This is a genomic window from Actinobacillus indolicus (assembly GCF_004519515.1).
GTDB lineage: Bacteria > Pseudomonadota > Gammaproteobacteria > Enterobacterales > Pasteurellaceae > Glaesserella > Glaesserella indolica_A.
The window spans coordinates 288,358-346,028 of the sequence record NZ_CP038145.1 but is presented as its reverse complement, the minus strand read 5'-3'; the positions used below and the strand labels follow the sequence as shown (position 1 = coordinate 346,028).

Annotated in this window: 57 protein-coding genes (2 of these 57 only partly in view); 44 read left to right on the top strand and 13 right to left on the bottom strand. The window is 39.8% G+C overall.

Going from position 1 to position 57,671, the window contains the following annotated elements:
* The 3 genes from metC to EXH44_RS01600 form a co-directional block, all read right to left on the bottom strand.
* A protein-coding gene (metC, locus tag EXH44_RS01610) for a cystathionine beta-lyase (protein WP_162855984.1) crosses the window boundary here: on the bottom strand, positions 1-541 show its beginning. It extends 653 nt beyond the left edge of the window; 541 of the gene's 1,194 nt are visible here — the first part of the coding sequence; the start codon lies at positions 539-541; the stop codon falls past the left edge of the window.
* Positions 538-1,101: a methylated-DNA--[protein]-cysteine S-methyltransferase gene (locus tag EXH44_RS01605; RefSeq protein ID WP_162855983.1), complete on the bottom strand. Its 564-nt coding sequence runs from the start codon at positions 1,099-1,101 to the stop codon at positions 538-540. Before EXH44_RS01605 ends, metC begins: the two co-directional genes overlap by 4 nt.
* A 67-nt stretch (positions 1,102-1,168) precedes the next feature.
* Positions 1,169-2,530 (bottom strand): outer membrane protein transport protein, encoded by a 1,362-nt coding sequence (locus EXH44_RS01600; RefSeq protein ID WP_162855982.1) that lies wholly within the window; start codon positions 2,528-2,530, stop codon positions 1,169-1,171.
* 212 nt (positions 2,531-2,742) lie between these two features.
* Between EXH44_RS01600 and EXH44_RS01595 the strand changes: the two genes are divergently transcribed.
* From EXH44_RS01595 to iscX, 11 genes are all read left to right on the top strand, one after another.
* The gene (locus EXH44_RS01595) at positions 2,743-3,024 is read left to right on the top strand and encodes a YfcZ/YiiS family protein (protein WP_162855981.1); all 282 of its coding nucleotides are present in this window, start codon (positions 2,743-2,745) and stop codon (positions 3,022-3,024) included.
* Between the two features lie 152 nt (positions 3,025-3,176).
* Positions 3,177-3,623, top strand: a complete 447-nt coding sequence (iscR, locus tag EXH44_RS01590) for a Fe-S cluster assembly transcriptional regulator IscR (protein ID WP_162855980.1) — start codon at positions 3,177-3,179, stop codon at positions 3,621-3,623.
* Positions 3,624-3,661: 38 nt separating this feature from the next.
* Positions 3,662-4,882, top strand: coding sequence for an IscS subfamily cysteine desulfurase (locus EXH44_RS01585; protein WP_162855979.1), 1,221 nt, complete (start codon positions 3,662-3,664; stop codon positions 4,880-4,882).
* Positions 4,883-4,996: 114 nt separating this feature from the next.
* Positions 4,997-5,380, top strand: a complete 384-nt coding sequence (iscU, locus tag EXH44_RS01580) for a Fe-S cluster assembly scaffold IscU (RefSeq protein WP_135674867.1) — start codon at positions 4,997-4,999, stop codon at positions 5,378-5,380.
* A 142-nt stretch (positions 5,381-5,522) separates the two neighbouring features.
* Positions 5,523-5,846 carry an iron-sulfur cluster assembly protein IscA gene (gene iscA, locus EXH44_RS01575; protein ID WP_010785898.1) on the top strand — a complete coding sequence of 108 codons (324 nt, stop codon included), beginning with the start codon at positions 5,523-5,525 and terminating at the stop codon, positions 5,844-5,846.
* Positions 5,847-5,855: 9 nt separating this feature from the next.
* Entirely contained in the window at positions 5,856-6,377 is a 522-nt protein-coding gene (gene hscB / locus EXH44_RS01570) for a Fe-S protein assembly co-chaperone HscB (protein ID WP_162855978.1), read from the top strand.
* A 54-nt stretch (positions 6,378-6,431) separates the two neighbouring features.
* Entirely contained in the window at positions 6,432-7,451 is a 1,020-nt protein-coding gene (locus EXH44_RS01565) for a virulence RhuM family protein (RefSeq protein ID WP_005714644.1), read from the top strand.
* 47 nt (positions 7,452-7,498) lie between these two features.
* Positions 7,499-8,134, top strand: a complete 636-nt coding sequence (locus EXH44_RS01560; protein WP_162855977.1) for a DUF2625 family protein — start codon at positions 7,499-7,501, stop codon at positions 8,132-8,134.
* 115 nt (positions 8,135-8,249) lie between these two features.
* Positions 8,250-10,106 (top strand): Fe-S protein assembly chaperone HscA, encoded by a 1,857-nt coding sequence (gene hscA / locus EXH44_RS01555; protein WP_162855976.1) that lies wholly within the window; start codon positions 8,250-8,252, stop codon positions 10,104-10,106.
* A gap of 131 nt (positions 10,107-10,237) precedes the next feature.
* Positions 10,238-10,579, top strand: a complete 342-nt coding sequence (gene fdx / locus EXH44_RS01550; protein WP_005711412.1) for an ISC system 2Fe-2S type ferredoxin — start codon at positions 10,238-10,240, stop codon at positions 10,577-10,579.
* The gene (gene iscX, locus EXH44_RS01545) at positions 10,579-10,773 is read left to right on the top strand and encodes a Fe-S cluster assembly protein IscX (RefSeq protein WP_005711410.1); all 195 of its coding nucleotides are present in this window, start codon (positions 10,579-10,581) and stop codon (positions 10,771-10,773) included. The genes fdx and iscX overlap by 1 nt, the downstream gene beginning before the upstream one ends.
* Positions 10,774-10,788: 15 nt before the next feature.
* Here iscX and EXH44_RS01540 read toward each other — a convergent pair whose 3' ends face one another.
* Both EXH44_RS01540 and rdgC read right to left on the bottom strand, forming a co-directional pair.
* Entirely contained in the window at positions 10,789-12,042 is a 1,254-nt protein-coding gene (locus EXH44_RS01540; RefSeq protein WP_162855975.1) for a multifunctional CCA addition/repair protein, read from the bottom strand.
* 96 nt (positions 12,043-12,138) lie between these two features.
* The gene (gene rdgC, locus EXH44_RS01535) at positions 12,139-13,047 is read right to left on the bottom strand and encodes a recombination-associated protein RdgC (RefSeq protein WP_162855974.1); all 909 of its coding nucleotides are present in this window, start codon (positions 13,045-13,047) and stop codon (positions 12,139-12,141) included.
* Positions 13,048-13,116: 69 nt separating this feature from the next.
* Between rdgC and proC the strand changes: the two genes are divergently transcribed.
* The 15 genes from proC to EXH44_RS01460 all read left to right on the top strand — a co-directional run bounded on the left by proC (position 13,117) and on the right by EXH44_RS01460 (position 28,102).
* Positions 13,117-13,935 carry a pyrroline-5-carboxylate reductase gene (gene proC / locus EXH44_RS01530; RefSeq protein WP_162855973.1) on the top strand — a complete coding sequence of 273 codons (819 nt, stop codon included), beginning with the start codon at positions 13,117-13,119 and terminating at the stop codon, positions 13,933-13,935.
* Positions 13,932-15,080, top strand: coding sequence for a 3-phenylpropionate MFS transporter (locus tag EXH44_RS01525; protein WP_162855972.1), 1,149 nt, complete (start codon positions 13,932-13,934; stop codon positions 15,078-15,080). Before proC ends, EXH44_RS01525 begins: the two co-directional genes overlap by 4 nt.
* Before the next feature lie 200 nt (positions 15,081-15,280).
* A complete protein-coding gene (apt, locus tag EXH44_RS01520; protein WP_162855971.1) occupies positions 15,281-15,823 on the top strand; it encodes an adenine phosphoribosyltransferase in 543 nt (180 codons plus the stop codon).
* 85 nt (positions 15,824-15,908) lie between these two features.
* Positions 15,909-17,936, top strand: coding sequence for a DNA polymerase III subunit gamma/tau (gene dnaX / locus EXH44_RS01515; RefSeq protein ID WP_162855970.1), 2,028 nt, complete (start codon positions 15,909-15,911; stop codon positions 17,934-17,936).
* Between the two features lie 5 nt (positions 17,937-17,941).
* Positions 17,942-18,838, top strand: coding sequence for an ABC transporter ATP-binding protein (locus EXH44_RS01510; protein ID WP_162855969.1), 897 nt, complete (start codon positions 17,942-17,944; stop codon positions 18,836-18,838).
* 17 nt (positions 18,839-18,855) lie between these two features.
* On the top strand, positions 18,856-19,611 hold the full coding sequence (locus tag EXH44_RS01505; protein WP_208717178.1) for an ABC transporter permease: 756 nt from the start codon (positions 18,856-18,858) through the stop codon (positions 19,609-19,611).
* Positions 19,612-19,788: 177 nt separating this feature from the next.
* Positions 19,789-21,339, top strand: coding sequence for an exodeoxyribonuclease I (sbcB, locus tag EXH44_RS01500; protein ID WP_162855967.1), 1,551 nt, complete (start codon positions 19,789-19,791; stop codon positions 21,337-21,339).
* An 84-nt stretch (positions 21,340-21,423) separates the two neighbouring features.
* Positions 21,424-22,383: an SAM hydrolase/SAM-dependent halogenase family protein gene (locus EXH44_RS01495; protein ID WP_162855966.1), complete on the top strand. Its 960-nt coding sequence runs from the start codon at positions 21,424-21,426 to the stop codon at positions 22,381-22,383.
* 70 nt (positions 22,384-22,453) lie between these two features.
* Complete coding sequence (locus tag EXH44_RS01490) at positions 22,454-23,047, top strand: DNA glycosylase (RefSeq protein WP_162855965.1); 594 nt, start codon at positions 22,454-22,456, stop codon at positions 23,045-23,047.
* A 1-nt stretch (position 23,048) separates the two neighbouring features.
* The gene (locus EXH44_RS01485) at positions 23,049-23,867 is read left to right on the top strand and encodes a PHP domain-containing protein (RefSeq protein ID WP_162855964.1); all 819 of its coding nucleotides are present in this window, start codon (positions 23,049-23,051) and stop codon (positions 23,865-23,867) included.
* A 158-nt stretch (positions 23,868-24,025) separates the two neighbouring features.
* Complete coding sequence (locus EXH44_RS01480; protein ID WP_135674385.1) at positions 24,026-25,474, top strand: replicative DNA helicase; 1,449 nt, start codon at positions 24,026-24,028, stop codon at positions 25,472-25,474.
* A gap of 4 nt (positions 25,475-25,478) precedes the next feature.
* The gene (locus EXH44_RS01475) at positions 25,479-25,757 is read left to right on the top strand and encodes a YcgL domain-containing protein (protein WP_111750477.1); all 279 of its coding nucleotides are present in this window, start codon (positions 25,479-25,481) and stop codon (positions 25,755-25,757) included.
* On the top strand, positions 25,757-26,212 hold the full coding sequence (gene nrdR / locus EXH44_RS01470) for a transcriptional regulator NrdR (RefSeq protein ID WP_162855963.1): 456 nt from the start codon (positions 25,757-25,759) through the stop codon (positions 26,210-26,212). Before EXH44_RS01475 ends, nrdR begins: the two co-directional genes overlap by 1 nt.
* An 88-nt stretch (positions 26,213-26,300) precedes the next feature.
* Positions 26,301-27,041, top strand: coding sequence for a cyclase family protein (locus EXH44_RS01465; RefSeq protein WP_162855962.1), 741 nt, complete (start codon positions 26,301-26,303; stop codon positions 27,039-27,041).
* Between the two features lie 170 nt (positions 27,042-27,211).
* Entirely contained in the window at positions 27,212-28,102 is an 891-nt protein-coding gene (locus EXH44_RS01460) for an IS256 family transposase, variant Zn-binding type (RefSeq protein WP_416118546.1), read from the top strand.
* Positions 28,103-28,274: 172 nt separating this feature from the next.
* Here the strand turns inward: EXH44_RS01460 and gapA are convergent, their stop codons facing one another.
* Positions 28,275-29,279 carry a glyceraldehyde-3-phosphate dehydrogenase gene (gapA, locus tag EXH44_RS01455; protein ID WP_162855961.1) on the bottom strand — a complete coding sequence of 335 codons (1,005 nt, stop codon included), beginning with the start codon at positions 29,277-29,279 and terminating at the stop codon, positions 28,275-28,277.
* A gap of 230 nt (positions 29,280-29,509) precedes the next feature.
* On the opposite strand from gapA, the gene msrB reads away from it, so the two are divergent.
* Positions 29,510-29,905 (top strand): peptide-methionine (R)-S-oxide reductase MsrB, encoded by a 396-nt coding sequence (msrB, locus tag EXH44_RS01450; protein ID WP_162855960.1) that lies wholly within the window; start codon positions 29,510-29,512, stop codon positions 29,903-29,905.
* 27 nt (positions 29,906-29,932) lie between these two features.
* Here msrB and EXH44_RS01445 read toward each other — a convergent pair whose 3' ends face one another.
* From EXH44_RS01445 to yfbV, 4 genes are all read right to left on the bottom strand, one after another.
* A complete protein-coding gene (locus EXH44_RS01445; protein ID WP_162855959.1) occupies positions 29,933-30,223 on the bottom strand; it encodes a hypothetical protein in 291 nt (96 codons plus the stop codon).
* Between the two features lie 69 nt (positions 30,224-30,292).
* Positions 30,293-31,624: an argininosuccinate synthase gene (gene argG / locus EXH44_RS01440; protein ID WP_162855958.1), complete on the bottom strand. Its 1,332-nt coding sequence runs from the start codon at positions 31,622-31,624 to the stop codon at positions 30,293-30,295.
* Positions 31,625-31,832: 208 nt separating this feature from the next.
* On the bottom strand, positions 31,833-32,516 hold the full coding sequence (locus EXH44_RS01435) for a 2,3-diphosphoglycerate-dependent phosphoglycerate mutase (protein WP_005713360.1): 684 nt from the start codon (positions 32,514-32,516) through the stop codon (positions 31,833-31,835).
* Positions 32,517-32,639: 123 nt separating this feature from the next.
* Positions 32,640-33,074 carry a terminus macrodomain insulation protein YfbV gene (gene yfbV, locus EXH44_RS01430; protein WP_162855957.1) on the bottom strand — a complete coding sequence of 145 codons (435 nt, stop codon included), beginning with the start codon at positions 33,072-33,074 and terminating at the stop codon, positions 32,640-32,642.
* Positions 33,075-33,200: 126 nt separating this feature from the next.
* Between yfbV and EXH44_RS01425 the strand changes: the two genes are divergently transcribed.
* The 15 genes from EXH44_RS01425 to cydC all read left to right on the top strand — a co-directional run bounded on the left by EXH44_RS01425 (position 33,201) and on the right by cydC (position 53,118).
* Positions 33,201-33,932, top strand: coding sequence for a hypothetical protein (locus tag EXH44_RS01425; protein ID WP_162855956.1), 732 nt, complete (start codon positions 33,201-33,203; stop codon positions 33,930-33,932).
* Positions 33,933-33,947: 15 nt separating this feature from the next.
* Positions 33,948-34,505 (top strand): septation protein A, encoded by a 558-nt coding sequence (locus EXH44_RS01420; protein WP_162855955.1) that lies wholly within the window; start codon positions 33,948-33,950, stop codon positions 34,503-34,505.
* On the top strand, positions 34,495-34,938 hold the full coding sequence (yciA, locus tag EXH44_RS01415; RefSeq protein ID WP_162855954.1) for an acyl-CoA thioester hydrolase YciA: 444 nt from the start codon (positions 34,495-34,497) through the stop codon (positions 34,936-34,938). The genes EXH44_RS01420 and yciA overlap by 11 nt, the downstream gene beginning before the upstream one ends.
* A gap of 10 nt (positions 34,939-34,948) precedes the next feature.
* A complete protein-coding gene (locus EXH44_RS01410; RefSeq protein ID WP_162855953.1) occupies positions 34,949-35,245 on the top strand; it encodes a YciI family protein in 297 nt (98 codons plus the stop codon).
* A gap of 81 nt (positions 35,246-35,326) precedes the next feature.
* Positions 35,327-38,179: a bifunctional [glutamate--ammonia ligase]-adenylyl-L-tyrosine phosphorylase/[glutamate--ammonia-ligase] adenylyltransferase gene (gene glnE / locus EXH44_RS01405; protein ID WP_162855952.1), complete on the top strand. Its 2,853-nt coding sequence runs from the start codon at positions 35,327-35,329 to the stop codon at positions 38,177-38,179.
* Positions 38,180-38,196: 17 nt separating this feature from the next.
* Positions 38,197-38,583 carry a hypothetical protein gene (locus tag EXH44_RS01400; RefSeq protein WP_162855951.1) on the top strand — a complete coding sequence of 129 codons (387 nt, stop codon included), beginning with the start codon at positions 38,197-38,199 and terminating at the stop codon, positions 38,581-38,583.
* Positions 38,584-38,660: 77 nt separating this feature from the next.
* Positions 38,661-39,626 (top strand): MucB/RseB C-terminal domain-containing protein, encoded by a 966-nt coding sequence (locus tag EXH44_RS01395; protein ID WP_162855950.1) that lies wholly within the window; start codon positions 38,661-38,663, stop codon positions 39,624-39,626.
* Positions 39,623-40,051 (top strand): SoxR reducing system RseC family protein, encoded by a 429-nt coding sequence (locus tag EXH44_RS01390; RefSeq protein WP_162855949.1) that lies wholly within the window; start codon positions 39,623-39,625, stop codon positions 40,049-40,051. The genes EXH44_RS01395 and EXH44_RS01390 overlap by 4 nt, the downstream gene beginning before the upstream one ends.
* Positions 40,052-40,062: 11 nt before the next feature.
* The gene (gene fadD / locus EXH44_RS01385) at positions 40,063-41,775 is read left to right on the top strand and encodes a long-chain-fatty-acid--CoA ligase FadD (protein ID WP_162855948.1); all 1,713 of its coding nucleotides are present in this window, start codon (positions 40,063-40,065) and stop codon (positions 41,773-41,775) included.
* A gap of 171 nt (positions 41,776-41,946) precedes the next feature.
* Positions 41,947-43,113 carry a murein hydrolase activator EnvC gene (gene envC, locus EXH44_RS01380; RefSeq protein ID WP_279638108.1) on the top strand — a complete coding sequence of 389 codons (1,167 nt, stop codon included), beginning with the start codon at positions 41,947-41,949 and terminating at the stop codon, positions 43,111-43,113.
* A gap of 2 nt (positions 43,114-43,115) precedes the next feature.
* On the top strand, positions 43,116-43,964 hold the full coding sequence (locus EXH44_RS01375; protein ID WP_162857508.1) for a divergent polysaccharide deacetylase family protein: 849 nt from the start codon (positions 43,116-43,118) through the stop codon (positions 43,962-43,964).
* Positions 43,965-44,003: 39 nt separating this feature from the next.
* On the top strand, positions 44,004-45,737 hold the full coding sequence (tamA, locus tag EXH44_RS01370) for an autotransporter assembly complex protein TamA (protein ID WP_162855947.1): 1,734 nt from the start codon (positions 44,004-44,006) through the stop codon (positions 45,735-45,737).
* A 12-nt stretch (positions 45,738-45,749) separates the two neighbouring features.
* Positions 45,750-49,691, top strand: a complete 3,942-nt coding sequence (gene tamB / locus EXH44_RS01365; RefSeq protein ID WP_162855946.1) for an autotransporter assembly complex protein TamB — start codon at positions 45,750-45,752, stop codon at positions 49,689-49,691.
* Between the two features lie 12 nt (positions 49,692-49,703).
* On the top strand, positions 49,704-51,446 hold the full coding sequence (gene cydD / locus EXH44_RS01360) for a heme ABC transporter permease/ATP-binding protein CydD (protein WP_162855945.1): 1,743 nt from the start codon (positions 49,704-49,706) through the stop codon (positions 51,444-51,446).
* Positions 51,447-51,450: 4 nt separating this feature from the next.
* Positions 51,451-53,118 (top strand): heme ABC transporter ATP-binding protein/permease CydC, encoded by a 1,668-nt coding sequence (gene cydC / locus EXH44_RS01355; protein ID WP_162855944.1) that lies wholly within the window; start codon positions 51,451-51,453, stop codon positions 53,116-53,118.
* A gap of 32 nt (positions 53,119-53,150) precedes the next feature.
* Here cydC and leuB read toward each other — a convergent pair whose 3' ends face one another.
* The gene (gene leuB / locus EXH44_RS01350; RefSeq protein ID WP_162855943.1) at positions 53,151-54,227 is read right to left on the bottom strand and encodes a 3-isopropylmalate dehydrogenase; all 1,077 of its coding nucleotides are present in this window, start codon (positions 54,225-54,227) and stop codon (positions 53,151-53,153) included.
* A gap of 123 nt (positions 54,228-54,350) precedes the next feature.
* Between leuB and EXH44_RS01345 the strand changes: the two genes are divergently transcribed.
* Positions 54,351-54,581 (top strand): YceK/YidQ family lipoprotein, encoded by a 231-nt coding sequence (locus EXH44_RS01345; RefSeq protein ID WP_162855942.1) that lies wholly within the window; start codon positions 54,351-54,353, stop codon positions 54,579-54,581.
* 47 nt (positions 54,582-54,628) lie between these two features.
* On the opposite strand, the gene ubiG is transcribed toward EXH44_RS01345, so the two are convergent.
* Positions 54,629-55,342, bottom strand: a complete 714-nt coding sequence (gene ubiG, locus EXH44_RS01340) for a bifunctional 2-polyprenyl-6-hydroxyphenol methylase/3-demethylubiquinol 3-O-methyltransferase UbiG (protein WP_162855941.1) — start codon at positions 55,340-55,342, stop codon at positions 54,629-54,631.
* Between the two features lie 233 nt (positions 55,343-55,575).
* Between ubiG and gdhA the strand changes: the two genes are divergently transcribed.
* A complete protein-coding gene (gene gdhA, locus EXH44_RS01335) occupies positions 55,576-56,916 on the top strand; it encodes an NADP-specific glutamate dehydrogenase (RefSeq protein ID WP_162855940.1) in 1,341 nt (446 codons plus the stop codon).
* A 113-nt stretch (positions 56,917-57,029) separates the two neighbouring features.
* Here gdhA and EXH44_RS01330 read toward each other — a convergent pair whose 3' ends face one another.
* Positions 57,030-57,671, bottom strand: the end of a protein-coding gene (locus EXH44_RS01330) for a bifunctional 2',3'-cyclic-nucleotide 2'-phosphodiesterase/3'-nucleotidase (protein ID WP_162855939.1). 1,311 nt of this gene lie beyond the right edge of the window; only the last 642 of its 1,953 coding nucleotides appear in the window; its start codon lies off the right edge, out of view; the stop codon is at positions 57,030-57,032.

Here is a 57,671-nt window from a genome sequence, read left to right as displayed (position 1 = left end):
CAATTTCAGGATTTATTGCTCTTGCCGTACGAACAATCGCTGGAATATCAGGAACTTCCATTGTTAATGAACTTGGTGATTCAAGAAAAAGCACTTTGGTATTTGGCTGAATGAGCGTTGCAATGCCTTCTGCAATTAATGGATCATAGAAAGTGGTTGAAACGCCCATTTTCTTTAATACGATACGACAAAAATCTTGCGTTGGTTCATAGGCTGCCCCAGTCATTAGAACGTGATCGCTTTGTTGTACAAAAGATAAAATCGCATTACTAACCGCCGCTGCACCGCAAGGGTAAAGGTAGCAGCCTGCCCCATTTTCCAGTTCGCACATTGCATCTTGTAGAGCAAAGTGGGTTAGCGTACCACGTCTGCCGTAAAATAAAGCCCCTTTATAGCGGTTTTTAGTCGCTTCTTTTTTATCTGCAACAGAGTCAAATACAAGGGAAGAGGCTCGTTGAATAACGCTATTTACAGAACCTTGGGTGTAACGTTTTTTTCGCCCTGCGTGAACAAGTTGAGTTGCTAAGTTGTGCTTTGTCATATTGATGTCCATTTTTTATGTTTTGAGTTTACAAATTCAGTGCCTTTATTTTGGTAAGAAATACCTTCTAATTCAAGTAGATAGCGTTTGGCAGGAAGCCCACCACCAAAACCAGTGAGTGCTTGAGTCTTACCTAACACACGATGGCAAGGTATTAAAATTGAAATCGGATTTCGTCCAACTGCACCGCCAACGGCTCTAACGGCGTTAGGATTATTTAACTGCTTGGCAATATCGCCGTAGCTTACTGTTTTACCATAAGGAATCTCAAGCAATATTTTCCAGACTGCTTGCTGAAAAGCAGTGCCCTGAGGGTTTAAAAAATCCAACTGACAAAACGCTACTTTTTCCCCTGAAAAATAGCGGTTTAATACCTGCACTGTTTTGCAAAATAGTTGTTGAATTTCACCGCTTGCCAGTTCTGCACTTTTCCATTGTTGAAGGTTAAGTGTTTGTTGCTCTTGTTCAAATTCAATGCCAAGTAAACCTGTTTGATTTGCAATAAGAAGCAATTGCCCCACTGGCGAATGATAAAATTGATAGAAGATCTGAAATTTCATAGGATTATCCTAAAACAAAAGGCGTGCCACTTAGTGTACACGCCTTTAGAGTTAGACTAAATAGAAATTAGAATTTGTAGTTTACATTTAAACCAACTAAATGAGCTTTAGAGGTCACAGTAAATTGTCCTCTTCCTTCTTCATTAAATGTATTTTTGCTACCGCGTAAGTATGCATAGCCTAAATCACTCGAAAGATTCGGTGTGAAGCGATAAGTTGCACCAAGTGTATACCAAGTACGATCTGTATCTGGGATAGAAATTGATGGATTTGTTACGCTTGCACTTTCATCATAAGCGACACCCGCTCTGAGCGTTAATGCAGGAATAACATCATAAGATACACCTAACGCAATGCGAGAAGAATCATTAAAGTTTTCTTGTTTATGGAATAAACGCTTACCATCATTACCATAAGCATCTAAGCTTTTAAATTTGCTCCACTCAGTACGTTTATAGCTATATTGTACTGCAAATTTATCAGTTAATTTGTGGTAACCTGAAATTTCCCAGTAAGCTGGTAATCTTAATGTTAGGTTACCAGGAATTGTTTGACCGCCTGTCGCAACACTGATTGGTGCTAATGCTGCAATCGCAGGGTTTGCTAAATAAGTATTAAATGCTGTAGGGAAGCCGTTTGAATATTGACCTTTAAATTTCACATTAACTGGTGAATGATAAGCAACACCAAGGCGGTTATTTTCATTAATATCGTAGCTAATACCTACATTCCAACCAAAACTCAATTCATCGCCTTTTAAACGAGATACTACCGTATCGTTTGGCATATTACCGAGCATAGTTCCTAGAGCTGCATAAGGTGTTCCTGCTGTTAAAGCAGATAACATTTTGTTACCAACACCTAAATAACGTACAACTTCAGCTTTAGAATAAACAGCATTTAAACCTGCACCAACGCTAAAGCCGTAACCAACATCATAAGCTCCACTGAAGTTGAAGTTTGTAGCAGTTAAATCTGTTTTACCACCAAAGAAACCGCCGTTATAAGTTGGGTTATACTCTGATTTCAAACCATAGTTCACATTGATTCCCCCACCAATGGCAAAACGATCGTTAATTGGTGATACAATATAAAGATTTGGAACGATAGCGGTTGGAATAATATTTCTAGCTGTTGCATCAGCAACGGCAATATAAGAACCTGAACGGCTAGAGCCTACTGTACCAGATACATTTACATCGGTATCAATAAAAACACCACCTGCTGAGATTTCAGTGTTTTTAAATTTAGTCATTAATGCTGGGTTGGTTGCTACAACTGAAGCGTTATCTGCAACAGCAGCATTACCTGCATAAGCCATACCTAAACCAGAAGTTGATACTTCTGCTAATTGGAATGCAGCAGCTGAAGCGCCAGCAGCAGTTACAGTGAAAAGCGATGCAATAATCGTTTTAGTAAATTTAGTCATTTGGTAATCCTTTTATTTGTTATAGTTAAAATAAAAATCAGGTGGATTCTACGGAGCTAATAACCTTCAATCAATGAAATTTCATCTTTTATCTAACAGTTCCGACCAGTTGCAAAGGAACTTTTTTGCCTTTGATTATCAATAAATTGAACTTACTGCATAAGGGGAGTACAATATAAACGTTTTAATTTTTCAAAAATATAGAGGTTAAAATGGTAGATAAAGCAAATGAAACAGCGGCTTGCTGTTGTGTTGATGTGGGAAGCATTATTGATAATAGTAATTGTATCGCTGAAATTTCACAGATTTATTCGACTGAAGCTGAAGCAAAAGATGCTTTGGACTATTTTATCAGTAAAGCAAGAGCAGCAGAGTCAGAACCTTGTCAAATAACAAGTGAAATTAAATCGACAGAAGTAGGTTTCCAACTGGATGCTAAATTTACGTTTAGCTATCAAGTGGAGACGATGATTTTTCAGTTATCGGTACGTTAAAAGGCAATTTGAATAGTTTTTAGCAATTAAAACTATTCAATCTATATGTAAAACCTTTTGAAATAACCCTATTAAAAACTTGACTAAAAGAGTAGGGTATATAGAATTCTCATCATTAATAATATGTTATTAATTCTTAATAAGGCTCAAGAATGAAACTAACTTCACGAGGACGTTATGCAGTAACTGCAATTCTTGATATTGCGTTACACGGCAAAGATATGCCAGTGAGTTTGGCGGATATTTCAGATCGCCAAGCGATTTCTCTTTCTTATTTAGAGCAACTTTTTGCACAGCTTCGCCGTGAAGGGATTGTTCATAGTGTGCGTGGTCCTGGTGGGGGCTATCAACTTGGAAAATCGACAGAAGAAATTAATGTCGGCATGATTATTGCTGCTGTTAATGAAAGTGTTGATGTATCTAAATGTAAAGGTAATGGGAATTGCAGTAAAAATAGTCGTTGTTTAACCCATTCCCTGTGGGAACGTTTAGAGAACCAAATTGAGCAGTATTTGCACACAATTACTTTAGCCGAATTAGTTGAAGAAAATAGCGATCACGATTGTGAGAGTTCTCACTGCCACGATCATCACCATTAACCTGATTATAAACTCTCTTTATACCGTTAGGAGTAACAATGAAATTACCAATTTATTTGGACTATGCAGCAACCACGCCAGTTGATGAGCGTGTTGCAAAAAAAATGATGGAATACATGACAAAAGATGGTGTATTCGGAAACCCTGCATCTCGTTCTCACAAATTTGGTTGGGAAGCCGAAGAAGCGGTTGATGTTGCACGTAATCAAATCGCTGATTTAATCGGTGCTGATGCACGTGAAATTGTATTCACTTCAGGTGCAACCGAATCAGATAACCTTGCAATTAAAGGTGCAGCACATTTCTACCAAACCAAAGGTAAACACATTATCACCGTTAAAACTGAACACAAAGCTGTATTAGATACTTGCCGTCAGTTAGAACGTGAAGGTTTTGAAGTAACCTATTTAGAGCCTGAAACAACCGGTTTAGTGGATATTGCAAAATTTGAAGCAGCAATTCGTCCAGATACCATTTTAGTCTCTGTAATGCACGTGAACAATGAGATCGGTGTTATTCAACCAATCGAAGAGATCGGTAAAATCTGCCGTGCGAAAAAAATCATTTTCCACGTTGATGCAACGCAATCAGTGGGTAAAATCCCAGTTGATGTTCAAGCATTAAACGTAGATTTAATGTCTTTCTCAAGCCACAAACTTTACGGACCAAAAGGTATCGGCGGTTTATATGTTTGCCGTAAGCCTCGTGTACGTTTAGAAGCGATCATTCACGGCGGTGGTCACGAGCGTGGTATGCGTTCAGGTACATTACCTGTTCACCAAATCGTGGGTATGGGCGAAGCATATCGTATCGCAAAAGAAGAAATGGCAACTGAAATGCCACGCATCAAAGCACTTCGTGACCGTTTATTTAACGGTTTCAAAGATATGGAAGAAGTGTATGTGAACGGTACGATGGAAGCTGGTAAACGTGTAGATAGCAACTTGAACATCAGCTTTAACTTCGTTGAAGGTGAGTCAATGATGATGTCATTAAAAGACATTGCGGTATCTTCAGGTTCTGCGTGTACATCTGCAAGTTTAGAGCCATCTTATGTACTTCGTGCATTAGGCTTAAACGATGAATTAGCACACAGCTCAATCCGTTTCTCAATCGGTCGTTGGACAACGGAAGAAGAGATCGATCACACTATCGAAATCGTGAAAAAAGCAGTAACTAAATTACGTGAACTTTCACCACTTTGGGATATGTTCAAAGAAGGTATCGACTTAAACTCAATTGAGTGGTCGCATCATTAATAGAAACTTCCCCCTTTGAAAAAGGGGGATTGAGGGGGATTTAAAGATCTTGCAAAATCCCCCCTAGCTCCCCTTTTGCAAAGGGGGGAATAATTAACACAGAGGAATTACAAAATGGCATACAGCGATAAAGTTATTGATCACTATGAAAACCCACGCAACGTAGGTTCATTCGACAAAAAAGCAGCAGACATCGGTACAGGTATGGTGGGTGCACCAGCGTGTGGTGATGTAATGCAACTTCAAATCAAAGTAAACGAACAAGGTATCATTGAAGATGCGCGTTTCAAAACTTACGGTTGTGGTTCGGCGATTGCATCAAGTTCACTTATTACTGAATGGGTAAAAGGCAAATCATTAGATGAAGCTCAAGCAATCAAAAACAGCGACATCGCAGAAGAGCTTGAATTACCACCAGTAAAAGTACACTGCTCAATTCTTGCAGAAGACGCAATCAAAGCGGCAATTGCAGATTACAAAGAGAAAAACGGTAAGTAATCTTTAACAAGCGGTTGGTTTTTGCAAAAAATTTGCAAAATCTAACCGCTTGCGTTTTCGTTTATTGTTAATTTTAAAAAGGTTTTATTGTATCAGGTGAATGAAATCTTTTTAAAATTAGCTATATTCACAAGGAGAAAAAATGAGTATTACCCTAACAGAAACCGCAGCAGATCGTGTTCGTACCTTCCTTGAAAACCGTGGCAAAGGCATTGGTTTAAGGCTGGGTGTTAAAACATCTGGCTGTTCAGGGTTAGCTTATGTCCTTGAATTTGTTGATGTATTAAACGAAGATGATCACGTTTTTGAACAACACGGTGTTAAAATTATCGTCGATGAAAAAAGCCTTGTTTACCTAAGTGGTACAGAATTAGACTTTGTCAAAGAAGGATTAAACGAAGGATTTAAGTACAACAACCCAAATGTGAAGAATGAATGTGGTTGTGGTGAAAGTTTTAACGTCTAAGAGGTTCTGATGTCAAATCCATTTACGCTTTTTGATCTGCCAGTGCAATTCCAAGTAGATAATGCTCAACTCTCTGAGCGTTATTTAGCCTTACAGAAATCGCTTCACCCCGATAATTTTGCGGCAAGTTCTGCGACAGAACAACGTTTAGCAATGCAGAAATCGGCGGAAATTAATGATGCGTTACATATTCTCAAAGATCCGATTTTGCGTGCCGAAGCGATCATCGCCATTCATACGGGCGAACAGCAAGATATTGAGCAAAAAAGTAACCGAGATATGGCGTTTTTAATGCAACAAATGGAATGGCGTGAAACCTTAGAAAGCATTGAAACCACAAAAAACGAAGCGGATCTCACCGCTTTCACCCAAGAGATTGAGCAACAGCAAAAAGCGATTTTGCAACAACTTGAACAGGCTCTCAATGCTCAACAATGGACGGACGCACTGGCCATTAACGACAAACTTCGTTTTATTAAAAAATTATTGGTAGAAGTTGAGCGAGTAGAAGAAAAGTTGTTTGTGTTTTAATTATGGCGAATTTGCCATAATTAAAATATCCGATTATTTGACGAGTGAATTAACATGTCTAACTTACAGATTCCAACGAGTGCGAATATATTATTCTATACAACACCTGATGAATCAGTAAAAGTGAATGTCTTTTACCAAGATGAGACTTTTTGGCTTTCTCAAAAAAGTATGGCTGAGTTGTTTGGTGTTGATGTTCCGGCTATTTCTAAACACTTAGATAATATCTATAGCACAGGAGAACTCGTTCAATTTTCAACCATTTCCAAAATGGAAATAGTTCAACAAGAAGGTCATCGCCAAGTTACTCGCTTGACGAATGTTTATAATTTAGATGCAATTATTGCTGTCGGATATCGTGTAAACAGTCGGGAAGCAACACAATTTCGAATTTGGGCAACTCAAGTTTTACGTGAATTTATTTTAAAAGGTTTTGTACTTGATGATGAGCGTTTGAAACAAGGTAAACAGTTTGGTTTAGATTATTTTACTAATCTTGTTGAACGTATTCGTGAAATTAGAGCTTCTGAGCGACGATTTTACGAGAAAATTACCGATATTTATGCTCTAGCCAGTGATTATGATAAATCTTCCGCCCATACAAAACGCTTTTTTTCCACTGTTCAAAATAAATTACATTGGGCGATTACAGGCAAAACAGCTGCAGAGTTGATTTATACACAAGCCGATGCAGAAGCTATAAATATGGGATTAACAACTTGGAAAAATGCACCGGATGGAAAAATTTTAAAGAGTGATGTCAGTATTGCTAAAAATTATTTAAGCGAGCAACATATTAAAGAGTTAGAACAGTTGGTTTCAGCTTATTTAGATTTAGCAGAGAATAGAGCTACTCGCCAAATTTTAACATCAATGGCAGAATGGGAAACTTTTTTAGATAGCTTCTTAACTTTATCAAATTATCCGATTTTACGAGATAAAGGAAAAATAAGTCACGAAATGGCAAAATTAAAAGCTGAACAGGAATATGATAAATTTAGAATAAAGCAGGATCGTATTTACAGAAGTGATTTTAATCATTTTTTAGAAGCGACATTGAAACTAAAAAAGTAAAAATTGAGCGAGTAGAAGAGAAGTTGTTTGAGTTTTAAGGATATAAAATGAAAACTCTTGAAGAACTGAACGATAAACAAAAATCTGCTTGGACAATTATGCAAGATTGGTTCGAGCAAGCGAATAACCATTATGAAATTCTGCCGAGAGATGTAGAAAATGCAGGGGTAGAATTAGTGGGAATGCAGTTGCCGACAAGTACGCCACTTGGTGCAGTGATTTATGAAACGGGCGGTATTTTAATCGATCACGGCTGGTTACGCATTTTAGGTTCGGGTAATGAAAAACTGCCACGCGGTTTATTTGAATGGAATTTTGGTAAAACCTTTGAACAATCAGGCGAAAGACCGTTTCATTTATTGATTGCCGATGATGCCGTTGGCGGTTATTTTGCGGTAAATGGCGGTGGATTAGGCGAAAAAGTTGGTTTAGTTCATTACTTCCACCCGAAAAAACAGAAGTGGGAAAGTATTGGCTTAAACTATTCACAATTTATCGGCTGGGCATTAACCGCTGATATTACCAGCTTTTACCACGGCTTGCGTAGCGAAAATTGGCAAGCGGAGATTGCAGATTTAAACGGCAATCAAGTGATAAATTTAGAAACAAAACAAAAACAACCGATCGAACGCCATTATCAAGCGACATTTACGCCTGATGATATGGGGTATGCGGTGAATTAAGTATTACACTTCCCCCTTTGAAAAAGGGGGATTGAGGGGGATTTAACGATCTTGTAAAAATCCCCCCTAGCCCCCCTTTTTCAAAGGGGGGAATAAATGATAGAGAGATAATAAAATGGCATTACTTCAAATCGCAGAACCAGGGCAAACGGCAGCGCCACACCAACACCGCTTGGCGGTAGGGATTGACCTTGGGACGACAAATTCTTTAGTGGCAACGGTGCGTAGCGGACAGGCTCAGGTATTACTTGATGAGAAAGAGCGTGCGTTGGTGCCGTCGGTGGTACATTATGCGGCTGAGAATAAAGTTGTTGGAGTGGAAGCCTTTGAGCAAGCGTCAGTTGATCCGCAACACACGGTGATTTCCGTGAAGCGTTTAATTGGTCGTTCTTTGGCGGACGTTGAGCAACGTTATCCGAATTTACCTTATCAATTTGTCGCTACGGATAACGGCTTGCCGTTAATTCAAACCCCACAAGGCAATAAAAGCCCGATTGAAGTATCGGCGGATATTTTAAGTCACTTAAATCAATTTGCAGAAAAACGCTTGGCAGGCGAATTGGCTGGCGTGGTGATTACCGTGCCTGCTTATTTTGATGATGCACAACGTCAAAGTACCAAAGATGCGGCACGTTTGGCTGGGCTGAATGTGTTACGTTTATTGAATGAACCAACGGCTGCCGCCATTGCTTATGGCTTGGATAGCGGTCAAGAAGGCGTGATTGCCGTGTATGACTTGGGCGGTGGTACTTTTGATATTTCGATTTTACGCCTAAGCCGTGGTGTCTTTGAAGTGTTGGCAACAGGTGGCGATACTGCTTTAGGTGGCGATGATTTTGACCATTTATTAGCGAGTTGGATTGCGAAACAAGCAGGTATTCAGCCAAATACAGCAAGTGAGCAACGTGAGCTACTTACCCTTGCCACACAAGTCAAAATTGCTTTATCGCAAGCGGACAGTTTTACTGCCAAATTTGCAAATTGGCAGGGGGAAATCAGCCGTTTGCAATTTAATGAGCTAATCCAACCGCTTGTTAAACGTTCATTGATGACTTGCCGTCGAGCGTTAAAAGATGCTGGCGTAGAAGCTCAAGAGGTGCGTGAAGTGGTGATGGTTGGTGGCTCAACGAGAGTGCCTTTTGTGCGTGAACAAGTGGGCGAGTTTTTCGGCAAAACACCATTAACTTCTATTGACCCCGATAAAGTGGTGGCATTGGGAGCAGCTATTCAAGCGGATATTTTAGTGGGCAATAAACCTGATGCAGAAATGTTGTTGCTAGATGTCGTGCCACTTTCGCTAGGGATTGAAACGATGGGCGGATTGGTAGAAAAAATCATTCCACGCAATACCACTATTCCTGTGGCAAAAGCCCAAGAGTTCACCACATTTAAAGATGGGCAGACTGCGATGACGGTTCACGTTGTACAAGGCGAACGTGAGTTAGTCGATGATTGTCGTTCACTGGGACGTTTTACCTTGCGTGGTATTCCGCCGATGGTCGCCGGTGCTGCTCATATTCGCGTGACCTATCAAGTCGATGCGGACGGATTGTTGAGTGTCACCGCAATGGAAAAATCAACCAAGGTGCAAGCCTCTATCCAGATTAAGCCATCTTACGGTTTAACAGACGAAGAAGTCACTGAAATGATTAAATCATCAATGACAAATGCGAAGCAAGATATGGAAGCCCGTCAGCTTGCAGAACAGCGTGTGGAAGCAGATCGTGTGATTGACAGCGTGATTATTGCGTTACAAGAAGATGGGGCAGAGTTGCTTTCAGTTGATGAATTTAAACGGATTGAAGCGGAATTGCAGAAATTGATTTCCGCAAAACAAGGGACGGATCGCCAAGCTATTCAGCAAGGTATTAAAGATCTCGATCTCGCCACCCAAGAATTTGCCGCTAGACGAATGAATTTATCCATTCAAAAAGCTTTAGCAGGTAAGGCGGTTGATGAGGTTATCGGATAAAACCCAGTAGGGACACACTGCGTGTGTCCGTACAAAATTCCAGTATTATGTAGCACTTGTACATAAAGAAAGAATAGTAGGGACGCCACGCTTGGCGTCCCCACAATAAACAGAAGATATTAGAGGACATTATGCCAAAAATTGTTTTTCTTCCACACGAAGAATTTTGCCCAGAGGGTATGGTTGTTGAAGCTCAAACAGGTGAAAACTTATTAGAAGTTGCTCACAATGCAGGGGTGGAAATTCATCACGCTTGTGACTGTTCTTGTGCTTGCACAACTTGTCACGTCGTTATTCGTGAAGGTTTTGACAGCTTAAACGAAACTTCAGACCAAGAAGAAGATATGTTAGACAAAGCGTGGGGCTTAGAAATTGATAGCCGCTTGTCTTGTCAATGTATCGTGGGTGAAGAAGATCTCGTTGTTGAAATTCCAAAATATAACTTAAACCACGCAAATGAGGCTGCACACTAATGAAATGGACAGATGTAAGAATGATCGCAGAAAATCTGTATGATATGAACCCAGATTTAGATCCAACTACCGTGCGTTTTACTGATATGCATAAATGGATCTGCGAAATGGAAGATTTTGATGATGATCCGGAAGCGTCAAATGAACATATTTTAGAAGCGATTTTAACGATTTGGTTAGAAGAGTATGAATAGAAAAAATGCCGTATTTTATACGGCATTTTTGTTAAACACAGTTTTCCTAAAATGCTTAATTGCATATTTACGTCTTTTATCCAATTCAGTCTTAATCCCAGCCTTTTCAAATCCATCATGAATCACCGCTTGAATATCCACTTCACAGGCGACTTGATAGAGCTGTTTTGCATAATCCGCTTGCGGATATTCCCGATTTTCAAAGCCCAAACGCCCTTTGCTATCCGCTTCGCAAACTAATAAAAAATCAAAAAAACGTTCAGGTTTACGCCATACATCAAGTTTATTAAACAATTTCACCACGGTTTCAGGGCGTAGCTCTATGATTTTATGGCTATGGGTGTGAAACTCCGTGACTAACTTGGCAAATGCCTTAGTGTGTGCAGGTACTTTCAAGCGATTTGCCAGCTGTTCTGTTGGGGCAACGCCTTTCTGTTCGTGTCCGTAATGGTGGGGAAGAATATCCTTTGGGGTTAAGGCTTTACCAAGATCGTGGCAGAGTGCGGCAAATAAAACACTTTCAGGATCATTTGCTTGAACCGCTAATTTTTTCGCCTGCTCCAAAACCATCAAAGTATGAACGCCACTATCAATTTCAGGGTGATGTTTTTCAGGTTGTGGAACGCCAAAGAGTGCTTCCACTTCTGGAAATAGCACTTTCAATGCCCCGACTTCACGCAGAACTTGAAAATAGATCTGCGGTGCGTCCGTTTCAAAGGCTTTTTGGGTTTCCAGCCAAATTCGTTCAGCGGTTAAATGATCCAGTTCACCGCAAGCGGTCATTTCTTGCATTAATTTTACCGTTTCAGGGGCAATCCGAAATCCGAGAGAATGGAAGCGTGCGGCAAAGCGAGCCACACGCAACACCCGTAGCGGATCTTCAGCAAAGGCGGGGGAAACGTGGCGAAGTATGCGATGTTTAAGATCGGCAATACCCCCGTAAAAATCGTGATAGTTACCGTCAAGATCTTGAGCAATCGCATTAATCGTAAGATCTCTGCGGATTAAATCTTTTTCAAGGGTAACATCAGGGGTAAAGTCGCAGATAAAACCGTTGTAGCCGTTGCCGTTTTTGCGTTCGGTACGGGCAAGGGCATATTCTTCTTTGGTTTTAGGGTGTAAAAATACGGGGAAATCGTTGCCGACTTGTTGATAGCCTTGAGCTAAAAGCTGTTCGGGCGTTGAACCGACAATCAGCCAATCACGATCTTTGACAGCTAAGCCGAGCAGTTGATCTCGCACCGCTCCGCCGACAAGGTAGATTTGCATAGGTTGTTTTCCTATTATTAAAATGATGTAGGGACACACTGCGTGTGTCCGACATCGAGTATCCATACCCTACATTTCATTACAAAAGGTGGGGATTTAAATCCTTTCCAAAATCCCCCCAAACTCTTCCTTCAATTTTTCTGTAAACAGACGTAATTCTTCCGTCATTAACAGAAAATCCGCATCGAAACGTTGGGCTTTATCTTCTTTCAAAATATTATCATTCTTTTCACGCACTTCATCCGCGAATTTGACACGGGCAAGGGTGGCATCTTCGTTTAACACAAAAGAAAAATGATTTTCCCAATCTAACGCAAGTTTTGTGACAAATTTACCCGCTTGTAAATGTTGGCTGATTTCATCGCTTTCTAAATCTTGGCGTTTACAACGGATTACGCTGTCGGTGTCAAAGGATTTCAACTCCGCTTCTTCCAGAAGCGTCAGCCAGCTTGGTGTATGCCCTTTTGCCACCCAATTTGTCATTACTTCACTCGGTTGTAGCGTGAAGGAAATCGGCACAACAGGCAGAGAGCCAAGGGATTTGCGTAACAAAGCAAGGGTATCTTCAGCACGTTTTGCCGAGCCACTATCTACATAAACAAGCTGTTTATCTAAGTCTAACCAAATCGCCGTAAATTGATGTTTACTAAACGCACGGGGCAATAACATTGCCACTACATCATCTTTGATCGCCTGTTTTTCCGTTTTCTTCAGCTTGCGTTGCTCTTTTTGTTCTAAGGCTTCAATGCGGTTTTCCGTTTCTTTTTTGACAACGTGAGCTGGCAATAATTTTTCTTCTTTATGGGAAACCAGTAGGAACTGCTGACCCTGTGCAAAGTGCAACAGTTCGCTTCCTGCAAGCGGTGACGACCAGCCAAATTTTTGCATATCGCTTTGTTGGCAAGGGGTGAATTTTGTTTGTTGTAATTGTGTGTCTAATTCACTGCTAGTGAAGCGTAATTCACTAGTTAAACGGTAAATCATGACATTTTTAAACCAAAACATTTAGAAATCCTTAGATCGTGGGGTAGAATAGCCATAATTATAACGTATTTCGCTCTAAAGGAACTTGTTATGCAACACAAAAAAATCGCCTTTATCGGTGCCGGTAATATGGCGTTTGCGATCATTTCAGGATTAATCAAAAGCGGTTATCCTGCCGAGCAAATCATCGCTCGTAATAAAAGCAATGAAACTCGTCGCTCGCAGTTAAGAGCAATGGGCGTTCAGGTGGATTTGTCTAACCTTGATGCTGTGACCCAAGCTGATGTGGTGATTTTGGCGGTCAAACCGCAGATGATGGCGGAAGTGTGCAGTGAGTTTGCAGAAGTGGATTTTAGGGCAAAATGGGTTATTTCCGTTGCGGCTGGGATTTCTGTTGCCCGTCTTGAGCAACTGTTACCAACGGCAACCAACATTGTTCGGACGATGCCGAATACACCATCGCTCATCGGTGAAGGCATAGCAGGATTATTTGCAAAAAAATCGGTAGATCCGACCGCTTGTCAATTTGCGGAACAGCTACTGTCTGCGGTAGGCAAATGTTATTGGGTAGATACAGAAGCGGAGATCAACCAAATTATTGCCATCACAGGCTCTAGCCCAGCCTACTTCTTTAAGTTTATGGAAGCCATGCAAGACGCAGCGGTTAAAATGGGTTTTAGTGAACAAAATGCCCGTTATTTAGTGCAATCGGTGGCTTTAGGGGCAGCAAAAATGGTGGTGGAAAATCCAGATGTCACCTTGGCAACCTTACGCGAAAATGTCACCTCAAAAGGCGGTACAACGGCTCAGGCGTTGGCGGTATTTGAACAGCGTGAGCTAAATGCAACCGTTGAACAGGCGATGAATGCGGCAATTAAACGTGCAGAAGAGATGGAAAAATCCCTATGATAAAATTTACCCCTTTTCAATGGTCGTCGTTTAACTTCTTCGGCTTTTACTGTGCCTATGGCGTGCTGTTGCCGTTTCTGCCTGTTTGGTTGAACCATCACGGCTACGATTCGGGAATGATTGGCTTATTAATCGCTTCAGGTTATCTGTTTCGTTTTTTAGGGGCAATGACCTTTTCTAAACGCATTAGCCACCCCAACCAGTTACTTTCTCTTGCCCGTTGGCTGACGTGGCTCGCCATTGCCACCCTGTTGTTAGTTGCCTTTGGGGTTCAAACTATCTGGATTTTATTTCCAGCAATCGCACTGTTCCATATCTTCAACGGCGGTGCAATGCCGATTGCCGATACCATTGCTTCCACTTGGCAACAACAAGTCGGGATTGATTATGGCAGAACACGTTTATTCGGCTCGATTGCCTTTGTGGTCGGCTCAGTTAGTACAGGCTATTTAGTCGGCTGGCTAGGAGAAAGTGCGATTATCGGCATTTTGATCGGCTGGCTAGTCTTTTTAGGCACTGGCTTAACGCTCAAACCAACCCAAGCCTTTGTACAAACGGAAGAAAAAGCCCAATCAGATTTAAGCTATCTGCAATTAATGAAAGTGCCAACCACATTCAAAATGTTGATTGCTATTTCCTTAATTCAATCTTCTCACGCCGCTTATTATGCGTATAGTACGATTTATTGGGCATCAGCAGGTATTTCGACCCAAAGTGCAAGTTTATTATGGGGCTTGGCGGTTATCTCGGAAATTCTGTTTTTCTTCTTTGCCAACCGTTTATTTAAAACGTGGAAAATTAGCCATTTAATGATCTTATCTGCTGTTGGCTCAATGGTGCGTTGGGTCTTACTGGCTTCGACCACAAATATCGCTATTTTAATGGCAATGCAGATGTTCCATTCTATCTCTTATGGGGCAGGGCATTATGCAATGATCCGCTACCTTTCAACCCAACCCACGGAACAAATGGCAAAACTACAAGCACTCTATTTTAGCTTTGCGAGCTGTATTTTTATGGCGTTGTTTACCTTTATCGCAGGCTTGGTCTATCAAGTTTCGCCAACAGGTAGCTTCTGGCTAATGGTGCTGTTTGCATTGCCTGCGGTTTTTATTGTGCCGAAGAGATTTAATGTAAAACTATAAGCATATTTGCAAATAATGGGTGGGATCTGACCGCTTGTTAATGGATTATATTATTGCGTATCCTGATGCTTATTGAGATAAAATTTCATCTATTGCATATTTTGTTGTGGTAATGTGCTTCTGACATCATTTTTTCCTTGTAATTCCTGCAAATTTTGCTACATTCCACAGGTTATTTTTCTTGTTTAGAAGGTCAAAAAATGAGCCAACAACTTGAGTTAATCAAATCTTCAATTAAATCTATTCCTGACTATCCAAAAGCAGGCATTATCTTCCGTGATATTACCTCTTTATTAGAAGTACCAGCTGCATTCCAAGCTTCTGTTGATGCGATTGTGGCTGAGTTTAAAGATAAAGGAATCACCAAAATTGTGGGAACCGAATCTCGTGGGTTTATCTTTGGTGCACCAGTGGCATTAGCTTTAGGTGTGCCTTTCGTGCTTGTGCGTAAACCGAAAAAATTACCACGTGCGGTAATTTCTCAATCTTACGCCCTTGAGTACGGCGAAGACACCTTAGAGATCCATACGGACTCTGTTCAAGCTGGGGATAATGTACTTGTTATTGATGATTTACTTGCAACCGGCGGTACTGTCGAAGCAACGGTGCAACTGATTCGCCGTTTAGGTGGTAAAGTTGAAAATGCTGCCTTTGTGATTTGGTTGCCTGATCTTGGTGGTAAAGAACGTTTAGAGAAAATCGGTGTCAATTCTTATACCTTAGTGAGTTTTGAAGGTCACTAATTTTATCTTTCCCCTTGCAATTCCCCTCTTTGTAAAAGGGGGGCTAGGGGGATTTCAAGAGCTACGCAACAACTAAAGAGGTCAAATGTCCTATCAAGTTCTAGCACGCAAATGGCGACCACAGCGATTTAGCGAAGTGGTCGGGCAACAACACGTTTTATCCGCTCTCGAAAATGGTTTGCGAGAAGGGCGGTTACATCACGCTTATCTTTTTTCAGGAACGCGTGGCGTAGGGAAAACCTCGATTGCTCGTCTATTTGCAAAAGGCTTGAACTGTGAAACGGGGATCAGTGCCGACCCTTGCGGTCAATGTGCGAACTGTAAAGCGATTGAAGAAGGGCGATTTATCGATCTGATTGAGATTGACGCGGCTTCACGCACGAAGGTCGAAGATACCCGTGAATTGCTCGATAATGTGCAATACAAACCAACCGTTGGGCGTTTTAAGGTTTATCTGATTGACGAAGTGCATATGCTCTCTCGTCATAGCTTCAATGCGTTGCTCAAAACCCTTGAAGAACCGCCGGAATATGTCAAATTCTTGCTTGCAACCACCGATCCGCAAAAACTGCCGATCACCATTCTTTCCCGTTGTATGCAGTTCCATTTGCGAGCCTTGGAGCAGTCACAAATTCAGCAACACCTTGAATTTATCTTAACTCAAGAGCAAATTCCCTATGAATTGTCAGCGCTTGCCAAACTCGCAAAAGCGGCACAAGGCAGTATTCGTGATGCCTTGAGCTTAACCGATCAGGCAATTGCCGTCAGCAATGCGAATATCACCTTACCGATGGTAAGCCAAATGCTCGGCTTAATTGACGATCATCAGCCGTTAGAATTGGTACAAGCCCTTGCGAATGCAGACGGTGAAAAAGCAATGGCAGTCATTCAGTCCGTGGCGGAAAAAGGTGTCGATTGGCAACAACTGTTAAGCGATACCGCAGAAACCTTGCATCAAATTGCAATGTTGCAGTTGTTAAAACACGCACATCAAGAAGAAACCCCACTGCATTTTCTAGCAAAACAGATCTCGCCGGAAGATGTACAGTTTTTCTATCAAGTAATGCTGACAGGCAAAAAAGAGTTGCCTTTTGCCCCAGAGCAACGTTCGGGCGTGGAAATGGCTATCTTAAGAGCTTTGGCTTTCCACCCTAAAAATATGGCAACCACGACAGCCGTTGTCACAGCAACGCCGACAAAGCCGGTTGCACCTGTGCAATCGCCAAATAGCATTGGTCAGTTAAGAGAACGTTTAGCTCAACAGCAAAATTCAGCTCAAACTGCGACAACACAAGCGGTCAATACTGAACAACATTTTGCAAAAAATCTCGCTCAACCAACCGCTTCCCCCACTGAAACGAATACAGAAAGCATATCGCCTGCCTTAAAAGCAATGCAGGCTCGTCAGCAATTAAAAGCGAAACAAGAGCAACAAGACGAAAAAAAAAAGTCTGATTTAACCCCCATTCAACCGCCTAAGGTTGTGAAGAAAAATGTTCAGCAAGGTTTTGAGAATTTACTTGCAACCCAAGAGCAGAAGGCACAACTGCAAACTCAAGCTCGTCCGACACCAAAGATTGAAGCAAAGAAGGTCAGTGATGAAGATTACCGTTGGACGTGGCTTAATCCTGAACTCGAAAATCAAGAAGATGCCCCAAAACCATCCGAAATCAAACAAGCGATTTTGCAGGATAAAACACCTGAACTCGTCAAGAAAACCATTGAATTAGGTTGTGAGAGAGATGAATGGAGTCGTCTTGTTCAATCATTAAAACTCGGAGGGGTAACTCGCCAGTTAGTTTTAAATAGCTATTTGGCTGAGAAACAAGATAATCATCTTAAATTAGTATTAAAACCTTCAATGGCACATTTTAATAATAATGAAGTTAGACAGGGTTTAACCATAGCATTTGAACAAATCGGCTTAACTTATGAAATGCAATTAGGGGAGAGTAGCGAACATCAAACCCCCTTAGAGCTTCGCCGAACCATTTTTGAAAACCTAACACTAGAAGCCAAAAAAGCCTTACAAGCAGACGAAAAATTAAAATTATTACAACAAGCCTTTGATGCTCAAATGGACGAAGCAACTATTCGGGCAGTGGCGGAGTAGAAAATATGTACGCACTCGAAATAAAAAATTTGATTAAACAATATCCGACGGGTGTTCAAGCGGTCAAAGGCATTGATCTTTGCGTAGAGCAAGGGGATTTTTATGCACTGCTTGGACATAACGGGGCAGGGAAGTCAACGACGATTGGGATTATTAGCTCGCTCGTGAATAAGACGAGTGGATCGGTAAAAGTATTTGGCTACGATTTAGATACCCAAAAGATTCAATTAAAACAACAACTTGGCTTAGTTCCCCAAGAGTTCAATTTTAACCAGTTTGAGAAAGTCATTGATGTGTTAGTCAATCAAGCAGGTTTTTACGGGGTAAAACGTGATCAAGCGTTACAACAAGCGGAAATTTGGTTAAAAAAATTAGACTTGTGGGAAAAACGCGATCATTTTACTCGTGAATTATCAGGCGGTATGAAACGTCGAGTAATGATTGCCCGAGCGTTAATGCACAACCCTAAACTGCTCATTTTAGATGAACCGACAGCAGGGGTAGATATTGAACTTCGCCGTAGTTTATGGGATTTTTTACGAGAGCTTAACCAGCAAGGTACAACCATTATTTTGACTACGCACTATTTAGAAGAAGCGGAAACTTTGTGCCGTAATATTGGGATTATTCAGCAGGGGCAGATCATTGAAAATACCTCAATGAAAGCGTTACTGGCAAAACTTGAAACGGAAATCTTTTTGCTAGATTTAAGTGAAAACCGACCGCTTGTGATAGATGACTATCCGTTTAAATGGGTAGACGAAACGACGATTGAAGTCGAAGTAAAACGCCAACAAGGTTTGAATAAGTTATTCCAACAGCTTAGTATACAGAATATCGAAGTGTTAAGTATGCGTAATAAATCCAACCGCTTGGAAGAACTCTTTATGAGATTAAAATAGGATTAAGAATGCAAAATATGACAGGATTTTATACGCTTGCCGTTAAGGAAACCAAAAGAGTATTACGCATTTGGCGACAAACTTTAGTACCGCCGATCATTACAACGACACTCTACTTTTTGATTTTCGGTAAATTAATCGGGCATCGCATTGGGGATATGGGCGGGGTCAGCTATATGCAATTTATTGCCCCTGGCTTAATTATGATGTCGGCGATTACGGCATCTTATACCAATACTGCATCGTCTTTCTTTTTAAGTAAATTTGTGCGTAACATTGAAGAGTTACTTGTATCTCCGCTATCTACTCATACCATTATTTGGGGATATGTCGCAGGCAGTGTTATGCGTGGTGTTATGGTTGGTATCCTTGTGACAGCGGTGACATTATGCTTTGTTTCTTACGAAATATATTCTTGGGGCATCATTATTCTTACGATGTTGATGACAACCATTGCCTTTGCATTAGGTGGATTGATTAATGCCGTATTTGCGAAGACTTTTGATGATATAGGCATTATTCCTACCTTTGTATTAACGCCATTGACTTATCTTGGCGGGGTATTTTATTCAATCAGCTTACTCCCTGAGTTTTGGCAGAAGATTTCCCAATTTAACCCGATCGTATATATGATCAGCGGTTTTCGCTATGGTTTCTTAGGCATTAGTGATGTGTCGATCTACTACACTTTTGCGGTGTTAATACTTTTTATTGTGATTTTATATGTTTGGGCATATTCATTGGTTGAGCGTGGTGTGGGATTGAGATCTTAAATATATAAAAAAACCCGATACCAATAATCAGTATCGGGGGAGGTCTTACCTAAGGAAATGAAAAATAAACTAGCACATTATGCTGTTCTGTAAGACTCCCCCTTTTTCAGTTAGTTCAAAAAATTTGAAATTTTTTTAAATTTATTTTCTTCATGCAAAGAGCAGGGATACAAAGAGATGAATCAACCGACCTTTTTTATTTATGACTACGAAAGTTTTGGTATTGATCCCGCATCGGATCGCCCTGCTCAGTTTGCAGGTATCAGGACGGATAGTGATTTTAATATCATTGGCGAACCTGTGATGTTTTATTGTAAACAGACACATGATTATTTGCCTTCTCCTGAAGCGGTGATGGTGACAGGGATTACACCGCAACTGTGTAACCAACAAGGGATATCTGAACCTGAGTTTTCCGCGCGTATCCATGCAGAATTTAGTGAGCCTAATACCTGTGTTATGGGGTATAACAATATTCGTTATGATGATGAAATGACGCGCTATACCTTTTTCCGTAACTTTTTTGATCCCTATGAATACAGTTGGAAAAATGGAAATTCTCGTTGGGATTTACTTGATGTTGTGCGTGCCTGTTATGCCTTACGTCCTGAAGGTATTGAATGGGCTTATGACGATGACGGTATGCCGAGTTTTAAATTAGAAAATTTAACAAAGGCAAATGGCATTGCCCATGAAAATGCCCACGATGCGATGTCTGATGTTTACGCGACTATCGCTATGGCAAAACTCATAAAACAAAAGCAACCTAAATTGTTTGATTTTTTCTTACAACATCGTCATAAAAAAGCATTAGAAGAGATGATTGATGTGGGGGAAATGACCCCCTTAGTTCATGTTTCGGGTATGCTTGGCAATTACCGTGGAAATACCGCTTGGGTTGTTCCATTAGCATGGCATCCAACCAATAAAAATGCTGTGATTGTGTGTGACTTATCAGGGAATGTTTCCACTTTACTCAACGAATCGGCACAAACGCTACGAGAACGTCTTTATACGAAGAAAGCGGATTTAGAAGCTGAAGGGCTTTCGTCTATCCCATTAAAATTAGTGCATATCAATAAATGCCCAATTTTAGCCCCAGCTAAAACCTTGCTTCCTGAAAATGCAACCCGCTTAGGCATAGATCGTCAAGCCTGTTTGGATAATCTGAAAGTATTAAAATCGCAAAAAAGTGCGGTACGTGAAAAAGCCACCGAGATTTTTATGGAAGAACGGGAGTATGCAACGTCCCCAAATATTGAAACCACGCTGTATAGTGGATTTTTCGATAATGCTGATAAAAATAACATGGCGATTTTACGTGGGTTAAAACCAGAAGAACTTGCACATCACGGGCTAAAATTCAAAGATGAGCGAGTAGAGCCATTATTATTCCACTATCGTGCAAGACATTTCCCTGCGACTTTAACCCGAGCCGAACAAGTACGCTGGCAAAAATATTGCTATCAACAGATTGAATCAAAAGCAGAGCAATTTGAGCAAGCAATTCAAACGCTTTCGGCGTTATATCATGATGATACCGAAAAAATAGCATTGTTAGCGGAACTTACAGAATATGCAACTCAACTGATGCAACCGCAGGCGATTTCATCTACGCAAAGTGAAAGTGGTGAGCATCTGGTTTCTGCGTTAAATCAGCTTGCAGACCAAGGATTAAGTAAAAGCGACAAACTCAAAGCCATAGGGGCATTACTTAATAAAAAATAAACTGTTTGGGGCTATGGACAACGGTTACGCAAACGATTACTATCCTGTTAATCTATTAACAATCATCATAATAAGGATTAACAAATGAATAAAACTTGGTTAGCAATCGCTCTTGCCACATTTTCTGTTTCCTCTTTTGCCACAACAGAAACAAAATCTTCTCTGCAAGCGGTAACTTCTGCACAAAAATCTGCAAATGCCCTTGTTCTCCAAACCGATTTTAGCTTAAAAGACGGTGCAGTCTCTGCAATGCAAGGGGTTGCGTTTGGCGTTGACCGCAATCTTAAAATGTTCGATTTAACCCATGAAATTCCCCCTTATAATATTTGGGAAGCGGCGTATCGTTTATATCAAACTGCAACCTATTGGCCTGAAGGCACGGTATTTGTTAGTGTGGTAGATCCTGGTGTTGGGACCGATCGTAAGTCCGTCGTTTTAAAAACGAAAACAGGGCATTATTTTGTTACCCCTGATAATGGCACATTAACATTGGTTGCAGAATTTTTAGGCATTGAAGCATTACGTGAAATTGATGAAACCAAAAACCGTTTAGAAGGTTCTGAAAAATCCTACACCTTCCACGGTCGTGATGTTTATGCTTATACAGGGGCAAAATTAGCATCAGGAAAAATCAGCTTTGAAGAAGTCGGTGCTGAATTACCAGCTAAGGTGACAGAAATTGACTATCAGCGTCCAACTCTTGAAGAAGGCGTGTTAAAAGGAAATATCCCTGTACTTGATGTTCAATATGGCAATATCTGGACGAACATCAGCAGTGAACTACTTGAAAAATCAGGTATTCAAAAAGACGGTAAAGTCTGTGTTGAAATCAAAGAAAATTTAGGTAGCGAAGTCAAAGTGCACTATTCAGGCACTATGCCGTATAAGAGCAGTTTTGGTGATGTCGAAGAAGGCAGACCATTAATGTATCTCAATAGTTTATTAAATGTCTCTTTTGCATTAAACATGGATAGCTTTGCAAATAAATACAAAGTGAAATCGGGTGCAGAGTGGTCGGTGTCATTAAAAGCTTGCGATAAATAACCATATCGGGATAATGTATCCCAAGCAATTACTTTTTCAAAATGGGCAGTTATGCCCATTTTATTTACTTATGCAACAAATAGAAAAACATCCATTTCCAGCCATTTTACCTTCTCATGCAACAGTCATGATGATGGGTACGTTCCCCCCAACACCTGAAAAACGGTGCATGGAGTTTCATTATCCGAATTTCCAAAATGATATGTGGCGAATTTTTGGGGCAATCTTTTTTGATGATATAGATCATTTCCGTATTGGAGATGAAAAACGCTTTGACCCAGAACGTATCGAAACTTTTTTGAGAGACAAAGGCATTGCCTTATGTTCAACGGCAGAAACCGCAATTCGTGAACAAGGAAATGCGTCAGATAAATTCTTAAAAATTGTTGAACCTGTGAATTTACATGCGGTACTTCAACAAGTTCCCCATTGTCGTTGGCTTTTCACCACAGGTGGAAAGGCAACGGAAACATTATTAGGATTACTACCTGAAAAAATCAAAGAACCTAAAACCAATTCTTTTGTGGCATTTCCTTATCAAGCCGATAGAGAACTCTTTTTATATCGATTGCCGTCCACATCTCGTGCTTATCCTTTAAGTTTGGCAAAGAAAATAGAAGCTTATCGAACCTTTTTTATCCAGTCTGGTGTGTTAGGGAGCTAAGATGAAATACGATTTACATAGTCACAGTACCGCATCAGACGGTATTTTGACACCAACAGAATTAGTTCAACGAGCTGTCGAACAAGGTGTCACGATGTTGGCATTGACCGATCATGATACGGTATCAGGCATTGCAGAAGCGAAAGCCTTTGCACAAACTCAACCGATTCAGTTTATCAGCGGTGTTGAAATTTCGATTTTATGGGAAGGTAAAAGTATTCATTTAGCTGCATTGAACATAAATGAAAACCACCCTGCAATGATAGAACTGTTAGAAAAACAGCGTTTATTACGTCAGCAACGAGCAGAGCTCATTGGCGAAAAATTAGCAAAGGCTGGTATTGCTGATGCTTACCAAGGGGCAAAGGCTCTAGCAAGCGGTGAAGTTACCCGAGCGCATTACGCCCGTTTTCTCGTGGCACAAGGTTATGTACGAGACGATGAACACGCCTTTAAACGCTATTTAGGCATGGGAAAACCTGCCTATGTTAAACCGGTTTGGTGCAGTTTAGAAGAAGCTATTCAAGTGACACATAAAGCGGGCGGGGTGATTTGTGTGGCACATCCACTACGCTATAAATTAACGGCTAGATGGATTCGACGTTTGATTGAAGCCTTTAAAGAAGCAGGTGGAGATGGTATTGAAGTCGCAGGAAGTGCGCAAACGCCAGACCAACGCCAACTTTTAACACGATGGGCAAAAGAGTTCGATCTTTATGCATCTGTCGGCTCAGACTTCCATTATCCAACAGGCTGGGTAGAGCTAGGCAAAAATTTAGACTTACCTTCAGAATGTAAACCGATTTGGCAGTTATTTTAGTGCCATTATTCCGTTACAAGCGGTTAGATTTGGCAAGAAATTTGCAAATGTTGCTGTATAACTTTCCGCTTGTCATACCATCAACTTATGTAAATCAGCTGAAAAATATTGCTGAATTCGCTAAACTAGCATTATGATTTTCCCAAAGAGTAACGCTCATGTCCGAATTCCAAAAATCCACAGAGAAGTCTAAAGATAAACAAATCGAGCAACTACATATTGCGCCACATTCTATTGAAGCTGAACAGGCGGTACTTGGGGGCATTATGTTGAGTAATGAGTATTGGGACAATGTTGCAGAGCGAGTACAAGCCAGCGATTTTTATAACCATGCTCACCGACTGATTTTTGAAGAAATGACCGCGTTGGTGCGTGAGCATAAGCCGATTGATATTATCACTTTAGACCAAGTCTTAAAAAACAAAGGCGTTTTACAAGATGTGGGCGGCTTTGCCTATTTGGCTGAATTGTCTAAAAATACACCAAGTGCAGCAAACATTTTGGCTTATGCTGATATTGTGAGTGAAAGAGCTATTCGCCGAGAGCTGATTGCCGCAGGAAATAAAATTGCGGAGATGAGCTATAACCCGAAGGGTATGAGTGTAAAAGATGTTTTGGATGAAGCAGAGCGTTCCGTTTTCCATATTGCAGAAATGCGAACATCGACAGATGAAGGCCCGAAAAAGATCGATGATATTTTAATGGAAACCCTTGCGCGTATTGATATTCTTTCTAAATCTAAGAATAACTCAGGGGTAACGGGAGTCTCAACAGGCTTTGATGCACTAGATCGCAAAACCGCAGGATTACAGCCATCGGATTTAATCATTGTTGCCGCTCGTCCATCTATGGGTAAAACCACTTTCGCCATGAATCTCTGTGAAAATGCGGCGATGGGAAATATTGAAGTTGAAGATGAATTTGGTAATAAAATCAAACAGCCTAATAAACCTGTACTGATTTTCAGCCTTGAGATGCCTGCAGATCAAATTATGATGCGTATGTTTGCATCGCTTTCTACTGTTGATCAAACCAAAATTCGTACAGGGCGATTAGATGATGATGAAATGTCTCGTATCGGCAGTACCGTAGGGATATTACAAGAGCGTCGCAATATTTATATTGATGATAGTTCAGGCTTAACACCGACGGAGCTTCGTTCTCGTGCAAGACGCGTTTATAAAGAAAATAGCGGTTTAAGTTTAATTATGGTGGACTATTTGCAGTTAATGCGAGCACCTGGGTTTGCAGATAACCGAACCCTTGAAATTGCTGAAATTTCTCGCTCGTTAAAAGCATTGGCAAAAGAGTTGCAAGTGCCTGTTGTGGCTCTTTCACAGCTTAACCGTAGCTTAGAGCAACGTGCAGACAAACGTCCTGTAAACTCTGACTTACGTGAATCTGGCTCTATTGAGCAAGATGCGGACTTAATTATGTTTATTTATCGTGATGAGGTGTATCACGATAATTCCGATACAAAAGGTATGGCGGAAATTATTATTGGTAAACAGCGTAACGGCCCGATTGGACGTGTGCCACTCGGTTTCCAAGGGCAATTTTCACGCTTTACAAATTATGAAGGCAGCTATCAACTTGAGGATGAATAGAACGATGCTATGTGCAATTTATAAAAGCCCGAAAAAAGAAGGGATGTATCTTTATGTGGAAAAACGAGACCAATTTGAACAAGTGCCTACGGAGCTACGCCAAATTTTTGGCAAGCCTGAATTTGTGATGCTGTTCAATCTTGTCGGTGAAAAGCAACTCAAGCGGGTAGATAATCAAGAAGTTTTGCAAAAAATTCAAACAGAGGGGTACTATTTACAAATGCCACCGCCCCCTGAAAATCTACATGCAGAATTTGTGGCAAGACAAAAAGGGCTAAAATAATGCGTTGCCCATTTTGTTCGACAGAAGATACGAAAGTGGTTGATTCACGACTTGCGGCGGATGGCTATCAAATTCGTCGCAGACGTGAATGCCCTGAGTGTAAAGAGCGTTTTACGACCTTTGAAAGTGCAGAGCTTCTGATTCCTTATATCGTAAAAAATAATGGCAATCGAGAGCCTTTTGACGAGCGTAAATTGCGTACCAGTTTATCTCGTGCATTAGAAAAACGTTCGGTCCATACGGAAGAGGTAGAAAAAGCCATTCATCGTATTATTTTACAATTACAAGCCACGGGCGAGAGGGAAGTGTCGAGTAAATTCGTTGGGGATTTGGTGCTAAATGAATTAAAACAGCTCGATAAAGTCGCCTATATCCGTTTTGCATCGGTTTATTTAAGTTTTGATGACATTGAAGAGTTTAGTAAAGAGATTGAGAAATTAAAGCTCGATCAATAAAGCAAGCTATATCTCATAACGATTTGTTATTTGCGAAACTGTTTTTCTCATACTAAAGTCATGAATATTAACTGATTAGGAGCAAATTATGTCTAAAATTATTGATGCAATCACCTTACTAAAGAGCCAAAAATGGATTGACTTAAGCCATACTGTTAGTTCTGAAATCCCTTATTTTCCTGCATTTAAACCTATCGAAACGGAAACGTTATTTACCGTAGAAAAAGATGGATTCTTTGCAAATCAATATACGGTTGCAACACAATATGGCACGCATATTGATGCACCAATCCACTTTGCTGTGGGAACAAAAGCATTAGATGAAATTCCTGTAACAGAGTTTGTGTTACCGTTAGTAGTAATCCATAAAGAAAAAGACGTTGAAGCCAATAACGATTACCGCTTAACGGTTCAAGATATTTTAGATTTTGAAGCACAATATGGCGAAATTCCTGCTGGAAGCTTTGTAGCGTTCGCAAGTGGTTGGTCGAAACGCTGGCATGATAATGCGAAATTTTATAATAAAGATGATGCAGGACAAGCGCATACACCAGGTTGGGCTTTAGAAACATTGCAATTCTTACATGAACAACGCAATGTGGCTGCGATTGGGCATGAAACCTTAGATACAGACAGTGCCCTTGATTTCGTTAAACATAATGATTTGGTGGGAGAGCGTTATTGGTTAACCCAAAATAAATTCCAAATTGAAGTGTTAAATAATCTCTCTGAATTACCAGCCACAGGTGGTGCAATCTTTATCGGTGTGCCGAAAATCAAAGATGCACCAGGGTTTAATGCGAGAGTCTTTGCGATCGTGCCAAACTAATTCCATATAGTGTAACAGAACAATTGGTTGCTCATCTTTTATAATAGATATTGGCAGGCATAGTAGACAAAAGTGTTGGTAAAAAGTGGGCTAAAGCCTTATAGTACAAGACTTTAAGCCCACTTTTTGAAATATGAACAAAAAACTGTCCTTTTTGCCTTAAGAACAATATCCAAAAGTATGGAAAGAAAAATAATATTCAGAGATACTTTTGTTCATCCTGTCATAAAACCTTTTCTTCCACAAATAAATTAAATCCAATAGATATTTGGACTGATTACACCATAGGAAAACAAACCTATAAACAATTAGCCGAAAAATATCGCTGTTCCATTAGAACTATTCAACGTTATATTGAAAAATCCCCCAAAGCTAAATTAATTCCTTTACAACAAACCTATCTCAAGATTATTGCAGACGTGACCTTCTTTGGTCGTGAATTTGGTGTATTAGTTTTAATAGATACCTTATCTAAAAAAGTCGTTTATCATCGTGTCGTAAAAACAGAAAAAGACCTCTATTATAAGCTCGCATTGAATATACTTCGAGAAAAAGGCTATATGATTCAATCCATTACAAATGATGGACGTAGAGGGCTATTAAAGGATTTATTTAATACACCAATTCAAATGTGCCACTTCCATATGGTCGCCATTGTGATGAGAAAATTAAGAAAAAAGCATCAATCACAAGCAGGTAAAGAATTAAAGATTATTGTAAAAACGCTAAAAGAAAGCCACAAAAATGAATTTTATTTAAGATTACATCAATGGTATTTAAAACATAAAGAGTTTTTAGATGAACGGTCTGAATATCCCAATGAGAAAGGATATTTTCCTTATAAACACCGTAATGTAAGAGAGGCTTATACCAGTTTAAAATACTATATGAAATATTTATTCACCTTTGAAGAATATGCTCACTTAAATATAGAAAAAACAACAAATAGGTTGGAAGGGTTATTTAAAGAACTGAAACAGAAATTATCGGTTCATAGCGGATTAACGAAAAAGCATAAGATTATGTTTATAAAGGATTTTTTAAATAAAAAGAGTTGGTAATAATTAGGAAAAATAATTAAAACCAACACTTTTGTCCATTAGAGGCATAGTTTGCAAAAAAACCAACACTTTTGTCTACTATGCCTATTGGCAATTATCCTATCTTCTGCTACAACTAAAAGGCGATATATTTTAATATATCGCCTTTTTATTCGTTATTTATAAACTAAAATTAGCCTTTGTAGTTGTGAACTAATGCAACTAAGTCTAATACTTTGTTTGAATAACCTGTTTCGTTATCGTACCAAGATACTAATTTAACGAATGTATCTGTTAGTGCAATACCTGCTGCAGCATCAAATACAGAAGTTTCTGTGCTACCGTTGAAGTCTGTAGACACAACTGCATCTTCAGTATAGCCTAAAACGCCTTTCATTTCGTTTTCTGAAGCACGTTTGATTTCTGCACAGATTTCAGCATAAGTTGCTGGTTTTTCTAAGTTAACTGTTAAGTCAACTACAGATACGTTTGGTGTAGGAACACGGAATGCCATACCTGTTAATTTGCCGTTTAACTCAGGTAATACTTTACCTACAGCTTTTGCAGCACCTGTTGATGAAGGGATGATGTTTTGTGCCGCACCACGACCACCGCGCCAGTCTTTCGCTGATGGACCGTCAACAGTTTTTTGAGTTGCTGTTGTTGCGTGTACAGTTGTCATTAAGCCTTCTTTGATACCAAATTTTTGGTGAATCACTTTCGCTAATGGCGCTAAGCAGTTTGTTGTACAAGATGCGTTAGAAACGATGTCTTGACCTGCATATTTGTCGAAGTTTACGCCGTTTACGAACATCGGGGTATCATCTTTAGATGGGCCAGTTAAAACAACTTTTTTAGCTCCTGCAGTGATGTGTTTACGAGCTGTTGCATCATCTAAGAATAAACCTGTCGCTTCAACTGCGATATCAACACCGATTTCGTTCCATTTTAAGTTAGCTGGATCACGCTCAGCAGTTACACGGATTGCTTTACCGTTAACTACTAATTGACCATCTTTAACTTCAACAGTACCATCGAAACGACCGTGAGTTGAATCGTATTTTAACATGTAAGCCATGTAGTCAACATCGATTAAGTCGTTGATACCAACTACTTCGATGTCATTACGTTTTTGCGCTGCACGGAATACGATACGACCAATACGGCCAAAGCCGTTAATACCAATTTTAATTGCCATAGATTTTCTACCTATATTAAAGTTAAACAAAACTTGTTCCTTCCATTATTTTGGAAAGGCGTGCTAATTATAGCATACTCTTTACCTTTTCTGACAACTGAAAGAACGATGGGAAATATAACAGATAAATTTTATGTGATCTATGTCAAATTTTGAAAAAATCTTTCTTGTTTGATAGAAAAAGAAGATAGAATGTGATTTAGTTAAGTCAATAAGTTATTAGGGAATGTATGATCAAAGATATTAGTGAATTAACTGAAGAACAAATAGATATTTGTTTGAATAGTGGGACAGAAAAACCTTTTACGGGTAAATTTCTTAATGAAGATAGAGTTGGAACCTATCGTTGTGTGCGTTGCCACAATGCACTATTTCGTTCTGATACAAAATTTGATGCAGGTTGTGGTTGGCCAAGCTTTTATGAAACGATTTCTGAATCGTCATTACGTTATTTAGATGATTATAGCTTAGGTCGTCATCGTGTTGAAATTCGTTGTGGCAATTGTGATGCACATATGGGACACGTTTTTAAAGATGGTCCTCCACCTACAGGGTTACGCTTTTGTTTAAATTCTATTGCACTAAATTTTAAATGGGATGAAACAGGTGAAGAAATAGACGGATAATAAATATCCTCTTTTGTTTAATAGGATCTATCTCACTATGATATGGCAGTGGTAGGTCCTATATTTTTTAGAAAGTATAGGCATGCCTACAGTAACAAAGAGTTCATGCTCCCCTATAGGAAGTTTAGAAAGGGAAAGGGCATTTTTCTTTACTTTCCCCCAGATTTTATCTCCATTTTCCAAATGTAACTCCCAGACAATTTGTCGTTTTTGTTTAGGATCCGCAAAAAAAAGAGGAATAAAAATAGGGCTCCATGTATTCAATGTAATTGATTCTGGAAGGATTTTACGGCTTTGAGCATGTAAGATCTTTTTCATGTTATTGACTCATCATTGATGATAGGTAATAAAAAAATCGCATCTCTAAGAAAGATGCGATTTTAAATATTATTTATTTTCTAATTGAGGTAATACGTTATTTTGGATTGAAAGCAATCCTGTTTGTGTATAAATACCCAGTTTTTCTCTTGTATCGACAATATCAAGGTTACGCATAGTTAATTGGCCAATACGATCAGCAGGTGTAAATGGCGCATCTTCTACTTTTTCCATACTTAAACGTTCTGGTTCATAGGTTAAGTTTGGTGATTCAGTATTAAGAATAGAGTAGTCATTACCACGACGTAATTCTAGTGTTACTGTACCAGTAATAGCTTTGGCTACCCAACGCTGTGCCGTTTCACGTAACATCAATGCTTGTGGATCAAACCAACGACCTTGATAAAGCAAACGACCTAAACGTAAACCGTTGATACGGTATTGTTCAATTGTATCTTCATTATGAATACCCGTTACTAAACGTTCATAAGCAATATGAAGTAAAGCCATTCCCGGGGCTTCATAAATACCACGGCTTTTCGCTTCAATGATGCGGTTCTCAATTTGGTCTGTCATACCTAAACCGTGACGACCACCAATGCGATTGGCTTCTAAAATTAATTCAACAGGATCTTCAAGACGTTTGCCATTTAATGCCACTGGCACACCTTCTTCAAAGGTGACAGATACAGTTTCTGCTTTGATTTCAACAGACTCATCCCAGAAAGCAACTCCCATAATTGGTTTTACAATTTTAACACCTGTGCTTAATAGTTCTAAGTCTTTTGCTTCATGGGTTGCACCAAGCATATTTGAATCAGTAGAATAAGCTTTCTCCACAGACATTTTGTATTGGAATCCATTTGCAATCAAGAATTCTGACATTTCATGACGACCACCAAGCTCATCAATGAAAGTTTGGTCTAACCATGGTTTGTAGATTTTTAATTGTGGATTTGTTAATAAACCATAGCGATAGAAACGTTCAATATCATTACCTTTAAAGGTAGAACCATCACCCCAAATATGTACATCATCCTCTTTCATTGCAGCAACAAGCATTGTTCCTGTTACAGCACGACCAAGCGGAGTAGTATTGAAATAAGGCATACCGCCTGTTGAAATATGGAAAGCACCACATTGAATCGCAGCAATACCTTCATGGGCTAATTGTGTTCTACAATCAATTAAACGTGCATTTTCAGCACCATATTCCATTGCTTTTTTCGGGATCGCGTTATAGTCATCTTCATCTGGCTGACCAAGATTTGCTGTATAAGCATAAGGCACAGCACCTTTTTGGCGCATCCAAAGTAGTGCGGCACTCGTGTCTAAGCCACCTGAAAAGGCAATACCTACTTTTTGGTTTTGCGGGAGAGATTCTAAAATTGTTGCTGACATGGGACTTCCTAATAATTTTTTGAATTGCGTTTATAGAAATGTTCTCGTAGTTTCTTACTACGTTCAGGAAAGCTATTCTAACGTAAAAAAGCCTGGTGATCTATGTTTTAAATAGCATTCGTATGGAATTAAAAAGTTATTTACATTAAACAAAAGCGGTAAGATTTTTTTCAAATCTTACCGCTTGTAATAGAATGATAAACTTAAATTACAGATAGAATTTCTCTACGAAGTTTAATTTGTCATCTAGTTTTAACACTAACGGCTGACCTGTTGGGATTTCAAAATCCATGATCTCTTCATCAGAAATACCGATGATGTGTTTTGCAAGAGCACGTAATGAGTTACCATGTGCAGTAACAAGAACACGTTTACCTGATAAAAGTGCTGGTGCGATTTGATCTTCCCAGAATGGTAAAACACGTTCTAAAGTGATTTTGAGGTTTTCTGCATTTGGCACAACATCTTTTGGAAGATGTGCATAACGGCGGTCGTTATGCGCTGAATTTGGATCTTGTGGATCTAAATCTGGCGGAGAAATATCATAAGAACGACGCCAAATATGAACTTGTTCATCACCATATTGTTCAGCTGTCGCTTTTTTATCTAAGCCTTGTAATGCACCATAGTGACGTTCATTTAAACGCCAGTTTTTCACTTGTGGAATCCATAATTGGTTAGATTCTTCTAACACGATATTACAAGTTTTGATCGCACGGGTTAACACAGAAGTGAAAGCGATATCAAACTCATAACCTGCATCAAGTAATTTTTTACCTGCTGCTTTTGCTTCTTCGATACCACGCTCTGTTAAGTTAACATCACGCCAACCTGTAAATAAGTTTTTAGCATTCCACTCACTGAAACCGTGACGGATAAATACTAATTCCATAAGTTCTCCTATTAATTTGTGTTGATTTGAAAACCTGTTCTTTATAACAAAAAATCACTGATTTTTAAAGTTAAATACAAAAGAGTTTCTTGAAAAGCTGATCTGTAACAAAGAAATGTAGAGTTACAATTCATCAAAATAGCTTTGACCCCATGTTTTTTCCGCAAGTTGTAATAAATTTGCAAAATCTTGATAAGAAGGCACCGCTTGATCGGCAATGTTATGGCGTTCGCTGACTAGTTTTTGGCGAAGTTCTTCATACCATGGTAGTAAACTGAGCGGTAGTGGCGATTTTGCTCTACGTCCAAGCCAAAATAAACCTTGAAATGGAATACTTAACGCAAATAACGCCGTGATAAGCGCATTGGCTAATACAGATTGTTCAGGATCGTAGAAAAAATATTGCCAAATAAGCGCAAAGCAAGCAAAAGCAGGCATAAAACGTGATGAAAATTTCACGAGTCGAATCAACCGATAATCAGGCATAAATAAACCTAATTTCTTCTGATTTGGAAAGGTGTTGAGATAATGTTGTCCCGCTTGTAAGGTGCTATACATAATTGTCTTATTCTCAGTGGATTGTAGGCTATATTCTACTGAACTTCATAAAATCTACAATAGCGAAGTGATGCAACACTTGCTATACTTTGCAACATTTTCATGACATTTATTTAAGGATTTACCATGCCGATTAAATTTTCTAATTTATTGCAAGATAGTTGGAATTTTATACGCAATCAAGCGAATTTTACTGTGACAAGTATTGCATTATTAGTATTACTGCAATTAGGGACATTTTATTTATTCCCAAGACCTGTGGTTTCTCAAGCGGACTTACAAAATCAAGATATGCTAGCGTTATTGGCTCAGCAACTTACACCAACGATTGTGTCGGCATTAGTGAGTGTCTTTTTAAATATTCTTATTATTTTAAACATTAAGTCAATCAACAACGGTACTTATCAACATTTCGCTCAAAATCTTAGCGAGAGCCTAAAAGCATTTTTACCTATCATTGGCTTGACTATTTTCATGGTATTGCCGATGTCAATCGGCATCTCTTTTGGTGGTACAGTCGGTCAAGCTGGTAGCTTAGCCATTATGATTTTACCTTTGATGGCAACAGGTATTTACGTTTTCGTAAAACTCTGTTTGGTGGTTTACGCTTATTTACTAGAAGAACCAAGAAAGAGCGTGATGGAAACCTTAAAATTCACATGGGGATTAAGCCGTGGCAGAATGGTACCGCTCTTTTTATTCTGCGTATTGAGCTATATGTTGCCAAGTTTACTAGGCAGCGTAATTTCTAATATTGGCGGTGAGTTAGGCATTATTCTTTCACAAGTGGTTGGGGCTTTTATTAGCTTATTTGTGATTATCTTTGGTTTCCGTTTTTATCAAGTCTATCGCCAGTAAGCTTAAGGGATTGCCATGAAACAGTTATTAGAATTTATTCCGCTAATTCTCTTTTTTGTTGTATATAAAACTTATGGTGTGCAAGAAGCTGCTTTAGTTTTAGTGGTCGCAACGGTAATTCAATTAGTAGTGTTAAAAGTCCTTTATAAAAAAATCGAAAAAAATCAATGGATTATGGGTGTAGCCGTTGTTTTCTTTGGCTTACTGACCGCTTACTTTAACGACCTTGCATTCCTAAAATGGAAAGTGACCATTGTGAATGCTATTTTTGCTGCGGCATTATTGATTAGCCAATACGCTTTCAAAAAGCCGTTGATCCAAATGCTATTAGGCAAAGAACTTAAATTAGCACAACCAGTCTGGGAAAAACTTAATTTAGGTTGGGCTGGCTTTTTTATTCTTTGTATGATCATCAATATTATCATCAGTGAATTTTTCTCTGATGATGCTTGGGCAAATTTCAAAGTCTTTGGTTTAACTGGACTGAGCTTAACAGCTGTTATTGCCACAGGTATTTACCTTTATCCACATTTAAAACAATTAGAACAAAGCGAGGAAAAAAATGGAAACTAATCAAACTCAACGCCAACCAGAAGGTTCGTTGATTTTACGCACCTTGGCGATGCCATCAGATACCAATGCCAATGGGGATATTTTCGGTGGCTGGATCATGTCACAAATGGATATGGGCGGTGCAATTCTGGCCAAAGAATTGGCAAAAGGCCGTGTTGTGACAGTGTCGGTAGATAAAATGTCTTTTTTACTGCCTGTTGCGGTGGGCGATGTGGTGTGCTGTTATGGGAAATGTACGAAAGTTGGGCGTACATCGATTCAAATCAAAGTCGAAGTTTGGATCAAAAAAGTTTACGATGGTATGCGTGATCGTCATTGCGTAATAGAAGCGGAATTTACCTTTGTCGCCGTAGATAATAATGGCAGACCTCGTGTTATTCCACGAGAGGATAATCCAGAACTTGACCAAGCTTTAGCCTTAATTGCATCTTAATGGAGGATATATGTATTACGTTATTTTTGCTCAAGACATTCCTAACACCCTTGAAAAACGTTTAGCTGTGCGTGAAAAACACCTTGAACGTTTAAAACAGTTACAAGCGGAAGATCGTCTTTTAACCGCAGGGCCAAACCCAGCGATTGATGATGAAAACCCTGGTGAAGCAGGTTTTACAGGCTCAACGGTGATTGCAAAATTCAATTCCCTTGAAGAAGCACAACAGTGGGCAAGCCAAGATCCTTATGTGGAAGCAGGGGTTTATGGTGAGGTGATTGTGAAGCCGTTTAAGAAAGTATTTTAAGGCTGAACTGTCAAGTTATACCGTGGGTTTTACCCACGGTTAACCTTTTTCCACTGTATAACTATCTCAAATAGCAAGCCTATGTTAGAACATCTTTTTTCCCAATCCCAAACTAAACTCAACGAGTTACTCACATCAAACGCCATCCATTTGCAAAATGTTGAGCAAATCTCACCGCTTGTTAGAGCAATGGCAATGTCCGAATTTGTCACTCAACAGCTACAAAAACAGCCTGAATTATTACAAGCTTGGTTGGAAAAACACCCAACGATTGAAGATTGTGATCATTATGCTGAACGCTTAAAAGCGGTGGTTTCTACAGTAAAAAATGAAGATGAGTTACATCATGAGCTACGTCGTTTTCGTCATCGTGAAATGGCAACCTTGAGTTTTATTCAATCTAATCAGCTCGCATCTACCCAGCAGGTGTTTGAACGATTGTCGGATTTAGCCGAAGCTTTGATTTTAGGCGCAAGGGATTGGCTCTTTGAGCAGATGTGTAATGAATATGGCACACCGATGAATGAGTTTGGGGAAAAGCAGGAATTACTGATTTTGGGCATGGGGAAACTCGGAGGGCGAGAGCTAAATTTTTCGTCGGATATCGACTTAATTTTTACCTATCCTGATATTGGGGAAACAGTGGGCGGTCGGAAACCGATGGAAAACAGCAAATTTTTTACCCGCTTAGGCCAGCGTTTAATTCGAGCATTAGACGAAATCACCCTTGATGGCTTTGTCTATCGCACAGATATGCGACTTCGTCCCTTTGGGGATAGCGGTGCGCTGGTGCTCAGTTTTACCGCAATGGAAGATTATTATCAAGAGCAGGGGCGTGATTGGGAACGCTATGCGATGATTAAGGCGAAAATTTTAGGCGAAGATCTGACGAACATTAACCATAAATATTTGAAGCAGATGTTACGTCCTTTTGTCTACCGCCGTTATTTAGATTTCAGTGCGATTCAATCCCTGCGTGAAATGAAGTCAAAAATTAGCCGAGAAGTGATCCGTCGTGGGCTAACAGACAACATTAAATTGGGGGCTGGCGGTATTCGAGAAGTGGAGTTTATCGTCCAAACTTTTCAAATGATGCGTGGCGGGCGAGATAAAATCTTGCAACAGCGTAGTTTATTGGCGGTATTGCCCCAATTAGCACAGCTTAATTTATTAAGCGAAACACAGGTGGAACAACTTAAAGAGGCTTATCTCTTTTTACGCCATACGGAAAATGTACTTCAAGCAATTAGAGATCAACAGACACAAACTTTACCTTTAGATGAACAAGAACGATTACGCCTTGCCTTTGCAAATCAACAAGCAGATTGGGCATCATTTTTAGAAAAATTAGCATTTCATCAACACAATGTTCGTGAGGTATTTAATGAATTGATCGGCGAAGAAGAGAGTGAAGACGATCAGGAAAATGAAGCATTATCGGTCTGGAAAGATTTAATGCAAAACCAAATAACCTTAGCTGATTTAGAAAATGCGTTAAAAGATTATACGGTTCAAGCGGAAGATTATAGTGAAATTCATCATATTTTGAATGTAGTGTTTGAAGATTGGGTCAAACGTCCGATTGGTGTACGTGGGCGAGAAGTCTTACGTAAATTAATGCCAAAGGTGTTAGACGGCATTTTCCAACAGCCAGATTATCTGGTGCTACTGCCGAGAATTTTAAACATCATTGATAAGATCACAACTCGAACGACCTATCTTGAATTGTTGTATGAGAAAGAGCAGATTCTACCGCAGTTATTTACCCTTTGTGCGCAATCTATTATGGTGGCAGAACAAATTGCACGCCACCCAATGCTATTGGATGAGCTGATCGCACAACAGAGTTTAACCAAAGTAATTGCCCTTGAAGATTACCCAAGAGCCTTGCAAGAATATCTATTGCGTATTCCAGAAGAAGATGAAGAAGCTTTGATTGACGGGCTTCGCCAGTTTAAACAGAGCCAATTATTGCGCATTGCTTCCGCTGATATTTTAGGCATTTTGCCTGTGATGAAAATCAGCGATCATTTAACCTATTTAGCTGAAGCGATTATCGGCGCTGTGGTGAATATCGCTTGGCGGCAAGTCTCACAACGCTTTGGTACACCTGAACATTTAACCGATGACGAAAAAGATTTTGCAGTCATTGCCTATGGCAAACTGGGCGGAATTGAGCTTGGCTATAACTCCGATTTAGATTTAGTGTTCTTGCACAATGCCCCTGAACAGAGCGAAACCATTGGCGGTAAGAAATCCATTTCAAGCCATCAGTTTTATTTAAAATTGGCGCAAAAGATCAATGGGATCTTCAATCTCAATACCAGTGCAGGTGTACTTTATGAAGTTGATATGCGCTTACGTCCGTCAGGCGAAGCGGGGTTATTGGTGAGTACCTTTAATGCTTACGATCATTATCAAAAAAATGAAGCATGGACATGGGAATCTCAAGCGTTAGTCAGAACACGTGCAGTTTATGGAACACAGGCACTCCGTGATAAATTTGAACATATTCGCCGAGAAACCTTATCGCAAGCACGTGCAAGCGGTCAGTTAAGGGAAGAAATTTGCAATATGCGTGAAAAGATGTATCAACATTTAAGTAAAAATTCGGAACATCAATTTCATCTCAAAACAGATAAAGGGGGCATCACTGATATTGAATTTATCGCACAATATTTGGTCTTAAATTACGCCCATGAGCATCCACAAATGGCAGTGTGGTCAGATAATGTTCGCATTTTTGAGAGTAGCATTGAGTGTGGTATGCTAAGCCAAGAGCAAGGTGAAGGCTTAAAAGGTTGCTACATTAAATTACGCAATCAAATTCATCATCTCAATTTATTAAATAAAGAAAGTATTGTCGATGGGAATGAATTTAGTGAAGAACGAGCCTTTGTCCGTCAAATGTGGACATTACTTTTTAATTCGTAGTCGTATAAGGACATTGTATGAAACTATTAAAATCAACGGTAATTTTATCTTTAAGTGTTATTTTAGCATCTTGTGCCATTACCCCTGAACAGAAAGCGGAGCGAGAAGCTAAACGAGTTCGAGCAGAGCAAGCGTTACAAGTTAAATTAGCAAAACAGTGCGATTTAGAAACAGCAGAATTAATTCACGAGCAATTTAATCCACCGTTAAACCGTACAGAAAAAGAGCAAGTCGATTTTGAAAAACGTTATGCGGAAAAAGTCAACAATCCTGTTTTCCAAGCGTGCTATAAATTGGCATTAGAAAATCATAAAGCACAAGAAGAACTTGAATATATGCGTATGCATTATGATGATATGCGTTTTGGCTTTGGGTTTGGTCGCTTTTGTTATGCCTGTTGGTAAGCTGGATTACATCGCATCTCGGATATTTTGTAAAATTTTGTTACAATCTCACCGCTTGTAACACGGAATGGATACGAATGAAAAAATCTTCTCGCTTTATCATGTTGTTTATGCTGTTTTGGGCGATGCCTGTTTGGGCAGAGCTGAGTTCCCCTTTGGATTATTTAAAGGCAATGACAAAAGCACATAAAACATTGAATTATGAACAGCTTTATATTTTGCAGTCTGGGGAAGATGTACTTTCTTTTCGTTATCGCCATGCCAATGATAATGGTAAAGAATATGCGCAGTTGTTACATTTAGATGCAACAAGAGAAGAGATGATTTTACGAGAAGATACCGTGGGGTATTTTGGGGATTATCAGCCGTTTAGCTTACAAACTTCTCGCATTTTAGATAATTTACCGAGTGTAATTCACACGGATTTTGAGCAATTAACGGGATATATCTTTGTTGATGCGGGGAAATCAAGAGTTGCAGATCATATCGCTCGAGTAATCCGCATTGTGCCACAGGATGACTTTCGCTATCAGTATCTTGTGTGGATAGATGAAGACAATCATTTATTACTTCAAAGCCAGTTACTCGACCGTGATCAAAATGTGTTGGAGTTGTTCCGAGTCATTCAATCTGTGGAAGACGAACAACTGTTATATATTGTAGAGCCGATTAGAACATTGATCTTGCCAACACTAATTACAGCCAAAGAGCAAGAAGAACAGTTACCACTAGGGTGGCATTTGAAATGGATACCAACAGGGTTCAAGCCACTCGCGATGGGACGTCAGCGTTTATCGGAAGTATTATTAGATGAACAAGTAGAAAGTCAACTGTATAGCGATGGACTGTTCTCATTTACGGTTTATATTGTTCAAAATAAAGGCGTAAGTTTTGATGGACAGTTTTGGCGAGAAGGGAAAACGGGTATTTATAGCCAAACGATAGGTGAACAAGATGTGATTATTGTCGGTGAAATTCCTGTGGCTTCTGCACGCCATATTGTACAACAGATTCAGCTTGCTTCTACGGGAGAAAATCCATGATGATTGAACAAGCCACGGTGATTGGCTATCAAAATGGTGTGGCATTAGTCCAATGTCAAGCAAAAGCAGGCTGTGGTAGCTGTGTAGCAAATCAGAGTTGTGGTACAAAAGCGTTGTCGGCTTTAGCAGGTGAAAAATTTGCTCCGCAATTTGAATTATCCGTTGAAACACCACTCCAAATTGGTGATAAAATTGAAATTGGATTAGCTGAGCAAAGCTTATTATTGAGCGTATTTTGGCTTTATGTGATTCCACTGATTGCGTTAATCATATCTGCATTAGTGCTATCTCAGTGGATTCAAAATGAATTATGGGTTGCGTTAGGTATTTTTATTGCAACCGCACTCACATTTTTATGGGTGAAGAAAACGGTTTCCAAAAAATCACAGGCACAATTTATTCCTGTGTTTTTACGAAAAATCTAAAGGAGATATAAATGGAAAAGATTTGGTTTGAGAACTATCCACCAAATGCTGCACGAACATTAAATGTTGATCAATATAGCTCATTAGTGGAGATGTTTGAAAAAGCAGTTCAACGCCATCCAGATATGCCTGCATATATTAATATGGGGCAGATTTTGACGTTCCGTAAATTAGAAGAACGTAGCCGTTCATTCGCTGCCTATTTACAAAATGAATTACGTCTTGAGAAAGGGGAACGTATTGCTCTAATGATGCCAAATTTATTGCAATATCCGATTGCATTATTTGGGGCATTGCGCGCAGGGTTAGTTGTGGTCAATGTGAACCCACTTTATACGCCAAGAGAATTAGAACATCAGTTAAATGATAGTGGCGCTAAAGCGATCGTGGTGGTTTCTAATTTTGCGGCAACCTTAGAAAAAGTAGTATTTAATACGGATGTGAAGCATGTGATTTTAACCCGTATGGGCGATCAGCTTTCATTTGGTAAGCGTACGTTAGTCAATTTTGTGGTGAAGTATATTAAAAAGCTGGTACCAAAATATAAATTACCTCATGCAGTAAGTTTTCGTGAAGCCTTAAGTATCGGTAAACAGAGACAATATGTTAAACCGATTATTCAGGCAGATGACTTAGCCTTTTTACAATATACGGGCGGTACTACGGGGGTGGCGAAAGGGGCTATGCTTAGCCATCGTAATGTGGTGGCGAATATCATTCAAGCAAAATGGGTGGCTTATCCATTAACGAAACAAACCAGAGAGCCAATTGCGGTTATTGCACTACCGCTTTATCATGTCTTTGCGTTAACGGTAAACTGCTTATTATTTATTGAGTTAGGTATTACAGCATTACTTATCACTAATCCAAGGGATATTCCTGGGTTTGTAAAAGAATTGAAAAAATATCCTGTTATCGCCATTACAGGTGTGAATACGTTATTTAATGCGTTGTTGAATAATTCACAGTTTAAAGAAGTGGATTTTTCAAATTTAAAATTATCTGTTGGCGGTGGTGCGGCGATTCAGCGAGCAGTCGCAGAACGTTGGCATAAAACTACAGGAAACCATATTATTGAAGGCTATGGTATGACCGAGTGTTCGCCATTAATTGCCGCAACGCGTAATGACTCTGTGGAGTATTCTGGTTCAATCGGTGTACCGGTACCAAACACAGATATTCGTATTGTCGATGATGCAGGAAATGATGTGCCAATGGGAGAGCGTGGTGAGCTTTGGGTTAAAGGCCCACAAGTGATGCAAGGTTACTGGCAGCGTCCTGAAGATACAGCCGATGTATTGAAAGATGGCTGGATGGCAACGGGCGATATTGTAGAAATGGGGCAAGATCTTAATTTACGTATCGTTGATCGCAAAAAAGATATGATTATTGTCTCTGGCTTTAATGTTTATCCAAATGAAATTGAAGATGTGGTCGCACTCCATCCCAAAGTGAATGAAGTTGTCGTAGTTGGTATTCCAAGTGAAATATCTGGCGAAAGTATCAAAGTCTTTGTCACGAAAAAAGATGAAAGTTTAACCCGTGAAGAACTACGAAATCACTGTCGCCAACATTTGACTGGCTATAAAATCCCTCGTGAGATTGAATTCCGTGATGAACTACCAAAAAGTAATATTGGTAAAATTCTCCGCCGAGTATTAAGAGATGAAGAAGTTGCTCGAGTAAAAGAACAAACTAAACGTAAAGTGAATAAAGAAGAGTAGTCTGTTTTGTTTATTCTTATTGATAGAAAAAGGCTGTTGATAAAATTCAACAGCCTTTTATTTTTAAAAACATGGTTATTTGCTTCATTACAGATTAGAATAACGAGTTTATGATTAACTCACTGATTTGGATAAGGAACTTTCGTGAAAGCTATTAAACAACTTGCTCTTATCATATCAATTTATAGTGTGACTACGCTTATTGCTGACGTAGTGGCTAATGATTTATCCAAAATTCAGCAAAAAATTCAGCAACAACAAAGCAAAATTAACGAACAAAAGAAAAAACGGGATTCATTACAGTCAACCTTAAAAAATCAAGAGATTGAAATGGGTAAAGTGCTGAATAATTTAAAACAGACTGAAATGACTTTGGCTGAAACTCGTCAAGCGATTAAACGTACCGAACAAGAGATTAAGCGGTTAGAAAAACAAGAAAAAGAGCAAAAAGAGAAATTAAAAGAGCAATTAGATTCTGCCTATCGTTCAGGGATTCATCCTTCCGTTTTAGAAAGACTTTTATCTGAAGATGCCAAAAACGCAGATCGTATGGGGGCGTATTATGAGCATATTAATCAAGTTAGGATTGATGCCATTTATGATCTTCGTCGTACTCAAGCTGAATTAAAAGCGCGTCGAGATGAGTTACAAGGTCAGCAAAAAGGGCAACAAACACAGCTTTCTGAGCAGAAAAAACAGGAAAAAGATCTGCAAAAAGTGAAAAATGAAAGGGAAAGCACGATCCGTTCTATTGATAAAACCTTAGAGCAAGATCAAAGCCGATTAGATGCCTTAAAAGCTAATGAAAATTCCCTACGGGATCAACTAACCAAAGCAAGTAATGAAGCAACTCAGCAAGAAAAACAAGAGATTGCTAAGTTAGAACAAAAAACCAATACTCAAGAAAAACGTAAAGCCACTGAGCAAGAAAAACAACAAGTCAGAGCAGGGAGCGGTTTAGGCTCTGGGAAATATGCAATGCCTGTTTCAGGCAAAATTGTGAATCGTTTTGGTTCAACCCAAATGGGAGAATTGAAATGGAATGGCGTGGTGATTCAAGCAAGTGCGGGGGCGGCGGTCAAAGCAATTGCAGCAGGACGTGTCATTTTGGCGGATTGGCTGCAAGGCTATGGTCAAGTTGTCGTGGTGGATCACGGCAATGGTGATATGTCGCTCTATGGTTATAACCAATCCGTTTCAGTTAGAAAAGGCGCTCGCGTTCAGGCTGGACAAACTATCGCTAGCGTGGGTAATTCAGGGGGGCAAAGCCGTTCTGCGCTCTATTTTGAAATTCGCCGTAAAGGTGTGGCCGTCAATCCATTGAAATGGGTACAGTAATGATGATGAACAAATGGCGTAACAAGCGGTCTATTCCTTGGCTTTTTTTGCAAATTTTATGGTTGATCTCACCGCTTGCTGAAGCTGGAAAACTAGCCATTGTGATTGATGATATTGGCTATCGCGCTAAAGAAGACAGTGCGATTTATGCACTGCCGAAAGAAGTGTCTGTTGCTATTATCCCCGTTGCTCCCTATGCCACAGCAAGAGCGAATAAAGCTTTTGAACAACAACGTGATGTTTTGATTCATTTACCGATGGAACCGCAAACGCGCCAATCTATTGAAGCAGGGGCTTTATTAGTTGGAATGAATGAAACACAAATTGCAACATTGATTAAAAATGCACAGATGCAAGTACCCAATGCGATAGGCTTAAATAATCACATGGGAAGTAAAGCCACCACCGATAAGCAGACTATGCAGTATTTAATGAAATCGTTGTCTCAACAAAATTTGGCTTTTTTAGACAGTAAAACCGCAGGAAATAGTGTGGCATATAAAACGGCTAAAGAATACGGTATTAAAGCCTTAGAACGTCATATCTTTTTAGATGATAGTGATGAATTTAATGATGTTCAGCGACAATTTAGTAATGCGATTCATTATGCACGTAAGCATGGTGTAGCAGTAATGATAGGACACCCGCGAAAAAATAGTGTTGAAGTATTGGAAAATGGCATTGCCAATTTACCCGCGGATATACAGTTGGTGAGTTTGCATGAGTTATGGAATGGTGATGAAAGTGAACCCGTTAAACCATTTATTATGTTATTTGATATAGAGCCAGCATTAACATCAAAAGCGCCTTACCAAGTTGTGCCTTTATTACGTGGTGTGCCGAAGGATTAATCAGCAAGCGTAAAATGTATACTGAAAAATAGAGTAAAAATGAAAACAAAATTATCTTATCTCTCGCTGTTTTTCTTGACGACTTTTGCTTATGCAGAGCAAACAGTGGAATTAAAAGTAGAAGGCATTAAACAGTCTGATCTTGAAGAAAACGTGAGAATCTATCTTTCTCAATTAAATAGTGATGATGCGGACGGTTCAGAACGATACCAATATCTTGTACAAGAGACCGTTGATAAAGCGTTACGTGCAAAAGGATATTACAACACCCAATATCATTTTCAGCTTACGCCAAGAAAATCACCTGCTAAAGATTTACTGACATTATCTGTTCAGTTGGATAAACCGGTGAAACTAGATGAGCGTGATGTCGTCATTACAGGGCAAGCAGAGCAAGATGAAGATATTAAAAAATTACTCACAAAGGATATTCCGCCTGCGGGCACGATTTTGAACCATGAAACCTACGATAACTTTAAATCGAGTATTGAGAAAATTGCCCAATCAAAAGGCTATTTTGATGGGGAATGGTTGTATCATCGTTTAGAAGTTTATCCTAAAGAACACGTTGCCGACTGGCGTTTAGGCTATCAAAGTGGTGAACGTTATCGTTATGGCAAAATTGGTTTTACGGGTAGCCAAATTCGAGAAGATTACCTTGAAAATATATTGAGAATTAAACAGGGGGATTTTTACTATATTAATGATCTCTCTAAATTATCTAGTGATTTTTCTTCGAGTAATTGGTTTGCTTCAGTCTTGGTAGAGCCTGAGATAAATGAAGAGAAGAAAGAAGTGGATCTCAATGTGCTCGTCATGCCTAAAAAGAAAAATGATGTAGAAATTGGTATTGGCTATGCCACAGATGTAGGACCACGTTTACAACTTAACTGGATTAAACCTTGGATCAACAGCCGCGGTCATAGCTTGGAGATGAATAGCTATTTTTCTCAACCAGAGCAGAGCATTGAGTTAGGTTATAAGATCCCTGTAAAAGCACATCCACTGAACTACTATCATCAGATTTCAGGTGGGATTGAGCGAGAAAATCAGAATGACACCAAATTTACGGGCGCGCATTTAGGATTTCAACGTTTTTGGAATCATGAAACAGGTTGGGCATTTTCTCTCGGTTTAAAATCGCGCTATGACTCATTTGAGCAAGCAAACGATAAATATAAAACTTTTTTATTTTACCCTACGGCATCCATGAACCGTACTCGTACCGATGGAAACCGTTTCCCTTTATGGGGCGATTCTCAAAAAATCACGGTGAACTGGGGGACAAAAGCGATACTTTCGGATGTCAGTTTTTATAGCATTAAAGCCTCAACAGCATGGGTGAGAACTTATTTTGATAATCACCGTTTTGTTGCAAGAGCAGAAGTTGGCTATTTGAAAGCGAGCGAATTTGAACGTATTCCGCCAGCACTACGCTATTTTGCGGGGGGCGATATGAGTGTTCGTGGCTTTGGTTATAAAGATATTTCACCTAGAAATGCAGATGGAAAGCTCGTAGGCGGATCGCATTTAGCGACAGGAAGTGTAGAGTATCAATACCAAGTCTATCCGAGTTGGTGGGGCGCAATATTCTATGATACAGGTTTAGCCTCAACACGTTTTAGTACAAAAGATTTACACTCCGGTGTGGGGATTGGCGTGCGTTGGGCATCGCCAATCGGAGCGATTAAATTTGATTTAGCGACACCTGTAAGATCGCCTAATAATCAAAAAGGTGTTCAATTTTATATCGGTTTAGGTACAGAATTATAAGCGAGTTAGACAATGGAAAAGGCGCAAGAAACATTACCAACACCAGAACAGAATGCAGAGCAAACGCAGACAGAGCCTAAAGCGAAACCCAAATCGAAATGTCGTTGGGTATGGCGTAGTTTATGGGTGCTTGCTATTTTATTACTTGCGCCACTGATTTTCCTTGCGACAAGCGTTGGACAACGTACAGCACTTGAACTTGCCGATAAATTTCTCGATCAACTGAGCATTGGGCAAATTGAAGGAAGTTTACAAGATGGTTTAACCCTGAAAGAGACGCGCTATCAAATGGATGGTGTGGATGTCAATGTTGGTCAAGCTGACCTTCATCTTGGTTTTGCTTGTTTATTAGATAAATCAGCTTGTGTTGAAAATATTGCGATTAAAGACACAACTGTTGTGGTGGATACCACAAAACTCCCTCCTTCAACAGAAGAAAAAGATCAAATAAGTGCTGAGCTTAATCTTCCTGCTATTTCATTAAAGCAGATCTCCTTAGACAATATCCGTGTGAGTGTAGATGACATGGATATTGCATTAACCCATTTCCATTCGGGGCTTCAAGGTCAAGGCAAAGATCTCAATCTATCACCGACATTGTTACAAGGATTAACGCTCTCTTTAGCACCACAAGCGGTCAGTTCTGATGAAAAAAATGCAAAAGAAGTGCCTCAAGAAAAAGAGAAGCCAGTAGATTGGGTGAGTATTAAACAACAGTTAGAGAAATCGCTGTTGACCAAGTTAGATCCGATTAAATTACCATTAAATTTTGATATTCCCGAATTTAAGGCAGAGCAAATTCATCTTGAACAAAAAGTGAAAAATAGCGATGGCGAATTTGTTGAGCCTAAATCTTTAGTCAATGTGTCGTCTTTACTTTTAGCAGCAAAATCCGATGAGTCGTCCGTAGATTTGAAGCAACTAAGTATAGAAAGTGACAAAGGCAATGTTCAGGGGGAAGGAAAATTAACGCTGTCGGATAACTACCCTTTAGACTGGACATTAAATGCAAAATCTTCGGCGTTGACGGAATTTAAAATCCCTGAAAGTGAAGTCAAGGTGAAATTGTCAGGGGCACTGTTTGATAAAACAGCCTTAACTATTGCAACAAGCGGTGCGATCAAGGCAAATATTGACGGAAATGTTCAGTTAGCCACTGCCAAAACACCTTTTGATTTAACCATCAAAAGTGATAAGGCGCGTTATCCTTTTATTGATGAAAAGGGCGTGGATCCCCTCACATTAGAAAATGTGAATATAAAATTATCAGGGGATTTACTGAATTATCAATTAGATACGGCGTTATCAGCAAAAGGTATGCAATTACCTGACAGCTCGTTAAGCTTAAAAGGCAAAGGCGAACTAACGCACTTTGAAATTCAAGATCTCTTGTTAAAAGCACTTCAAGGTACGGCTAATTTAGCGGGTAAAGTAGATTGGTCAAATGGTGTAGAGTGGCAATCTTCTCTCAATTTAGACGGAATTAACACTAAATCACTACTGCCAGAATGGAGTGCGTTGCTCTCTGGGAAATTGAACTCAACGGGCTTTGCTGGACGTGGTGAAAAGGGGAATGAATGGTCGGTAAATGTCTCTGAAATGGATTTACACGGCAATTTATTACAGAAAAATTTACAGCTAAAAGGCTCACTCACCGCAGATACTAAAAACTTACTAAATGTGCCTGATGCTACATTGTTATATGGCGAAAACCGCATTGCAATGAAAGGGATTATTAGTGATAAATCCGATTTTAGTGCGGAGATTAAAGCCCCTAATTTACAAGGCTTAGTGCCTAATTTAAAAGCGAGTATTAATGGTTTGGTGAAACTGCAAGGCAAGGTCACTGAGCCGAGTTTAGATCTTGATTTAACTGCAAATAATGTCGCTTATGATCAGCTTAAATTACAGCATCTCACAGCCAAAGGGAAAGTCTCAACGGAAAAACAGATCCAAGGTAATCTCACCCTTGATTTACGCCAGTTCAATTATGGTGATGTAAAAATAGATAATGCTAATGTCGTTGCATCAGGTAGTGAAGCAAACCATACCTTGAAAATCACCTCCAAAGGTGAACCTGCTGGTGCAAATTTACAGCTAGCTGGAAAATTTGATCGCACTCAGCAAACATGGCAAGGACAGTTAAGCAACGTAGCAGTTACCTCTCCTATTGGTGAATGGAAAAATGATAAAAATATTCAGCTGACTTATAACAATAAGTTAATTAAAGCAGATATATCAGCCCATTGTTGGCGTAATCCAAAAGTGACAGTATGTTTGCCACAAAACTTTAGTGCGGGTAAAGAAGGCAAAGTACCTTTTGAAATCAAACAGTTCGATCTGGCAATGGTTCAAGAGTATTTGGATCAAAATAGCCAAATTTCAGGTTCGGTAAATGCGAAAGGGGATGCTTCATGGTTTACCAATAAAGCACCGCAAGTCAACGTAGAATTGAGTTCTAATGCCTTGAAATTTGCGCAAAAAATGGATGGAAAAACTTTTCCAATCACGTTATCGCCACTGAAAATTACCGCAAATATGGCGGACAATAATTTGAAGCTAAATACCGATATTCGCATTGAAAATAACGGGCGTTTAACGAGCGATTTAGTGATGCGAGATATTGCTAAACAACGTGGTTTATCTGGAAACATTCAGATTGAAAATATAAATCTACGCCTTGTTCAGCCGTTATTAAGTTCGGGTGAACGTGTGAATGGAGATATTAATGCTCGTTTAACTTTAGGCGGTACAGCATTGTCGCCTTTGCTTTATGGTAATTTGAATCTCACGGGGTTAACTGCTCGCTCAAATGCAATGCCATTTGATGTGACGGGGGGCAATTTAGCCTTAAATTTCAATGGGGCAAGTTCAACTTTAAAAGGGAATGTGCAAACGACCGAAAGTAACTTAGTGCTTGAAGGTGATGCTAATTGGCAAAAATTAGATGCGTGGTACACACGTATCAAAGCACAAGCAAATCGCTTCCGAGTAGATATTCCAAATATGGCGAAAGTGGATGTTAGTCCAAATATTGAAGTCAAAGCCACGCCAAAAGAGCTAATTTTAGGGGGGAATATTGATATCCCATGGGCAAGAATTGCGGTGGAAGAGTTACCTGAAAGTGCTGTTGCGGTGAGTAGTGATGAAGTGATTATGGATGGATCTGCAAAAAATAAAGCAAATCGTACCGCTTTATTGAATAAAAACTTACCACAAAATGGGGCTGGTATGGCAATTAAAGCTGATGTGTCTATTAACATTGGCGATGATGTCAAATTGGATGCTTATGGTTTAAAAACGGATCTCAATGGAACAATTAAAGTTAAGCAGGGAAGTAAAGGACTTGGATTATACGGGCAAGTCAATTTGAAAAACGGGACATTTGCTTCCTTTGGTCAAGACTTAGTTATTCGTAAAGGGTTGATTTCATTTACAGGTTCGCCATCTCAACCGACTTTAGATATTGAAGCGATTCGTAATCCAGAGGCTATGGAAGATACGAGTGTCACTGCTGGGGTAAAAGTTACAGGGATTGCTGATGCGCCAGAAGTAAAAGTCTTCTCAAATCCATCAATGTCTCAAGATCAAGCGTTATCCTATATATTAACAGGACGTGGACTTGAAAATAGTGGTGATGCAGGATCGAGTAATTCTATTGCAGCTGCGTTAATCGGAATGAGTTTATCAAAAAGTAGTAAAACGGTAGGAACCGTTGGAAGTGCGTTTGGTATCAGTGACTTAAATGTGAGTACAGCAGGGATTGGCGATAACACCAAAGTAGTGGTGAGTGGCAGCCTAACACCGAAGTTTAAGGTAAAATATGGTGTAGGTATTTTCGCCCCATTAACCGAATTAACATTGCGTTATCGTTTAGCGCCAAGTCTTTATTTACAATGGGTTTCAAGTGTGAATCAGGCAGTTGATCTCATGTATCGTTTTGAATTTGACTAAAATGGATAAATAGTGGAAAAACAACGACAAAAACATCTGCAAAAGTGGCTACGCCAACAACAAAAAATCGTCAAAAAATGGCTTTATTTGAATGTCTTATTAGGCACGATCAGCTCAATTTTGTTGGTTGTACAAATGGGGCTATTGGCAACAATCTTACATGAAATGATTGTCGAGCATCGTAGCCCATCAGCGTTTATTTTAGAACTCGGTCTATTACTAGGTTGCTTTGTTGGTCGAGCTGTTTTGCTTTGGTTAAGAGAGCGGACTGGCTTTAAAGCAGGGCAGATGCTGCGTTTACATTTACGTGAGCAAGTTATGCATAAATTGGCTCAAATTGGCCCGATGACAATTCAACAGCGCCCCGCAGGAAGCTGGGCGACATTGATGTTAGAGCAAGTCGAAAATATTCATAACTTTTATGCACGTTATTTGCCACAGCAATATTTATCGGTGATCGTACCGCTTGTCATTTTATGTGCCGTGTTTCCATTAAACTGGGCGGCTGGCGTGATTTTATTTGCCACCTTGCCACTACTCCCTATTTTTATGGCACTGGCAGGGATTAAGGCGGCGGAAGCCAATCAAAAAAATATTGGGATTCTCTCTCGTTTAAGCGGACAGTTTTTAGATAGCTTAAAAGGGCTAGAAACTATTCGCTTATTTGGTCAGGCACAAAAGCAAACGGATCACATTTATCAACAAACAGAAGCATTTCGTCTCAGTACGATGGATGTGCTGAAAATGGCATTTCTCTCTTCTGCGGTGCTTGAGTTTTTTACTGCCATTTCGATTGCGGTAATGGCGGTCTATTTCGGTTTTACTTATCTAGGTGATATCAATTTCGGATCTTACGATCTCCCTGTGACATTATTTATCGGCTTTTTCTGCTTAATGTTAGCCCCTGAGTTTTATCAGCCGTTACGTGAATTAGGGGTTTATTATCACGATAAAGCGGCTGCGATTGGCGCTGCGGATAGCCTTGAAACCTTTTTAAGTGAAGACGTTTTAGCTCAAAGCAAAGGTACACAGCCGTTACCTCATTCAGAGCTTAATATTGTGGCAAAAGATTGTGTCATTCTTTCTCCACAAGGCAAAGCCTTAACCGAACCGCTTCGTTTTGAGATTAAAGCTAATCAACATATTGCCTTAGTGGGGCAAAGTGGAGCAGGCAAAAGCTCTTTAATGAATATGTTATTGGGCTTTTTATCTTATCAAGGGAGCGTAAAAATCAATGGTATTGAGTTGCGAGATCTGGATATGGCACAGTGGCGTTCAACCTTGGCTTGGGTTGGGCAGAATCCGCAGTTAATGCGTGGCACATTGCGTGACAATATTCTTTTGGGGAATGCTCAGGCATCAGAAACAGAATTACAACAAGCCTTAGCCTTATCAAAAGCTGACGAATTCGTTTATCGCTTAGGTTTAGCCCGTGAAATTCAAGACGGCAACGGTGGATTGTCTGGCGGGCAGGCACAACGCATTGCGATTGCACGAGCGTTATTACGCCAATCTCGTTTATTGCTGTTAGATGAGCCGACAGCAAGTTTAGATATGCAATCAGAACAGCAAGTTCTGACAGCATTACATAACCTAAGCCGAGAGCAAACGACACTGATGATTACCCACCGTGTTGAAGATTTAAAAGTGTGTGATGAAATTTGGGTGATGAAGCATGGGCAAATTATCCAACGGGGGCATTTCACCGAATTAGCATTACAAGGCTTTTTTGCAGAATTATTAGGAAATCAATAACATTATGCGTACACTTTTTCCGTTTTTAGCGTTATATCGAACGCATTGGGGACGTTTAACCTTAGGCATTATTTTAGCGATCACTAGCTTAGCGGCGAGTATCGGGTTATTAAGTCTATCAGGATGGTTTTTAGCCGCTTCGGCATTGGTTGGGTCAAGTTTACTCTTTAATTTTTTCTATCCATCTTCAGGGGTACGTGGGCTTGCGATTGGCAGAACAATCTCCCGTTATTTTGAACGTTTAGTGACCCATGATGCAACTTTCCGTGTCTTGGCAAATTTACGGGTGGCGGTCTTTAGCAAATTGATTCCCTTAAGCCCGGCAGGGTTAAACCGCTATCGTCATAGCGAATTATTAAATCGCTTGGTGGCGGATGTGGATACCCTAGATACGCTCTATTTGAATTTAATTTCACCTTTTGTAAGTGCGGTGATGATTATTCTTTTTATGGGGATTGGTTTATCTTTTGTGTCACCTTTATTAGCACTCATTATCTGCGGAACTTTAGTGGCATTATTGCTGATTTTCCCAACCATTTTCTACCATTTAGGGCGAAAATTAGGCAAAACGGCAGTGCAATCACGCGCCCATTATCGCAGTCAATTTATTGAATGGATTCAACTTAACGCAGAATTTCTCTTATTTGGCGTGTTAGAGCAAGCAACAGATAAGCTTAAACAGACTGAACAACAGTGGTTAAATGCACAAAGTCGAGAGAGCCAATTAGGCGGACTATCCAACGCATTATTAATTCTGCTCAATGGCATTTTGGTGACAGTGGTGATTTATCTGTCTGCAACGGCAATTCACGTGCCAACGGCAGACAACCCTGAAGCCTTGATTGCGTTAGTGGTGTTCTGTGTGTTGGCATCGTTTGAGATTCTTTCCCCTATTGGTATGGCATTTCTTCACCTAGGGCAAGTGATTGCGTCGGCGGAACGTATTAGTGACATTATCGATCAACAACCCAGCGTTCAATTTAACGGCAGTGCAACATGGCAAACAATGAAGCCAAACCAACCGCTTGTCAGCTTCCGTGATGTACATTTCTGCTATCCGCAAAGTGACGAACCCGTTTTAAAAGGCATCTCATTTGAAGTATTAGCAGGACAGCGTGTGGCATTATTAGGGAAAACAGGCAGTGGCAAATCAACGATTTTCCAACTGTTGACACGAAATTATGATGCAACAAGCGGTGAGATCTGGCTTAATTCTTGCAAAATCAGCGATTATCCAGAAGACACTCTGCGCCAACATATTGTCACCTTGAGCCAACGTGTTCATATTTTTAGCCACAGTTTGCGTGAAAATTTGTTACTTGGAAATCCAAAAGCCACAGACAGTGAATTAATTGATGTATTAGCAAAAGTGAATTTAAGTTATTTACTCGATGAGCAAGGTCTAGATTTATGGCTAGGGGAAGGCGGAAGACCACTTTCAGGCGGCGAACAGCGCCGTTTGGGATTAGCTCGTCTTTTATTAAGTCCAGCGGAGATTGTCTTATTAGATGAACCAACGGAAGGTTTGGACAGAGAAACAGAACAGCAGATCTTAAATCTCATCTTAACGCATACAGAGGGTAAAACTCTGTTAATGATCACCCATCGATTAAATGGCTTAACACATTTTGATCGGGTTTATCGGATGGATAATGGGGTTTTTATTGAATAAAACAGAAAAAGCGGTCTCAGACCGCTTTTCGTTTAAATATTTTTAGCGATGAGATCACCCATTTCTGATGTTGAAATCGGTGTTGATTGATCCGCGAGATCTGCGGTGCGATAGCCATCGGCTAACACTTTTTGAACTGCATTTTCAATCGCTTTTGCGGCATCTTCTAAACCAAAACTATGGCGTAGCATCATTGCCGCTGAAAGAATTTGCGCAATCGGGTTAGCAATATTTTTACCTGCGATATCTGGCGCTGAACCACCTGCTGGTTCATATAAGCCGAAGCCTTTTTCGTTTAAACTTGCGGACGGTAACATTCCCATAGAGCCTGTGATCATCGCACACTCGTCAGAAATAATATCACCAAAGATATTTGAACAAAGCAATACATCAAAGAAATCAGGCTGTTTGATTAACTGCATTGTCGCATTATCAATATAGATATGATCCAATTTCACTTCAGGATACTGTTTTGCAACTTCATTTACCGTTTCACGCCAAAGGATTGAACTCATTAATACGTTTGCTTTATCGACAGATGTCACGTGTTTGGTGCGTTTCATTGCCGTTTCAAATGCCACTTTGGCAATACGTTCAATTTCATAACGGTGATAAACTTCCGTATCAAAAGCTTTTTCATTTGCCCCTTCACCTTCACGGCCTTTAGGTTGACCAAAATAGATACCGCCCGTTAATTCACGCACAGTTACCATATCAAAGCCTTTTGCGGCAATGTCTGCTCGTAATGGACAGAATTGTTCTAAACCTTTATATAGGGTTGCAGGGCGAAGATTGCAGAATAATGCAAAGTGTTTACGAAGTGGTAATAATGCGCCACGCTCAGGTTGCTCGTTAGGTGGAAGGTGTTCCCATTTCGGACCGCCCACAGAGCCGAATAAAATAGCATCAGCTTCTTCACAACCTTTTAATGTGCTTTCAGGTAAGGCTTTTCCGTGGTTATCAATAGCGATGCCGCCGATATCGTAGCTATTGTAGTTTAACTTGAACCCATATTTTTGTTGTACCGCATCAAGCACTTTGATTGCTTGAGCCATAATTTCAGGTCCGATACCGTCACCACTTAACACGGCAATGTTGTAACTTTGCATATAAATTCCTCAAATAATTGAAATAAAGAAAGTCTGTAATATAAAACATTTTGCAAAGAAATGGATCGGTTTTTGTTAATTATTCGGTATGATATGCGTAATTAAGTGAATTTGGGTAGAAAAATGAAAAAACAGATTAGCAAATGGCTTACACTTGCATTTTTTATCGGGAATCTGACCGCTTGTGGAACAATTACTAGCCTTGCAGAAAGTGATTATTCCGTTTATGCAGGTGTGAGTAGAGATTTTCAAGCAATTCAAGAAGGTGGGATATTCAGTGTCGTTGCGGTAATTGATTTGCCTTTGAGCTTTGTCTTAGATACATTGATGTTGCCCGTGACATTAACTCGTTAATATCATATTGGTAGGGGCGGACCGATGTGTCCGCCCAAACAGCCTATTTATTTGATATGCCTTAATGTCGCAATATAGTTACAACTCACATCTTTATTTAACCAAAATTTTTCAGTCAGCGGATTAAAATGATAGCCCACCATTTCATCACAGCTTAACTTCGCTTGATCGCACCATGCAAGCAATTCCGCTGGTTTAATAAATTTCTCAAATTCGTGAGTCCCTTTCGGCAACATTTTTAGCACATATTCTGCGCCAATAATCACCAACATATAGGCTTTTAAGGTACGGTTAATAGTCGAGAAAAAAAGCACGCCATTTGGTTTGAGCAACGCTTGGCAGCTTTGGATAATAGATAACGGTTCGGGCACGTGCTCAAGCATTTCCAAACAGGTAATCACATCAAACTTTTCTTGTTGACTAGCGGTATGATCATGCAAAAAATTTTCAATGGTTGTTTGTCGATAATCAATGGTTAATTCACTTTGTGCTGCATGTTGTTTAGCAATTTCAAGGGGCTCTGTTGTCATATCAATCCCTGTGACTTGTGCGCCCAAACGAGCCATAGCTTCACTTAAAATACCGCCCCCACAGCCAACATCAAGCACCTTTTTCCCAAACAGCCCACCTGCCTTTTCATTGATATAAGCCACTCTAAGCGGATTTAATAGGTGAATCGGTTTAAAATCCCCTTGAGGATCCCACCAGCTTTTAGCCATTTTTTCAAATTTTGCGATTTCTTGTTGATCGACGTTATTCATCTTCTTTTGCCTAGTAAAAAATAGTTGCTGAATTGTAGCTCAAATTGGCATATCTGCCGTTTCTTCTCTTGTAAATTTTTACGCCCATTCTATCCATTGGTTAAAAATAATGCATTCAGCTAAATATTTCTAATTTTAGAGATAAAATTTTTTAATTGATTATTGCAAATCACAATAAGGCTGATAGACTTCAGCAAGCAAACACAAATTTAAAATTCAAACAGGAGCTAACTATGAGCGATTTAAACGCCTTATTCCAAAAAATCAAACAACGTGATCCAAACCAAGCCCCTTTCCACCAAGCTGTTGAAGAAGTATTTGGTAGCCTTGCGCCTTTCCTTGCTAAAAATCCAAAATATACTCAACAAGGGTTACTAGAGCGTATTGTTGAACCTGAACGTGTGATTTCTTTCCGCGTGACTTGGGTGGATGATAAAGGTCAAGTGCAGGTCAATCGTGGTTACCGTGTACAAATGAACTCAGCGATTGGTCCTTATAAAGGCGGTATCCGTTTCCACCCAACCGTGGATTTAGGCGTATTAAAATTCTTAGCTTTTGAACAAGTCTTCAAAAATGCGTTAACAACATTACCAATGGGTGGCGGTAAAGGTGGTTCTGACTTTGATCCGAAAGGCAAATCTGACGCAGAAGTGATGCGTTTCTGCCAAGCCTTTATGAGCGAATTATTCCGCCACATTGGCGCAGATACCGATGTGCCAGCAGGTGACATCGGCGTAGGCGGACGTGAAATCGGCTATATGTTCGGTCAATACAAAAAATTACGTAACGAGTTTACTTCTGTCTTAACGGGTAAAAGCTTAACTTGGGGCGGTAGCTTAATTCGTCCTGAAGCAACAGGTTACGGCACAGTTTACTTTGCTGAATCTATGTTAAATACACGTGGTCAAAGCATTGAAGGCAAAGGCGTGGTGATTTCAGGTTCGGGTAACGTAGCACAATATGCGGCGGAAAAAGTCATCCAAAAAGGCGGTCGCGTATTGACCGTTTCAGACTCAAATGGTTACGTTTTATTCCCTGCAAGCGGTATGACGGAAGCACAATTAAGCGCATTATTAGAATTGAAAAATGAACGCCGTGAACGTTTATCTGTGTATGCGAAAGAACAGGGTATCCAATATTTCGACGGTCAAAAACCGTGGGGAGTGGCGTGTGAAGTGGCACTACCTTGTGCAACCCAAAACGAATTAGATACCGAAGATGCGAAAACCTTACTCAAAAACGGCTGTGTGTGCGTGGCTGAAGGGGCGAATATGCCTTCAACATTAGGGGCAGTTGAAGCATTTATTGATGCGAAAATCCTTTATGCACCAGGTAAAGCGTCTAACGCCGGTGGTGTAGCAACTTCAGGTTTAGAAATGAGCCAAAACGCAATTCGTCTATCTTGGAGCCGTGAAGAAGTGGATCAACGCCTATTCGGTATTATGGAAAATATCCACCAAAACTGTGTGGAAAATGGTTCAGAAGGCAATGGCTATGTGAACTACGTAAACGGTGCAAACATTGCGGGCTTCAAAAAAGTGGCAACGGCAATGTTAGAGCAAGGTGTTATCTAATTTCTACAGCCAAGATAAAAAAATCCCCGAATAGTTCGGGGATTTTTGCTTTTACAAGCGGTCTGATTTGAGCAAAAATTTGCAAAACCGTGGTCACCCACGGTTATTCAAGATTATTTGCTCATATCAATTTGATACACGCCAAAACCAGCATCATCTTGTTTTAAGAATTTGTGTCCAAATGTCGCTTTTTCTTTGATAAAGGCTTGGGCTTTATCGCTATTTGCAGTTTCAAAGAACACATTTACTTTGTCATTAATTGGCGCAAATTTCCAGTTATTGTCTGCACTTGGATTGATTTGGCCTTTCTCTTTCGTTTGTGCTGTGATGTAGTTCGCTAACACTTGGCGGTTTTCATCTGGAGATGCATAAACAACATGGTCGCTACCTGTACCCGCAAATTTGCCGCCGTAAGCACGGTAGTTGTTAGTTGCAATAATGAATTCCGCTTTTGGATCAACTGGTTTACCTTGGAAAGTTAAGCCTTTGATACGATCACCTTTATCATTCACCAATTTACAATCTAAATCATAACGAGCAGGGCTGGTTACATCGATTTGATAGTTCACACCATCAATTACATCAAAGTTATAAGTACGGAAGCCATCCCAGTTGATTAAACCTTGTGGTTCAGTGCTATTTGGATCGATTTGATTAAACATACCCGCAGAGCACTCTAACCACTCTTTTAACTCTGCACCATTGACTTTGACTGCCACCAAGGTGTTTGGATAGAGATAAAGATCAGCCGCGTT

Coding starts and splice junctions, on each gene's coding strand:
- EXH44_RS01605 (WP_162855983.1), bottom strand. CDS start 1,101: ATGAAATTTCAGATCTTCTATCAATTTTATCATTCGCCAGTGGGGCAA.
- EXH44_RS01600 (WP_162855982.1), bottom strand. CDS start 2,530: ATGACTAAATTTACTAAAACGATTATTGCATCGCTTTTCACTGTAACT.
- EXH44_RS01595 (WP_162855981.1), top strand. CDS start 2,743: ATGGTAGATAAAGCAAATGAAACAGCGGCTTGCTGTTGTGTTGATGTG.
- iscR (WP_162855980.1), top strand. CDS start 3,177: ATGAAACTAACTTCACGAGGACGTTATGCAGTAACTGCAATTCTTGAT.
- EXH44_RS01585 (WP_162855979.1), top strand. CDS start 3,662: ATGAAATTACCAATTTATTTGGACTATGCAGCAACCACGCCAGTTGAT.
- iscU (WP_135674867.1), top strand. CDS start 4,997: ATGGCATACAGCGATAAAGTTATTGATCACTATGAAAACCCACGCAAC.
- iscA (WP_010785898.1), top strand. CDS start 5,523: ATGAGTATTACCCTAACAGAAACCGCAGCAGATCGTGTTCGTACCTTC.
- hscB (WP_162855978.1), top strand. CDS start 5,856: ATGTCAAATCCATTTACGCTTTTTGATCTGCCAGTGCAATTCCAAGTA.
- EXH44_RS01565 (WP_005714644.1), top strand. CDS start 6,432: ATGTCTAACTTACAGATTCCAACGAGTGCGAATATATTATTCTATACA.
- EXH44_RS01560 (WP_162855977.1), top strand. CDS start 7,499: ATGAAAACTCTTGAAGAACTGAACGATAAACAAAAATCTGCTTGGACA.
- hscA (WP_162855976.1), top strand. CDS start 8,250: ATGGCATTACTTCAAATCGCAGAACCAGGGCAAACGGCAGCGCCACAC.
- fdx (WP_005711412.1), top strand. CDS start 10,238: ATGCCAAAAATTGTTTTTCTTCCACACGAAGAATTTTGCCCAGAGGGT.
- iscX (WP_005711410.1), top strand. CDS start 10,579: ATGAAATGGACAGATGTAAGAATGATCGCAGAAAATCTGTATGATATG.
- EXH44_RS01540 (WP_162855975.1), bottom strand. CDS start 12,042: ATGCAAATCTACCTTGTCGGCGGAGCGGTGCGAGATCAACTGCTCGGC.
- rdgC (WP_162855974.1), bottom strand. CDS start 13,047: ATGTTTTGGTTTAAAAATGTCATGATTTACCGTTTAACTAGTGAATTA.
- proC (WP_162855973.1), top strand. CDS start 13,117: ATGCAACACAAAAAAATCGCCTTTATCGGTGCCGGTAATATGGCGTTT.
- EXH44_RS01525 (WP_162855972.1), top strand. CDS start 13,932: ATGATAAAATTTACCCCTTTTCAATGGTCGTCGTTTAACTTCTTCGGC.
- apt (WP_162855971.1), top strand. CDS start 15,281: ATGAGCCAACAACTTGAGTTAATCAAATCTTCAATTAAATCTATTCCT.
- dnaX (WP_162855970.1), top strand. CDS start 15,909: ATGTCCTATCAAGTTCTAGCACGCAAATGGCGACCACAGCGATTTAGC.
- EXH44_RS01510 (WP_162855969.1), top strand. CDS start 17,942: ATGTACGCACTCGAAATAAAAAATTTGATTAAACAATATCCGACGGGT.
- EXH44_RS01505 (WP_208717178.1), top strand. CDS start 18,856: ATGACAGGATTTTATACGCTTGCCGTTAAGGAAACCAAAAGAGTATTA.
- sbcB (WP_162855967.1), top strand. CDS start 19,789: ATGAATCAACCGACCTTTTTTATTTATGACTACGAAAGTTTTGGTATT.
- EXH44_RS01495 (WP_162855966.1), top strand. CDS start 21,424: ATGAATAAAACTTGGTTAGCAATCGCTCTTGCCACATTTTCTGTTTCC.
- EXH44_RS01490 (WP_162855965.1), top strand. CDS start 22,454: ATGCAACAAATAGAAAAACATCCATTTCCAGCCATTTTACCTTCTCAT.
- EXH44_RS01485 (WP_162855964.1), top strand. CDS start 23,049: ATGAAATACGATTTACATAGTCACAGTACCGCATCAGACGGTATTTTG.
- EXH44_RS01480 (WP_135674385.1), top strand. CDS start 24,026: ATGTCCGAATTCCAAAAATCCACAGAGAAGTCTAAAGATAAACAAATC.
- EXH44_RS01475 (WP_111750477.1), top strand. CDS start 25,479: ATGCTATGTGCAATTTATAAAAGCCCGAAAAAAGAAGGGATGTATCTT.
- nrdR (WP_162855963.1), top strand. CDS start 25,757: ATGCGTTGCCCATTTTGTTCGACAGAAGATACGAAAGTGGTTGATTCA.
- EXH44_RS01465 (WP_162855962.1), top strand. CDS start 26,301: ATGTCTAAAATTATTGATGCAATCACCTTACTAAAGAGCCAAAAATGG.
- gapA (WP_162855961.1), bottom strand. CDS start 29,279: ATGGCAATTAAAATTGGTATTAACGGCTTTGGCCGTATTGGTCGTATC.
- msrB (WP_162855960.1), top strand. CDS start 29,510: ATGATCAAAGATATTAGTGAATTAACTGAAGAACAAATAGATATTTGT.
- EXH44_RS01445 (WP_162855959.1), bottom strand. CDS start 30,223: ATGAAAAAGATCTTACATGCTCAAAGCCGTAAAATCCTTCCAGAATCA.
- argG (WP_162855958.1), bottom strand. CDS start 31,624: ATGTCAGCAACAATTTTAGAATCTCTCCCGCAAAACCAAAAAGTAGGT.
- EXH44_RS01435 (WP_005713360.1), bottom strand. CDS start 32,516: ATGGAATTAGTATTTATCCGTCACGGTTTCAGTGAGTGGAATGCTAAA.
- yfbV (WP_162855957.1), bottom strand. CDS start 33,074: ATGTATAGCACCTTACAAGCGGGACAACATTATCTCAACACCTTTCCA.
- EXH44_RS01425 (WP_162855956.1), top strand. CDS start 33,201: ATGCCGATTAAATTTTCTAATTTATTGCAAGATAGTTGGAATTTTATA.
- EXH44_RS01420 (WP_162855955.1), top strand. CDS start 33,948: ATGAAACAGTTATTAGAATTTATTCCGCTAATTCTCTTTTTTGTTGTA.
- yciA (WP_162855954.1), top strand. CDS start 34,495: ATGGAAACTAATCAAACTCAACGCCAACCAGAAGGTTCGTTGATTTTA.
- EXH44_RS01410 (WP_162855953.1), top strand. CDS start 34,949: ATGTATTACGTTATTTTTGCTCAAGACATTCCTAACACCCTTGAAAAA.
- glnE (WP_162855952.1), top strand. CDS start 35,327: ATGTTAGAACATCTTTTTTCCCAATCCCAAACTAAACTCAACGAGTTA.
- EXH44_RS01400 (WP_162855951.1), top strand. CDS start 38,197: ATGAAACTATTAAAATCAACGGTAATTTTATCTTTAAGTGTTATTTTA.
- EXH44_RS01395 (WP_162855950.1), top strand. CDS start 38,661: ATGAAAAAATCTTCTCGCTTTATCATGTTGTTTATGCTGTTTTGGGCG.
- EXH44_RS01390 (WP_162855949.1), top strand. CDS start 39,623: ATGATGATTGAACAAGCCACGGTGATTGGCTATCAAAATGGTGTGGCA.
- fadD (WP_162855948.1), top strand. CDS start 40,063: ATGGAAAAGATTTGGTTTGAGAACTATCCACCAAATGCTGCACGAACA.
- EXH44_RS01375 (WP_162857508.1), top strand. CDS start 43,116: ATGATGAACAAATGGCGTAACAAGCGGTCTATTCCTTGGCTTTTTTTG.
- tamA (WP_162855947.1), top strand. CDS start 44,004: ATGAAAACAAAATTATCTTATCTCTCGCTGTTTTTCTTGACGACTTTT.
- tamB (WP_162855946.1), top strand. CDS start 45,750: ATGGAAAAGGCGCAAGAAACATTACCAACACCAGAACAGAATGCAGAG.
- cydC (WP_162855944.1), top strand. CDS start 51,451: ATGCGTACACTTTTTCCGTTTTTAGCGTTATATCGAACGCATTGGGGA.
- leuB (WP_162855943.1), bottom strand. CDS start 54,227: ATGCAAAGTTACAACATTGCCGTGTTAAGTGGTGACGGTATCGGACCT.
- EXH44_RS01345 (WP_162855942.1), top strand. CDS start 54,351: ATGAAAAAACAGATTAGCAAATGGCTTACACTTGCATTTTTTATCGGG.
- ubiG (WP_162855941.1), bottom strand. CDS start 55,342: ATGAATAACGTCGATCAACAAGAAATCGCAAAATTTGAAAAAATGGCT.
- gdhA (WP_162855940.1), top strand. CDS start 55,576: ATGAGCGATTTAAACGCCTTATTCCAAAAAATCAAACAACGTGATCCA.